General features: G+C 61.2%; 56 protein-coding genes and 1 riboswitch (1 of these 57 only partly in view). Of the genes, 26 read left to right on the forward strand and 30 right to left on the reverse strand.

Annotated elements, in window-relative coordinates:
* Nucleotides 1–832 precede the first annotated feature (832 nt).
* Nucleotides 833–1426 carry a transglutaminase-like cysteine peptidase gene (locus DTW90_RS28895; protein ID WP_149342825.1) on the forward strand — a complete coding sequence of 198 codons (594 nt, stop codon included), beginning with the start codon at nucleotides 833–835 and terminating at the stop codon, nucleotides 1424–1426.
* A gap of 84 nt (nucleotides 1427–1510) precedes the next feature.
* Here the strand turns inward: DTW90_RS28895 and DTW90_RS28900 are convergent, their stop codons facing one another.
* The 5 genes from DTW90_RS28900 to DTW90_RS28920 all read right to left on the reverse strand — a co-directional run bounded on the left by DTW90_RS28900 (nucleotide 1511) and on the right by DTW90_RS28920 (nucleotide 7715).
* A complete protein-coding gene (locus DTW90_RS28900) occupies nucleotides 1511–4669 on the reverse strand; it encodes an efflux RND transporter permease subunit (protein ID WP_149342826.1) in 3159 nt (1052 codons plus the stop codon).
* 19 nt (nucleotides 4670–4688) lie between these two features.
* On the reverse strand, nucleotides 4689–5843 hold the full coding sequence (locus DTW90_RS28905) for an efflux RND transporter periplasmic adaptor subunit (protein ID WP_149342828.1): 1155 nt from the start codon (nucleotides 5841–5843) through the stop codon (nucleotides 4689–4691).
* 60 nt (nucleotides 5844–5903) lie between these two features.
* Nucleotides 5904–6512: a TetR family transcriptional regulator gene (locus DTW90_RS28910; protein WP_149342830.1), complete on the reverse strand. Its 609-nt coding sequence runs from the start codon at nucleotides 6510–6512 to the stop codon at nucleotides 5904–5906.
* 141 nt (nucleotides 6513–6653) lie between these two features.
* A complete protein-coding gene (locus DTW90_RS28915) occupies nucleotides 6654–7133 on the reverse strand; it encodes a hypothetical protein (RefSeq protein ID WP_149342832.1) in 480 nt (159 codons plus the stop codon).
* A gap of 150 nt (nucleotides 7134–7283) precedes the next feature.
* Nucleotides 7284–7715 carry an OsmC family protein gene (locus DTW90_RS28920; RefSeq protein ID WP_132525158.1) on the reverse strand — a complete coding sequence of 144 codons (432 nt, stop codon included), beginning with the start codon at nucleotides 7713–7715 and terminating at the stop codon, nucleotides 7284–7286.
* A 322-nt stretch (nucleotides 7716–8037) separates the two neighbouring features.
* On the opposite strand from DTW90_RS28920, the gene DTW90_RS28925 reads away from it, so the two are divergent.
* Complete coding sequence (locus tag DTW90_RS28925) at nucleotides 8038–8787, forward strand: FadR/GntR family transcriptional regulator (RefSeq protein WP_149342834.1); 750 nt, start codon at nucleotides 8038–8040, stop codon at nucleotides 8785–8787.
* A 23-nt stretch (nucleotides 8788–8810) separates the two neighbouring features.
* Here the strand turns inward: DTW90_RS28925 and DTW90_RS28930 are convergent, their stop codons facing one another.
* From DTW90_RS28930 to DTW90_RS28960, 7 genes are all read right to left on the reverse strand, one after another.
* A complete protein-coding gene (locus tag DTW90_RS28930) occupies nucleotides 8811–10319 on the reverse strand; it encodes a GMC family oxidoreductase (protein ID WP_149342836.1) in 1509 nt (502 codons plus the stop codon).
* Nucleotides 10320–10469: 150 nt separating this feature from the next.
* Nucleotides 10470–11732 carry an ABC transporter substrate-binding protein gene (locus tag DTW90_RS28935; protein ID WP_149342838.1) on the reverse strand — a complete coding sequence of 421 codons (1263 nt, stop codon included), beginning with the start codon at nucleotides 11730–11732 and terminating at the stop codon, nucleotides 10470–10472.
* Nucleotides 11733–11780: 48 nt separating this feature from the next.
* Nucleotides 11781–12206 (reverse strand): hypothetical protein, encoded by a 426-nt coding sequence (locus DTW90_RS28940; RefSeq protein WP_149342840.1) that lies wholly within the window; start codon nucleotides 12204–12206, stop codon nucleotides 11781–11783.
* Nucleotides 12203–13255, reverse strand: a complete 1053-nt coding sequence (locus DTW90_RS28945) for an aldo/keto reductase (protein ID WP_149342842.1) — start codon at nucleotides 13253–13255, stop codon at nucleotides 12203–12205. Before DTW90_RS28945 ends, DTW90_RS28940 begins: the two co-directional genes overlap by 4 nt.
* Nucleotides 13256–13474: 219 nt before the next feature.
* Complete coding sequence (locus DTW90_RS28950; RefSeq protein WP_149342844.1) at nucleotides 13475–13822, reverse strand: TIGR04076 family protein; 348 nt, start codon at nucleotides 13820–13822, stop codon at nucleotides 13475–13477.
* A gap of 1 nt (nucleotide 13823) precedes the next feature.
* Entirely contained in the window at nucleotides 13824–14312 is a 489-nt protein-coding gene (locus DTW90_RS28955; protein ID WP_149342845.1) for a DUF3830 family protein, read from the reverse strand.
* Between the two features lie 7 nt (nucleotides 14313–14319).
* Nucleotides 14320–15048: a GntR family transcriptional regulator gene (locus DTW90_RS28960; RefSeq protein ID WP_149342847.1), complete on the reverse strand. Its 729-nt coding sequence runs from the start codon at nucleotides 15046–15048 to the stop codon at nucleotides 14320–14322.
* 133 nt (nucleotides 15049–15181) lie between these two features.
* On the opposite strand from DTW90_RS28960, the gene DTW90_RS28965 reads away from it, so the two are divergent.
* Genes DTW90_RS28965 through DTW90_RS28985 form a run of 5 tightly spaced genes read left to right on the forward strand, consistent with a single transcriptional unit; the run spans nucleotide 15182 to nucleotide 19947 of the window.
* Nucleotides 15182–15982 (forward strand): ABC transporter ATP-binding protein, encoded by an 801-nt coding sequence (locus DTW90_RS28965; RefSeq protein WP_149342849.1) that lies wholly within the window; start codon nucleotides 15182–15184, stop codon nucleotides 15980–15982.
* Nucleotides 15983–15993: 11 nt separating this feature from the next.
* Nucleotides 15994–16755, forward strand: a complete 762-nt coding sequence (locus tag DTW90_RS28970; protein WP_132525320.1) for an ABC transporter ATP-binding protein — start codon at nucleotides 15994–15996, stop codon at nucleotides 16753–16755.
* Nucleotides 16752–17660: a branched-chain amino acid ABC transporter permease gene (locus tag DTW90_RS28975; RefSeq protein WP_132525138.1), complete on the forward strand. Its 909-nt coding sequence runs from the start codon at nucleotides 16752–16754 to the stop codon at nucleotides 17658–17660. The genes DTW90_RS28970 and DTW90_RS28975 overlap by 4 nt, the downstream gene beginning before the upstream one ends.
* A complete protein-coding gene (locus tag DTW90_RS28980; protein WP_165927893.1) occupies nucleotides 17657–18643 on the forward strand; it encodes a branched-chain amino acid ABC transporter permease in 987 nt (328 codons plus the stop codon). Before DTW90_RS28975 ends, DTW90_RS28980 begins: the two co-directional genes overlap by 4 nt.
* Nucleotides 18640–19947, forward strand: coding sequence for an FAD-dependent oxidoreductase (locus tag DTW90_RS28985; RefSeq protein ID WP_149342850.1), 1308 nt, complete (start codon nucleotides 18640–18642; stop codon nucleotides 19945–19947). Before DTW90_RS28980 ends, DTW90_RS28985 begins: the two co-directional genes overlap by 4 nt.
* 187 nt (nucleotides 19948–20134) lie before the next feature.
* On the opposite strand, the gene DTW90_RS28990 is transcribed toward DTW90_RS28985, so the two are convergent.
* From DTW90_RS28990 to DTW90_RS29005, 4 genes are all read right to left on the reverse strand, one after another.
* Nucleotides 20135–20851 carry a Bax inhibitor-1/YccA family protein gene (locus tag DTW90_RS28990; RefSeq protein WP_132525135.1) on the reverse strand — a complete coding sequence of 239 codons (717 nt, stop codon included), beginning with the start codon at nucleotides 20849–20851 and terminating at the stop codon, nucleotides 20135–20137.
* Between the two features lie 21 nt (nucleotides 20852–20872).
* On the reverse strand, nucleotides 20873–21637 hold the full coding sequence (locus DTW90_RS28995; RefSeq protein ID WP_149342852.1) for an anti-sigma factor: 765 nt from the start codon (nucleotides 21635–21637) through the stop codon (nucleotides 20873–20875).
* Nucleotides 21624–22163, reverse strand: a complete 540-nt coding sequence (locus DTW90_RS29000; RefSeq protein WP_149342854.1) for a sigma-70 family RNA polymerase sigma factor — start codon at nucleotides 22161–22163, stop codon at nucleotides 21624–21626. The genes DTW90_RS28995 and DTW90_RS29000 overlap by 14 nt, the downstream gene beginning before the upstream one ends.
* Before the next feature lie 98 nt (nucleotides 22164–22261).
* Nucleotides 22262–23185, reverse strand: coding sequence for a bestrophin family protein (locus tag DTW90_RS29005; RefSeq protein WP_149342856.1), 924 nt, complete (start codon nucleotides 23183–23185; stop codon nucleotides 22262–22264).
* Between the two features lie 274 nt (nucleotides 23186–23459).
* Here DTW90_RS29005 and DTW90_RS29010 point away from each other — a divergent pair, with 274 nt between their 5' ends.
* The gene (locus DTW90_RS29010; RefSeq protein WP_149342858.1) at nucleotides 23460–23882 is read left to right on the forward strand and encodes an NUDIX domain-containing protein; all 423 of its coding nucleotides are present in this window, start codon (nucleotides 23460–23462) and stop codon (nucleotides 23880–23882) included.
* 7 nt (nucleotides 23883–23889) lie between these two features.
* Here DTW90_RS29010 and msrA read toward each other — a convergent pair whose 3' ends face one another.
* From msrA to msrB, 3 genes are read right to left on the reverse strand one after another with little or no spacing between them, the layout of a single operon-like run.
* Entirely contained in the window at nucleotides 23890–24639 is a 750-nt protein-coding gene (gene msrA / locus DTW90_RS29015) for a peptide-methionine (S)-S-oxide reductase MsrA (RefSeq protein WP_149342860.1), read from the reverse strand.
* Between the two features lie 12 nt (nucleotides 24640–24651).
* Nucleotides 24652–26592 (reverse strand): cytochrome c biogenesis protein DipZ, encoded by a 1941-nt coding sequence (locus DTW90_RS29020; protein ID WP_149342862.1) that lies wholly within the window; start codon nucleotides 26590–26592, stop codon nucleotides 24652–24654.
* Nucleotides 26593–26613: 21 nt separating this feature from the next.
* Nucleotides 26614–27114: a peptide-methionine (R)-S-oxide reductase MsrB gene (gene msrB / locus DTW90_RS29025; protein WP_149342864.1), complete on the reverse strand. Its 501-nt coding sequence runs from the start codon at nucleotides 27112–27114 to the stop codon at nucleotides 26614–26616.
* Between the two features lie 354 nt (nucleotides 27115–27468).
* Here msrB and DTW90_RS29030 point away from each other — a divergent pair, with 354 nt between their 5' ends.
* On the forward strand, nucleotides 27469–28251 hold the full coding sequence (locus DTW90_RS29030) for an SDR family NAD(P)-dependent oxidoreductase (RefSeq protein ID WP_149342866.1): 783 nt from the start codon (nucleotides 27469–27471) through the stop codon (nucleotides 28249–28251).
* A gap of 14 nt (nucleotides 28252–28265) precedes the next feature.
* Here the strand turns inward: DTW90_RS29030 and DTW90_RS29035 are convergent, their stop codons facing one another.
* Together DTW90_RS29035 and DTW90_RS29040 are read right to left on the reverse strand one after the other, a co-directional pair.
* Nucleotides 28266–28475, reverse strand: coding sequence for a SlyX family protein (locus DTW90_RS29035; RefSeq protein WP_132525117.1), 210 nt, complete (start codon nucleotides 28473–28475; stop codon nucleotides 28266–28268).
* 64 nt (nucleotides 28476–28539) lie between these two features.
* A complete protein-coding gene (locus DTW90_RS29040) occupies nucleotides 28540–28815 on the reverse strand; it encodes a hypothetical protein (protein WP_149342868.1) in 276 nt (91 codons plus the stop codon).
* Between the two features lie 181 nt (nucleotides 28816–28996).
* Nucleotides 28997–29093: riboswitch (TPP riboswitch) on the forward strand.
* Between the two features lie 52 nt (nucleotides 29094–29145).
* Here DTW90_RS29040 and thiM point away from each other — a divergent pair.
* The 4 genes from thiM to DTW90_RS29060 are packed head-to-tail and all read left to right on the forward strand — an operon-like array spanning nucleotide 29146 to nucleotide 32160.
* Complete coding sequence (gene thiM, locus DTW90_RS29045; protein ID WP_246665096.1) at nucleotides 29146–29949, forward strand: hydroxyethylthiazole kinase; 804 nt, start codon at nucleotides 29146–29148, stop codon at nucleotides 29947–29949.
* Complete coding sequence (gene thiE, locus DTW90_RS29050) at nucleotides 29946–30581, forward strand: thiamine phosphate synthase (RefSeq protein ID WP_149342870.1); 636 nt, start codon at nucleotides 29946–29948, stop codon at nucleotides 30579–30581. Before thiM ends, thiE begins: the two co-directional genes overlap by 4 nt.
* Nucleotides 30578–31399 carry a bifunctional hydroxymethylpyrimidine kinase/phosphomethylpyrimidine kinase gene (gene thiD / locus DTW90_RS29055; protein ID WP_132525109.1) on the forward strand — a complete coding sequence of 274 codons (822 nt, stop codon included), beginning with the start codon at nucleotides 30578–30580 and terminating at the stop codon, nucleotides 31397–31399. Before thiE ends, thiD begins: the two co-directional genes overlap by 4 nt.
* Entirely contained in the window at nucleotides 31396–32160 is a 765-nt protein-coding gene (locus DTW90_RS29060; protein WP_132525107.1) for a 3-oxoacyl-ACP reductase, read from the forward strand. Before thiD ends, DTW90_RS29060 begins: the two co-directional genes overlap by 4 nt.
* Nucleotides 32161–32166: 6 nt before the next feature.
* Here the strand turns inward: DTW90_RS29060 and ugpC are convergent, their stop codons facing one another.
* The 4 genes from ugpC to DTW90_RS29080 all read right to left on the reverse strand — a co-directional run bounded on the left by ugpC (nucleotide 32167) and on the right by DTW90_RS29080 (nucleotide 36420).
* Nucleotides 32167–33237, reverse strand: a complete 1071-nt coding sequence (ugpC, locus tag DTW90_RS29065) for a sn-glycerol-3-phosphate ABC transporter ATP-binding protein UgpC (RefSeq protein WP_132525105.1) — start codon at nucleotides 33235–33237, stop codon at nucleotides 32167–32169.
* Between the two features lie 25 nt (nucleotides 33238–33262).
* Nucleotides 33263–34111 (reverse strand): carbohydrate ABC transporter permease, encoded by an 849-nt coding sequence (locus DTW90_RS29070; RefSeq protein ID WP_132525103.1) that lies wholly within the window; start codon nucleotides 34109–34111, stop codon nucleotides 33263–33265.
* Entirely contained in the window at nucleotides 34104–35042 is a 939-nt protein-coding gene (locus tag DTW90_RS29075; protein ID WP_132525101.1) for a sugar ABC transporter permease, read from the reverse strand. Before DTW90_RS29075 ends, DTW90_RS29070 begins: the two co-directional genes overlap by 8 nt.
* A gap of 67 nt (nucleotides 35043–35109) precedes the next feature.
* A complete protein-coding gene (locus DTW90_RS29080; protein WP_149342872.1) occupies nucleotides 35110–36420 on the reverse strand; it encodes an extracellular solute-binding protein in 1311 nt (436 codons plus the stop codon).
* 220 nt (nucleotides 36421–36640) lie between these two features.
* Here DTW90_RS29080 and DTW90_RS29085 point away from each other — a divergent pair, with 220 nt between their 5' ends.
* From DTW90_RS29085 to DTW90_RS29095, 3 genes are read left to right on the forward strand one after another with little or no spacing between them, the layout of a single operon-like run.
* Nucleotides 36641–37846, forward strand: coding sequence for an ROK family transcriptional regulator (locus DTW90_RS29085; RefSeq protein WP_149342875.1), 1206 nt, complete (start codon nucleotides 36641–36643; stop codon nucleotides 37844–37846).
* Between the two features lie 40 nt (nucleotides 37847–37886).
* A complete protein-coding gene (locus tag DTW90_RS29090; RefSeq protein WP_149342881.1) occupies nucleotides 37887–38987 on the forward strand; it encodes a Gfo/Idh/MocA family oxidoreductase in 1101 nt (366 codons plus the stop codon).
* Between the two features lie 15 nt (nucleotides 38988–39002).
* Nucleotides 39003–39644 (forward strand): ThuA domain-containing protein, encoded by a 642-nt coding sequence (locus DTW90_RS29095; protein WP_149342883.1) that lies wholly within the window; start codon nucleotides 39003–39005, stop codon nucleotides 39642–39644.
* A 25-nt stretch (nucleotides 39645–39669) separates the two neighbouring features.
* Here DTW90_RS29095 and DTW90_RS29100 read toward each other — a convergent pair whose 3' ends face one another.
* The gene (locus DTW90_RS29100) at nucleotides 39670–40689 is read right to left on the reverse strand and encodes a LacI family DNA-binding transcriptional regulator (protein ID WP_149342884.1); all 1020 of its coding nucleotides are present in this window, start codon (nucleotides 40687–40689) and stop codon (nucleotides 39670–39672) included.
* A 98-nt stretch (nucleotides 40690–40787) separates the two neighbouring features.
* Here DTW90_RS29100 and DTW90_RS29105 point away from each other — a divergent pair, with 98 nt between their 5' ends.
* From DTW90_RS29105 to DTW90_RS29135, 7 genes are all read left to right on the forward strand, one after another.
* Nucleotides 40788–41975: a phytanoyl-CoA dioxygenase family protein gene (locus DTW90_RS29105; protein WP_149342886.1), complete on the forward strand. Its 1188-nt coding sequence runs from the start codon at nucleotides 40788–40790 to the stop codon at nucleotides 41973–41975.
* A gap of 143 nt (nucleotides 41976–42118) precedes the next feature.
* Complete coding sequence (locus DTW90_RS29110) at nucleotides 42119–42940, forward strand: SDR family oxidoreductase (RefSeq protein WP_149342888.1); 822 nt, start codon at nucleotides 42119–42121, stop codon at nucleotides 42938–42940.
* A gap of 161 nt (nucleotides 42941–43101) precedes the next feature.
* On the forward strand, nucleotides 43102–43938 hold the full coding sequence (locus DTW90_RS29115) for a metallophosphoesterase (RefSeq protein WP_149342889.1): 837 nt from the start codon (nucleotides 43102–43104) through the stop codon (nucleotides 43936–43938).
* Complete coding sequence (locus DTW90_RS29120; RefSeq protein ID WP_149342891.1) at nucleotides 43935–45098, forward strand: ABC transporter ATP-binding protein; 1164 nt, start codon at nucleotides 43935–43937, stop codon at nucleotides 45096–45098. Before DTW90_RS29115 ends, DTW90_RS29120 begins: the two co-directional genes overlap by 4 nt.
* Complete coding sequence (locus DTW90_RS29125) at nucleotides 45091–46014, forward strand: sugar ABC transporter permease (protein WP_149342893.1); 924 nt, start codon at nucleotides 45091–45093, stop codon at nucleotides 46012–46014. Before DTW90_RS29120 ends, DTW90_RS29125 begins: the two co-directional genes overlap by 8 nt.
* Entirely contained in the window at nucleotides 46011–46847 is an 837-nt protein-coding gene (locus DTW90_RS29130; RefSeq protein ID WP_149342894.1) for a carbohydrate ABC transporter permease, read from the forward strand. Before DTW90_RS29125 ends, DTW90_RS29130 begins: the two co-directional genes overlap by 4 nt.
* A 26-nt stretch (nucleotides 46848–46873) precedes the next feature.
* Nucleotides 46874–48145: an ABC transporter substrate-binding protein gene (locus tag DTW90_RS29135; RefSeq protein ID WP_149342896.1), complete on the forward strand. Its 1272-nt coding sequence runs from the start codon at nucleotides 46874–46876 to the stop codon at nucleotides 48143–48145.
* 111 nt (nucleotides 48146–48256) lie between these two features.
* Here the strand turns inward: DTW90_RS29135 and DTW90_RS29140 are convergent, their stop codons facing one another.
* The 3 genes from DTW90_RS29140 to DTW90_RS29150 form a co-directional block, all read right to left on the reverse strand.
* Nucleotides 48257–48751, reverse strand: coding sequence for a histidine kinase (locus DTW90_RS29140; RefSeq protein ID WP_132525075.1), 495 nt, complete (start codon nucleotides 48749–48751; stop codon nucleotides 48257–48259).
* A gap of 174 nt (nucleotides 48752–48925) precedes the next feature.
* Nucleotides 48926–49918, reverse strand: a complete 993-nt coding sequence (locus tag DTW90_RS29145) for a substrate-binding domain-containing protein (protein ID WP_132525073.1) — start codon at nucleotides 49916–49918, stop codon at nucleotides 48926–48928.
* A 141-nt stretch (nucleotides 49919–50059) separates the two neighbouring features.
* A complete protein-coding gene (locus tag DTW90_RS29150; protein WP_149342898.1) occupies nucleotides 50060–50962 on the reverse strand; it encodes a LysR family transcriptional regulator in 903 nt (300 codons plus the stop codon).
* A gap of 138 nt (nucleotides 50963–51100) precedes the next feature.
* Here DTW90_RS29150 and DTW90_RS29155 point away from each other — a divergent pair, with 138 nt between their 5' ends.
* The 3 genes from DTW90_RS29155 (at nucleotide 51101) to DTW90_RS29165 (ending at nucleotide 55340) form a co-directional block, all read left to right on the forward strand.
* Nucleotides 51101–52345, forward strand: coding sequence for an HlyD family secretion protein (locus tag DTW90_RS29155; RefSeq protein ID WP_149342900.1), 1245 nt, complete (start codon nucleotides 51101–51103; stop codon nucleotides 52343–52345).
* Nucleotides 52346–52422: 77 nt separating this feature from the next.
* The gene (locus DTW90_RS29160) at nucleotides 52423–54063 is read left to right on the forward strand and encodes an MDR family MFS transporter (RefSeq protein ID WP_149342901.1); all 1641 of its coding nucleotides are present in this window, start codon (nucleotides 52423–52425) and stop codon (nucleotides 54061–54063) included.
* A 29-nt stretch (nucleotides 54064–54092) separates the two neighbouring features.
* On the forward strand, nucleotides 54093–55340 hold the full coding sequence (locus tag DTW90_RS29165; protein ID WP_149342903.1) for an adenylate/guanylate cyclase domain-containing protein: 1248 nt from the start codon (nucleotides 54093–54095) through the stop codon (nucleotides 55338–55340).
* On the opposite strand, the gene DTW90_RS29170 is transcribed toward DTW90_RS29165, so the two are convergent.
* Nucleotides 55337–55764, reverse strand: the 3' portion of a protein-coding gene (locus tag DTW90_RS29170; RefSeq protein WP_149342905.1) for a GlxA family transcriptional regulator. The gene runs 514 nt beyond the window's last position; the window shows 428 of its 942 coding nt (coding positions 515–942); its start codon lies off the right edge, out of view; its stop codon occupies nucleotides 55337–55339. The two genes, DTW90_RS29165 and DTW90_RS29170, sit on opposite strands and share 4 nt — an antisense overlap.

The following is a 55764-nucleotide window of genomic DNA, read 5'->3' on the forward strand; positions in this document are numbered from 1 at the left end:
TTGTCGATGGCTTTTTCATCGGGGCCGGAGCGCGGCAGGTAAGTACATCCCGACAACAACATCGCAGCAAAGGCAATGCAGCCGATCGGCTTCAAAATGTTTTTGTTCATATACCGCCCACTCGATGATCCCCGAAGGGCACTTGTCCCTCCGATGCAGCAATTATCAGAGTTGCCTGAAGAATTCGAGAAGGTTTTCCCAAAGCAAACTCAAGAGAATCCCCAACTGTTGCACCGCAGCAACGTTGCGATAGAAATAAAAAGTCAAGGATTTACAGAGCACAAATGGAATCAAAGATGAGACTGCAATTAAACCGATTATTTTAGGGCGAAAATGGCGACTTTCCGGCCTATTTTATACCCAAGCGCCTCTTTTCGGGGCAGTTTATGTTTATATTAGGCCTTCTTAAATCATAAATATATTTTGATAGCAAAGTCACATCTTCGAAAACTTGGCGTTGTAACCAAGGCTTGGCGGAGGCTGACATCGGCCATTGAAACCGCATCTCTCTATAGAGAGCAGGCCTCAGCGCAGCGTGAAATCCGTACAGTCCGAACATGTCACGACAGCGACAGTGCTTCCGCCCCATCGACACGTGAGAACAGGAAATCCATATTTTTCAATGCTTTGCAGCAAAAATCCGAGATCGATAAAATTGCTCATATCCATTTAAGCGCTTTGAGACCCCTCCTCGGTATTGTCGCAGTCATCGGCGGACGAAGCAGGACAGAGCTTCGCGGCATGAAGCATCCGCTTAGGCCCGGAATGAGTTTTCGGGTGTTGAGACAAGAACAGGCGGAAGAACCGCTCTGCTTGAAACGGGGATATGGACATGATGAAGCAAGTTATGCTTGCAGCAACAGTGGCGATTGCGGCCTTGGCCGGCAGTCAGCCCGTATGGGCGGCCGGTCCAGCCGGTTACGCACGCAGTCTGATCAATACGCCGACCGTGAGCTACATCGTGGAACGGCAGCCGACCCTGGCACCTTTTGCCCAGGTCCGGTTCTGCATGCAGAATCCGAGTGAATGCCACACGAGCGAAGGCGCCTCCATGGTGGTGCTGACGGATTTCAACCGGCAGGAACTCGTATCGACCAACAACGACGTCAACCACTCGATCATCGGCGTAAACGATCAAGCCGGCGACGATGTCTGGTCCGTCAACGTCAAGTCCGGCGACTGCGAAGATTACGCGCTGACGAAGCGCGACCATCTGATCGCCAAGGGCTGGTCGCCGCGCGCACTGCGCATCGCCGTCGCCACGACGCGGTCGGGCGAAGGCCACGCCGTGCTGGTCGTCAAAACCGACCACGGCGATCTGGTCCTCGACAACAGGACCAGCCGCATCAAGCCATGGAACGAGACTGACCTGAGCTGGGTCAAGATTCAGTCGGGTGAAAATCCCTACCTCTGGTACGCTCTCTGATCGAAGATCGAACATCTGCAATGAGGAAGGGCTCCGGTGATACCGGAGCCCTTCCTGCTTCTGCCCGCGCTTTTATTGGTTGATCTACTCTGCGGCGATCTGCGGAGGAATGTGATTGCGCACCCGGTCCTGATCGTCCGAACCGGAAGCGTTGTCCTCGACCGGCTGCTTCGTCTTTGGCGCCTTGCCGAAGAAGAGGGCGTAGCCGGCCGGCAATACGAAGATCGTCAGCACCGTCGCGACCAGGATGCCGCCCATCATGGCGTAGGCGAGAGGTCCCCAGAAAACGCCGCGTGAGATCGGGATCAGGGCCAGGACCGCCGTCAGCGCGGTCAGCATGATCGGGCGGAAACGGCGTACGGCCGAACCGATGATCGCCTCCTGCCGGTCCATGCCCGCCCTTATGTCCTGATCGATCTGGTCGACCAGGATGATCGAATTGCGGATGATGATCCCGAGCAACGCTATGACGCCGAGGATGGCAACGAAGCCGAAGGGCGAACCGCTGATCAGAAGTGCGGCTGCGGCCCCGATAATGCCGAGCGGGCCGGTTGCCAGCACCAGCATCGCCTTGCCGAAATGCTGCAGCTGCGCCATCAGGAGAACGACGATGACAAGCAGCATGATCGGCGCCTTGGCGGCAATCGAGGCCTGGCTTTCCGCCGAATCCTCCGCACCGCCCTGGATCTCGATCCTGTAGCCGGCAGGCAGGCTGGACCTCAGATCCTGCATGTCACTATAGAGCTTGGTCACGACATCGTTGGATTGAACGCCGTCCGGCAGCGTTGCCCTGACCGATATCGTCGGCAGGCGGTCACGACGCCATTCGACCCCCTGCTCCATGACGGGCACGACCTTGGCAACCTGCGACAAGGGTACGAAGCCTCCGGAATCCGTCGGAATGTAGACGGAATTGACTGCCGTCAGCAGATGGCGGCTCGCATCCGGTTCCCGGGCCACGATCGACACGGTTTCCTCGCCCTCGCGGTAATCGTTGAGAGGCGCGCCCGACATGGAGGCCTGCATCGCCTGGCGAATCCGCTGCGAGGTCACGCCCAGCGCACGGGCGCGGTCCTGATCGATGACAAGCTTCATGGCAGGCACCGGCTCCAGCCAATCGTCATGGATAGCACCGAGCAGCGGGTTTTGCGCGAAGCGCTGCTTCACCTCGTCGGCGATATGGCGAACCTCCTGCCGATCGGGACCCATAACGCGCAGTTGCACCGGCCAGCCTGTCGGGGGCCCGAGGAAGAGCCGATCGACCTTGGCGCGGATCGACGGAAAATCATCCGCGAGAATGGTCCTGAGCTTGACGATCAGCCTTTCGCGCGACGGCTCGTCCTTTGCCATGACAAGAAGCTGGGCGAAGTTCGGATTGACGAGCTGCTGGTCGAGCGGCAGGAAGAAGCGCGGTGCGCCCTCGCCGATATAGGTGGCGATGAACCGTTTGTCCGGATCGTCGGCCATGCGCGTTTCCAGCGCCTTCGCCTGCTTCTCGACTTCTGAAATGCTGGTGCCCTCAGGCAGCCAGAGATCGACCAGGATTTCCGGCCGCGAGGACTGCGGGAAAAAATTCTGCGGAATGAACTGGAAGGCGAAGAGACTGCCGGCAAAGGTGGCAAGTGTCAGCGCAAGAACAATGATGCGATGCTTGACCGCCCAGGCGACCGATCCGCGTAGGCGGCGGTAGAAACGCGTATCGAACACATCATGGTGGCTACCCGCATGATGACGCTGCTTCAGGATCATGTAGCCGAGCCACGGGGTGAAATAGACCGCCACGAACCAGGACGTGACCAGAGCAATCCCGACCACATAGAAGAGCGAACGGACATATTCACCCGCCGTAGAGGCCGCGAAGCCGACCGGAATGAAGCCGGCCGTGGTGATCAGCGTACCCGTCAGCATCGGGAAGGCCGTCGAGGAATAGGCGAAGCTCGCAGCATCGAGCTTGACGAGCCCCTCCTCCAGTTTGCGTTCCATCAATTCGACGACGATCATGGCGTCATCGACCAGAAGGCCGAGCGCGATGATCAGCGCGCCGAGCGAAATGCGCTGCAGGTCGATGCCGAGTTCGTACATGATGGCGAAGGTCGCCGCCAGCACCAGCGGAATGGCAATGGCGATGACAAGCCCGGAACGCCAGCCGATCGAGACGAAGGAAACGATCAGCACGATGACCAGCGCTTCGCCGAGCGCATGCATGAACTCGCTCACGGCGTCGGTCACGACATCGGGCTGGTTGGCGATCTGATCGACGGAAACACCGACCGGCAGGGACGAGATGAACTGCTTGTAGGTGTCGTCGACGGACGCGCCGACATCAGTCACCTTGAAGCCCTTGGCCATAACGACGCCGACCTGCACGCTCTCGTGACCATTGTAGAGGAACTTCGCCGTATAGGGATCCTCAAGGCCCGGCGTGACGGTCGCGATATCGCCGAGGCGCGTCACCTGGCCGCCGGCCCTCAGCCGCAGTTCGCGGATATCCTCGACCTTGTGCACGTCGCCCTGCACGGAAATGCGCACCGAGCGCGTACCGGTATCGACAGAGCCGGCCGGATCGACAATGTTCTGGCCTGCAAGGGCATTCTGGAGATCGGTAAGCGTCAGGCCACGCTCTGCCAGGACCTTGGAGGACACGTCGATAAAGATCTTCTCGGGCTGGTCACCGATGATGACGGCCTTCTCGACACCCGGCGTCGCAAGCAGCATGTCACGCGCCTGGATCGCGAACTTTTTCAGTTCCGGATAGCTGTAGCCATCGCCGCTGATCGAATGCAGTGTGATGAAAGTATCGCCGAACTCGTCGTTGAAATAAGGGCCAAGCAGGCCCGACGGCAACTCGTTCGAGATATCGCCGACCTTCTTGCGCACCTGGTAGAAGGCGTCGTTGACCTCGGCCGTATTGGTGTCGCCCTTGATCTGGAGCTGGATGATCGCGCTGCCGGCACGCGTATAGGACTTCACCCAGTCTAGGTGCGGCGTCTCCTGCAGCTTGCGCTCGATCTTGTTGACCACCTGGTCCTGCATGTCGTTGATCGATGCACCCGGCCACATGACCTGGACGACCATGACGCGGAAGGTGAAATCAGGATCTTCTTTCTGTCCCATATGGGTGAGACCGAGCGCGCCGGCGATGATGATCAGCCCGAACAGGAAGCGGGCGATGCTTGGATGGGCAATCGCCCAGCGCGACAGGTTGAAAGGCTTCTTCTCGTCGGTGACGGTGTTCATGGTCATGATCCCTCTCCGAAATCGATCAGCGAACGACGTCTGCGGCAGCTGTGCTGTCGTCGTCGGCGGAAGCCTGCTGGCTTTTTGCGGCGGGCAGCTTGACCTTCATGTTCTCGGCCATGAACTGCGTGCCCGCGGTGATGACGACATCGCCCGCCTTCAGCCCGTCGGCGACGCGCACGCCGTCAGCGGAAAAATCCGCCACCTTGATGGCGCGTGAATGAACCGTGCTCGCACCGCTGTCGACCAGCCAGACGACCTGCTGACCGTCTTTCTCCGCAAGCGCGCTGAGCGGAATGGAAACGAGAGGCCGCGTGTTTTCTGCCGTCGCCTCAATCGTTGCGGTCATGCCGAGCAGCACGCGCGGATCGTTCGGCATGCTGACACGGACGGCAAAGGTTCTGGATTGCTGATCGGCACTGCCGGAAACCTCGCGCACCTTGCCGTCGAGAACCAGCGTGTCGTCCGACCAGAAGCGCGCCTTTACCTCCTTGCCCGGCTTGAACTGGGCGATATCCATTTCCGGAACGGCGATCTGCACTTCCTTTTCGCCATCGACGGCAACTGTGATGACAGGCGTGCCGGAGCCGACCACCTGGCCGACATCCGCATTGATTGCCGTCACGATGCCGCTCATGTCGGAGGTGAGATCAGCATAGGCCACCTGGTTATTGGCCTCGTCGAGTGCCGACCGGGCGGAGTCTCGCGTCGACACGGCCTGATCATAGGTGAGGTCTGCCTGCTCGAGCTGCGACTTGGGAGAAACATTCTTGTCGAAGAGCTGCTGGGCGCGCTTATGCGCCAGGTCCGCCGTCTGCACCTGCTTGTCGGCGGAGGCAAGATCGGCCTGGGCGCGGCGCACGGCCAATTCGTAATCAGTGGAATCGATTCGGGCGAGAACATCACCCGGTTTTACCTTCTGGCCGATATCGACACGGCGGTCGATGATCTTGCCGTTGATGCGAAAGCCGAGGTTCATTTCGGTGCGTGCGCGGACGGAACCGGAATAATCGAGCGCTCGCGTCGTATCCGCCTTGGCGATGGCAAGCACTTTGACCGGCCTGACGACCTCGGTATTTTCCGCCTGCTTGTCGTTGCAGCCTGCAAGAAAGCCCGCCATCGCGACGAGCGCGAGGCCAGCAACAGAAGGCATAAGTGTGCTCTTGCGCGAAGATGACATCTCGCACTCCTCAGTCGATATGGGTGACAATGGCAGGAGCGCGGTTTTCCGCGCTGCCTCTTATTTCTTGAGAGCTCGAATAGCGAACTCGATCAGATCGTCGGGCGATGCCCGGTTTTCCTTGGTAAGACATTGCGCCACCATCTGAGGGTGGCAGAGGTTGACTGTGGCGGCGCCAAAACAGCGTGACGCAACGACCGGGTCCTGTTCGAAGAATTCGCCGGCCTCGATGCCCTGGCGAATGATCTCGGCAATCACGTCGTGAACGCTGTCGATATGCTTTTCGATGACATGCCAATCACGCTCGATCGCGACGACAATCATCTCGTGGACCTTCTGCTCGTCGAGCATGGCCTCTACGGTCATTTTGTATTGCTCGTGCACGTAATACCGCAGGCGATCGGAAGCGCTCGCCTGCAGGCGCGAAGCATCGACCACGATTTGATAGCTCTGCTGCAGCATGCGGCCGCAGATAGCCTGGTGGATTTCCACCTTGGAGGCGAAGAAGCGGTAGATATTGGCCGTGGACATGCCGAGATCGCGCGCGATATCGGCCACGGTTGTCTTGCTGTAGCCGTAGTGGCGGAACAGCTTTTCCGCGGAATCGAGGATACGCGTCACGTTTTCCTGACGTACGCTATCCATGCCGAGTTCAGCGAGATCGATCATGTAAGCACTTCCAATTTACGAGTGACGTTTTTCGATTTTCGTCAGTCGTAAAGCATTATTACTCACATGTCAATAAACCGCCCGGCCCAGAGGACCAGGCGGGCAATACGCCGCATGCGGAAAAAACGATATAAGACCGGCTCAGATACCCATCAGCGTCGGGCGAAAACGCCGAACACTGAAGAAGCCGACGACAAGGAAAATCACCAGCAGCACAGCCTGGGAGATTGCCACCGGCGGCGAGGCGTCGGTCGGGGCAAGCGCATGGAGCGGCGGGATCTTCTGGAAGGACTGCACGATCAGTACCAGACAGTTGAAAAAGAGCATCGCCAGCGCGCCCACGACGAAGACAGCACGCCAGATGCCACGCATCTGAAAGCTATAGCGGGCAAGTGCGGTCGGGATGAAGATGATCACGCAGATGACGCCGACCGCGATCCCCGGCGTAACGCCGTTAAAGGGAAAGAGAAAACTCGTAACAAGCGTCAGCGCCGTCGTCAGCATGTAGAGAAGCGTGGTCTTCTCATAGCGCCGCGCCTTGATCAGGCCTTGAGCGACGACGATGCCGCTGCCGATTGCGATCAGGCTCAAAATGACATGGATCAATGTAAGTCCGGACATTCCTGCATACCCCCAACAAGAGAAACGAGGCGGAGGATAGTGAGCCGGCCGGCGGAGCGATTGAACAAACCCCGCATATTTTTCAATGAATGCCTATTCTGTGCAGGAAAAACGCCGGATCCAAAAATCCGGCGCAGTAGCGATCACCGATCAGCCGAGCTTGGCGTCGAGCGTGATCGGAACGGCGGAGAGTGCCTTGGAAACTGGGCATCCGGCCTTCGCCATCGCAGCCAGTTCCTCGAACTTCGCCTGATCGGTGCCGGGGATCCTGGCAACGAGCGTCAGATGGATCGCGGTGATGGCAAAACCGCCGTCGACGCTTTCGAGCGTCACCTTGGCGGTCGTGTCCATGCTGTCGGCCTTGAGACCGGCTTCGCCGAGGATCAGCGAGAGGGCCATGGTGAAGCAGCCTGCATGGGCAGCACCGATAAGCTCTTCCGGATTGGTGCCGGCAACGCCCTCGAAACGGCTGGCGAAACCATAGGGATATTCCTTGAGCGCGCCGCTCTGTGTCGAAATCTGCCCTCTGCCGTCCTTAAGACCGCCGGTCCAATGAGCGGAACCTGTGCGATTGATTTGCATACCGTCCTCCTGTTTCGATTGAGCGTTAAGGGAGAGCACCTGCCGTCCCAGGTTACCTATTGGAAGAAGCCGAAACGACTGCCCCAGCCGGCAATATAATGCTCTATCTCGGGAAGACGACAGGCCGGCGACGATTCCACCACCAATTGAGAGACGGTTTCGAACTGCACAGGCGCGCTCCCGAACTTTCGAAAATTCGGCAATCAAAATAATATGACTTTTTATGGTAGTGGGCGCCGTATCCCTCCACGAATCTGTCGCAAAGCGCAGCGAATTCGGCTAATCAACATCCGGCTGCGGGGGAGCTGGGCGGAGAAAGCACTTGGAAGCGATTGAGCGTGACGGAGATATCCCGAGCGAGCCCCCGGCTCGTCGCCCTCGCGTTCGCCGCAACGTGACGGCAGCCCTGGCGCAGGACATCTGTTCGGAGCGGTATCCGGTCGGCAGTCCCTTGCCGCGGGAGAACGATCTCTGCGAGATCTACGGCGTCAGCCGCACGGTCATCCGCGAATCCCTGAAGATATTGGAATCGAAAGGCATGGTGCGCGGCAGGCCGCGCGTCGGCACCACGGTCTGCGACCGCGACGACTGGAACATCCTCGATGCCGACGTACTCGAATGGATGGGTCCCTATATCCGCGATTTCGACATTCTCGGCTGCATCCTCGAAGCCCGCCGCACCATCGAGCCGGCCGCTGCCGAATATGCCGCCGAGCGGGCAACCGCCCGCGAGGTCGCCGATCTCGATCAGGCCTGGCGGCAGATGCGCGATTCAGCCCTTGATCCCGAACGTTTCACCGAAGCCGACGTGATGTTCCACACCGTGCTTCTCGGCGCCAGCCACAACCAGGTCTTTCGCCGCCTGTCGAGCGCCANACTGACCTATGCGCTGCATGCCTCCAACGTCGCCGTCGACAGCCGCGAGGAGGCGATCGTGGTCCATGGCGAGCTGGTCGAGGCGCTCAGATTGCGCGACCGGGCCGCCGCCCGTGACGTTGCCAACCGCATGCTCGACCTTGCCGTGCGCGACCTTGCCGCTGCCTTAGCCAAACGGAACCTGTCTGGCGGCTGATCGCCTCAACGCCGGGCTTCTCGCTACCGCTTCAAATCCGCCTGCGACATATGGTCGGCAACCCGCAACGCCTGCGCCGCAATCGAGAGCGCCGGGTTGACGGCTGCCGAGGTCGGCAGATAGCTGGCATCGACCACGAACAGGTTCGGATGGTCGAAGGCGCGGCAATAGACGTCGAGCGGGGCCGAGGAAGGGTCGTTGCCGATCCGGACCGTTCCGCATTGATGCGAGGGCGTGCGCTTGTCGAAGGGCCGCGACAGCACGATCGGAAAGCCGGACTTCTTCAGCACGCGCTTCAGCTTCGACACCAGATCGAGATGCGCCTGCCAGTTCGTGCGCACCCATTGCAGCACGATCCGCTCGCCCTCGACCGTAATTCGGCTTTCCGGCGATGGCAGATCCTCGCTCATGGCGTAGAAATCGATCGCATGCGCCGAGATCCGATTGAGCAGCCACTCCGGATAAGCCGGCATATTGGCCTTCAGGATCGCCCCGGACACCCGCCCGAGCAGCTGTACATTGCCAAGCGGCGGCCCGCCCTCGCCGTCAGAGAGATAGAAATCGTTGAAGCCGAAACTCTTCTGATAGATGGAATCGTTGCGATAGCTTGGCGAGATCGCTAGCACGGCAGACGAATTGTGATTCATGAAGTTCCGGCCGACCTGGTCGGAGCGATTGGCAAGACCGCGTGGATTGGCCTCGCTTGCCGACCGCAGCAAAAGCACGGCCGATTGCACCGCACCGGCAGACAGAACCACCAGCTTCGGTCTGATAACCTTCGCCTCGCCGAAGGAGGTGTAATGCACGGCGGCGATCGTCTTGCCATCCTCGGCCGTTTCCAGCCGCGTCACGCGCGCGCCGGTCTTCAGCCGAACATTCGGATGCTGCAGGGCGTTCGTCAGCGAGATCGTCTCGGCATCCATCTTGCCGTCGAAACTGTTGGGATGCGCGTCCCAGGGCGTATTCCCCTTTGCGAGCCACTTGTCGATATCGACGCCGAGCGGCAGGGAATAGGTGTGCATGCCATTTTCCTGCAGGCGCTTGCGCACCTTGGCGATGGCAGGCTCGTCCGGAACGGGCGGAAAGGCATAGGGTTTTGAGTGGAATGGTTCGGTCGGATCCTGGCCGAGAGCACCTCGGACCTGAAAGAACTGCTCCGCCTGGCTGTACCAGGGCTCCAGCTCTTCATAGGGAAAGGGCCATGCGGGCGAGACGCCGTGAAGATGCTGCATTTCCTCGAAATCTTCGCGCCGATAACGAACGAGCACCGCGCCATAGAATTTCGTGTTTCCGCCGACATTGTAATAGTTGCCCGGGTTGAAGCCCTGGCCGCCCTTTTCGTACCAGGTTTCCTTGGGACGAAAATGCCCGCGCTGGAAGATCGCCCGTTGGTCGCGGTTTTCCGGCCGGTCCTCCAACCGTTCGCCTGCTTCCAGAATGAGAATGTTGGCGCCGCTTGCGGCAATGCCCGATGCCAGCGTCGAGCCGCCCATGCCCGACCCGATAATAACGACGTCCGGTTCCCCAGCCATGATTCCTCCCAATGCTCCTCAATCGATTTGTGGAGCGAAAGAATGGGGATTGTCCAGATTGAATAAGGACGCGAATAACAAAGAGCCAAAAATGACTCGGCAGCCGACGGGCCGGTGCTGTCTCTACCAGCCCGCCGAAATCGCAAAGACTTACTTGTTCAGCTGCGCCTGCAGCTTGTTGACGTCATCCGTCGACATCTCGCCATCGGTCGTCACCTTGCCGTCGACGATCTTCCAGAGGCGGAACGGGCCGGTGATGTCGCCGTATTTGTCGAAGGCCACAGGGCCGATCACGCCTTCGTAGCGGATCGGCCTGCCCTGCTTGATCAGGTCGAGCGCCTTGGCGAACTCCTCCTTGCCGGCATAGATCGGCGTGCCTGCCGGATCGACCGCTTTGAACATCGCATCCTTGATCTTGGCCGGATCATCCGAACCGGCAATCGCGATGGCAAGCCCGACAATGGCGCCGGCATCATAGGAACGGTCGGCTGCCGGGTTTGAAGGTTCGATACCGGAGAAGTCCTTGTAGTTCTTCATGAAGTATTCGGTCGAGGCCGTCGGGCTGGTGCCCGAGGAGGTGCCATAGGCATCCTTAAGATAGTCCGCACCGACGGAATCGATGAAGTCAGGACTGTTCATGCCGTCATTGAGCAGGAATTTCTGGACACCGCCCTGCGAGATCCAGGTGCGGGCGATCGTGGCGCCATCGACCGGGGTGCTGACGAGATAAAGGCCATCCGGCTCGCCGCCCATCGCGGCTGTGACTTCGGAGGCGTAGCTCGACTGCTTTTCGTTATAGGGCGTGTCTGACACGATAGTGCCGCCGAGCGCCTTATAGGCACGGGAGAATTCGGCGACCATGTTGACGCCGAAGTCGTTGTTGACATGGATGATCGCGAGCTTCTTGAAGCCCTTGTCGATCGCATACTTTGCCGCAGCAACGCCCTGCAGCGCGTCCGATGTAATCGTGCGGAAGAAGATGCCGTTGGTCTTGCCGTCGCGGCCGAGCGCCGTCAGCGTCGGCGAGGACGAGGCCGGCGAAACCTGCACGATCTTTGCCGGCGCCGTGACCGAGGTCAGGATCGGGATCGAGACGGACGAGATGATGCCGCCGATGATCACGGGCACCTTCTTCACCTGCACGAGCTGGGTCGCCGCATCGACGGCGACGTTGCCCTGGCTCTGGCTGTCGCGTGTGTCGGTCACAAGATCGCATCCATGCACGCCGCCTGCCGCATTGATATCGCGGAAGGCCATTTCGACGGACTTGGCGCCGGCCTGGCCGTATTCGCCGGCGGGACCCGTCAGTTCCATCACGAGGCCGACGGTCACCTTGCAATCGGCGGCGTTGGCAACACCGGCAGCGGCAAGAAGCGCCAGGGCGGTGGTGAGTTGAAATATCGTCTTTTTCATTGCTGTTCCCCTTGTTAGGTACGACTTCTATTTCAGTTTGTAAGCCTGTCAGGTCTCAGGCATCTGCAGCCAGGTTTCCTGCAGATGCTGCCATTCGACGCCTTCAGGCGCCGATGAACTCGCGGTGAAAAGCGCACTCGCCTGGCGCCGGCTTTTCTGGCCGGACCGTACCTGCGCCTCCACATAGGTCACCATGATCGCGTTGCCTGCCTCCCAGCGGGAACGGATGTCCTCGATCGCAATGGCGAAATCGCCATTGTAGGTCGCCCGGTTTCCCCGGATCAACGCGATCGTCTCGGCGCGGTCGAACAGCTTGCCCGTCGGCGGGATCATGTGGAAATCCTGCCCGAATACGCGCTCGCAGCGATCGAAATCGACGGCATCAGCGGTCGCGGCATCATACCACTCCACGAAGAAGCGGTGAAAGGCGATGATTTCCGCCTGCGCGCGTTCGAAAAGCGATCCTTGGTTCATACCCTGCCATTATTGAGGTTGTAGTGCATGATCGATCCGTGGCGTCCCGTGCGGTCGCGCTCCAGCGTGTAGACATCGCCTACCGGCCCTTTGCTTTCAGCGATGATATCCGCGATCTCGCGACGATCCTGCTCAGTCAGCTCAAGGTCCATGATTTTGGCATTGGCGAGCGCATGCGCCTGATTGCGCGCACCGACGATGACAGCGGCGACCAGCGGCTGTTCGAGAACCCAGGAACTGGCGGCGGTCGCGATATCGACGCCGTGGCGGTCTCCAATGCTCTTCAATGTCCTCAGCAGCGACTGGAACAGATCCCAGCCACCGAAATCATCGATGATGAGCTTGTACTTGACGAGCGAGCGGTTCTCGAGCGGCATGTCAGGCTCCGGCTGACCGAGCCATCTGTCACTGAGGAAGCCGCCGGCGACAGAGCCGTAGCAGAGGAACTTGATGCCGTTCTGGCTCGCAAGCTCAGCAAGGCTGTTGAGCGGGCGCTGATCGAGAACGGAATATTGCAGTTGCTGGCTGACCAGCGGAATGCCGGCGTCGAGCATCTGCCGGATGCGAGGCGTGTCGAAATTGGTCGTGCCGACATTGCGCACCTTGCCCTCGTCGCGCATCTCGGCAAGCCAGCCGAGCGCATCGATATAGCCGGTATGCGCATAGTCCCACCAATGGAACTGCACGAGGTCCAGCCGCTCCGTCTTCAGTCTACGCAAGGACTGCTCGACGATCCCGCGAATATAGTCGCGATTGATATCGGCGAGCTTTTCGAGGTCAGGCACCAGCTTGGTGTGGACATGCATTTGCGCAGCGAGATCAGCGCCCCGCTCGTCTTGCAACCGTTGCCGCGCCTCGCCGATCAGTTCCTCGACACCGGTATAGATGTCGGCGCAGTCATAGGTCCGGATACCTGCATCGAAGGCGGCGATGAGATCGGTGACGGCCTGGCCCCGATCGATCTCTCCGTGCCCGCCGGCCAGCTGCCAGCCACCGCGAATGACGCGGGAGATCGTGTAACATGGGGTGAGTTCGTAAGTCTTGCTCATGTCATGCGGCTTTCGGTGTGTCTGGAAATTCGGTCGTTTGAAGCAAGCAGCCCCTCATCCACCTGCCGTCACCTTCTCCCTGAGGGGAGAAGAGACTTGCAGCACTGCCGCAGCTTTTCATAAATGCAGAGTGAGGAGCGAAGTCCGCGCGGCATTCCCTTCTCCCTTTCGGGGAGAAGGTGACGGCAGCCGGATGACGGGGCTTCGCGCACAACATCTCTATTCGTCCCCACCGCTGGGCAAAGGCACCGCCGTCGTCTCCGCATGGCTGAACCGCCGCGTCCCCGTCCTGACAATCCGCAGCCGGCTCGCGCAGTTCGGATCCGGACAGGCGATCTCGGCATCCGACGTCATCCAGTCATTCCTGTGCGTCGGCCGCTGCTTGGCCGCCAGCAGCGGCAGCACGGCCGAAATCGAATAGATCGAGAACCCCTGCCCGGCTGGCAGCGACAGCATCTCACCCTTCAGCTCGAAGTAATCGCCCGCCTTGGCGCCGCAATAGATCGGCTTGCCCTCGGGGATCACTGCCTCCACACGCAGGTCGAAGAGCTCGAAACTATCGTCCATCTCAAATCTCCGTGCGCTCGAACGTCACGTCACAGGCGCCGTTGCGACGGATGACGCCGCAGGCGCTGGCGAAATGTTCGCGCTCCTCGGGCCTGACCTGCGCCACCACGCTGCCGGCGAGCCAGCCGATCGGGAACAGCAGCCGCGCGCCCTGGCCATAGAACAGACCGATATCGAAGATGGCGTTGGGATTGCCGCCCCACATGCGCGGCGGCACATAGCTCAGCACGATATCGCCCGGCTGCGGCGTTAGCGTCGCATTCTCAGCCGGCAAGGCATTGGCGTAGGCCGCACCTTCCAGATGCGCCGGCGGGATCGGGCAGGAGATTTCCGGTCCAGTCCACATGGCATGGATGCCTGGCACGATGCGCGCATCGGACAGGTAGTCCCAGAAAAAGGCGGCATTGTCCGGCGCCTTGCCGTCCAGCAAGGGTGCGATCACCGAGAGGCCGGAACGCGGTTCTGTTATCTTGATGGCGCGCTGGCTCATGAGAGGGTCAATCCTTGTTAGCTTCGGCTTGCAGCTTGTTGCGCAGGAAGGCGAAGGGGCGGCTGATATCGGCGACCAGCGCCTCGCGCGCGGCCTGCGCGTCCTGCGCCGCGATCGCCTTGACGATGCTGCGGTGATAATGGGCGGTGTCGATCTCGCCCGCGTCGGAGAAGGCATAGATGGCGACGCGGATGCACGGGCCGGATTGCAGCCAGAGGCTTTCGATCATCGGGATGAGCACGGCAGATCCGCAGGCTCGATAGATCTCGAAATGGAAGCTCTGGTTGAGCGTGACCTCGCGGTCGACATCCTTCTTGTGCTTCAGCGCCCGCATCTCGTCCCACTCGCCGAGCAGGCCCTCGATCGCGGTAATCTGGCGCGCCGTCATGCGGGTGGCGGCAAGCGCGATCGCCTCGCCTTCGATCAGGATGCGCGCACGCAGGAGATCGTCCATGCGCTCCAGCGTAATCGGCGGCACACGCACCGAGCGATTGGGCAGCGCCTCCAGCGCTTTCTCGGTGATCAGCCGCCCGAGCGCCTCGCGCACCGGCATGGTGCTCGTGACGAGCGCATCGGCAAGACCGCGGATTGTCAGGACCTGACTAGGCTCGAACAGGCCGCCGATCAGCGCACGGCGCAGCTCGGAATAGACGCGGTCCTGCACTGTCTCACGGCCGACAGGCGCGAGCTGCGAGGCTATGGGATCGTTGATTTTCTCGACTGCAGCCTTTTGCATTTTCGTCCCGTTTTGGGGTGTTCCCGTTTTTGGCTTGCGGAAGCGAGTAAAGCTGATTAGCGTGATCAATGCAAGTGTGATCACAAATCAAAAATCAGGAAGCGGCAATGACCGTTTTCGACCAGAGGGATCCATGATTACGACTTCCGAACGGCAGGGGGAGGATGCCCATATGCCCGTTCTGACGGCGAAAAACGTCGTGCGGCGCTTCGGCGGCATCGCGGCCGTCAACGACGTCTCATTCGATGTCCGCAAAGGTGAAATCCTCGGACTGATCGGGCCGAACGGCGCCGGCAAGACGACGATGTTCGACCTTCTGGCCGGCAGTGTCGCGCCATCGAGCGGCGAGATCGCGCTGAATGGCACGCTGGTCTCGGGCGAGTCCGCCCATCGCCGCATCGGCAGGGGCCTCGGCCGCACCTTTCAGATCCCTCGCCCCTTTCCCAATCTGACGCTGATCGAAAACGTGATGCTCGCCGCCCAGAAACAGGCCGGCGAGCGGCTTCTCTCCAATTTCCTGCAGCCCTGGAAGGTCGCGGCGGAGGAGAAGGCAGCCCATGAGAAGGCCATGGACCTGCTCGATCTCGTCAAACTCACCCACCTCGCCGATGAGCCTGCCCGCGTTCTGTCCGGCGGCCAGCGCAAGCTGCTGGAGCTGGCGCGCGTCATGATGGCCGATCCCGCGATCATTCTTCTCGACGAGCCGGCGGCCGGCGTGAACGCCACGCTGCTCGAAACCATCATCGATCGTATCCGCGACATCAACGCCCGCGGCATCACCTTCCTGCTCATCGAGCACAATATCGACATGGTGACGCGGCTCTGCCATCGCGTCCTCGTCATGGCGAGCGGCCAGCTGCTCTGCGAGGGCACCGCCGAGGAAGTGGCCCGCGATCCGCGCGTCATCGAAGCCTATCTCGGAGGGGCGGCATGATGGGACCGGATATGAGCGAACCCGTCCTCCTCGTCCGCGATCTCGTCGCCGGCTACGAGCCCGGCGTGCCGATCGTTCGCGGCGCCTCGATCACGGTCAACAAGGGCGAGATCGTCGTCGTTCTGGGTCCTAACGGTGCCGGCAAGTCGAGCTTCATCAAGGCGATCGCCGGCCTCGTGCCAGTCACATCTGGCAGCGTTGTGCTCGACGGCAAGGAGATCACGACTGCGCCGGCCCATAGCATGGTCCGCCTCGGCCTCGCCTTCGTGCCGCAAACGGAAAACGTCTTCCCTCTGATGTCGGTCGAGGACAATCTGAAGGTCGCGGGCGGGATATTGAAGCCAAAGGAAATCCCCGGCCGCATCGAGGAAATGTATGCGACCTTCCCCGATCTCGCCCGCCATCGCCGCATCGCCGCCGGCAATCTCTCGGGTGGTCAGCGGCAGATGCTCGCCGTCGCCCGCGCCCTGATCGTCCACCCGAAGGTTCTCGTTCTCGACGAGCCATCGGCAGGGCTTTCCCCGAAATTCGTCTCCATGGTGTTCGAGATGCTGGCCGATATCCGTAAATCCGGCGTCACGATCCTGCTGGTCGAACAGAATGCCAAGGCAGCACTCGCGATCGGCGACCGCGCCTATGTTCTCGTCGAGGGCAAGGATAGGCACGAGGGCGTCGCCTCCGAACTCTGGAACGACCCCGTGGTCGCCGAACTCTATCTCGGCCAGCGCCCGGCGCGTAAGGCAGCGGATACGAAGACCGGGGGTGCGGCATGAACCTGCAATTCGTCGTCGATGGCCTGTTGACGGGATCGATGATCGGGCTCGGCGCGATCGGGGTCACGCTCACCTATTCGATCCTGCGCTTTTCCAATTTCGCCCATGGCGATTTCATGGCCTGGGGCACCTATGCGACGCTGACCATCGTCAGCGCCATCGGCGCGCTCTTCGGCAAGATCGCGCCGATCGGCAAGCTCTCCTTCGGTTGGCCGCTGATCGTGGCTCTAATCCTCGGCATGGCGATCACCGGCTTGCTGGCCTTGGCGCTGGACAAGGTGCTGTTTGCCCGGCTCAGGGCCAAGGGACAGTCGATCATCGTCGTCATGGCAAGCTTTGGCGCCTCCATGGCGCTGCGCAGCCTGCTCGAATTCATCTTCACCTCGCGGCCGACTTATTTCAGCCGTGCCATCCAGATTGCCATGCCCGTCGGCTTCGGTATTCGCATCACACCTGACCAGATCGCGCTGCTCATCCTGACGGCCATCCTCGTTTTCGGCGTCCACATGCTGATGACGCGCACGCAGACCGGCCGCTCCATGCAAGCGCTGAGCCAGAACCCGGCGCTTGCCCGCGTCGTCGGCATCGATGTCGCCAAGGTCGTGCGTGTCACCTGGCTGATCGGCGGCGGGCTTGCCTGCGTTGCCGGCGTCATGATCGGCGTTCTCGTGCAGATCCGGCCGCTGATGGGCTTCGACATGCTCTTGCCGATGTTTGCGGCAGCCATCCTCGGCGGCATCGGCAGTGTTCCCGGCGCCGTGCTCGGCGGCCTTATCATCGGGTTGGCGGAATCCGGCGCGGTGCAACTGATCGGCGCCGAATGGCGCGCCGCCGTCTCCTTCATCATCCTGATGGCGGTGCTGTTCGTCCGGCCGATCGGCCTTTTCGGAGTGAAGGAACGATGATCGATATCTTCGGCTATGGCGCCTTCTTCCTGACGACGGCGCTGATCTTTTCGCTGATCACGCTCGGGCTGAACCTGCAATGGGGTCTGACCGGCCTCTTCAATGTCGGCCTCGCCGGCTTCGTCGCGATTGGCGCCTATACGTCGGCGCTGCTGACGACGCCGGATACGGCAAACCGCCTCGGCGGCTTCGACATGCCCGTCCTCATCGGCTGGCTCGGCGCCATGGTGGTCGCGGGTATTGCCGCCGCCATCGTCGGGGCGGCGACGCTGCGTCTGAAATCGGATTATCTCGCCATCACCACCTTCGGCGTCGCGGTCGTCGTCCAGCTTGTCGCGCTGAATGCGCAGATGCTCACGGGCGGTCCCTTCGGCATCGGCTTCATTCCGCGGCCCTTCGCCGGCCTCGCCGAGACGCCCGTTCTCTTCAACCTTTCGAACCTAGCCATCGTCGCAGCCGTCACGCTCGTCGTTTATTTTGCGCTGGAGCACCTGGCACATAGTCCCTGGGGCCGGGTGCTGAAGGCGCTGCGGGAGGACGAGCGCGCCGCGATCTCGCTCGGCAAGAGCGCCCGCTTCTACCGCGTCCAGGCCTTTGCCGTCGGCGGCGCCATCATGGGGCTTGCCGGCGCGGTGCAGGCGCATTTCATCGGCTTCATCGCCCCCGACAACTACGTTCCGACTCTGACCTTCCAGGTCTGGGTCATGTTGATCGTCGGCGGTTCTGGCAGCAACAAGGGCGCTGTCATCGGCAGCATCCTCGTCTGGGCGATCTGGGCCGGCTCCGGCGCGCTGACGAGCGTGCTCTTCACGCCCGAGCAGCAGGCGCGCGCCGCATCGCTGCAGATCGTCGCGATCGGCGTGATGCTCTGCGTCATCCTGCTCGTGCGCCCGAACGGCATTTTTGGCGACATTCCGCGCCGGCCGCGCTTCGGCAAGAAGCAGGCGAAGGCCTTGCCCGACGAGAGCGGCGCCACGCAATGAATGCCTCCATCCGGCCCACCGGCCAAAATCTATCGCTCTGGCATGCGGTCGGACGCAACCGCAAGGCCCGCCCATCCCTGCAGGAAAACCTAGATGCGGACCTTGCCGTCATAGGCGGCGGCTTCTCCGGCCTCTCGACGGCGCTGCATGCCGCCGAAAAAGGCCTGTCGGTCGTTATTCTCGAGGCTGAGATCATCGCTTGGGGTGCGACGGGACGGAACGCCGGCTTCGTGGTGCCGAATTTCGCCAAGATGGATCCGGACAACATCGTCGCCCATCTCGGGCCGGAGCACGGCGAACGGCTGATCCGCATGGCAGCCGGCAGCGGCGACCTCGTCTTCGATCTCATCAGGCATCATGGCATTGAATGCGCCGCGGCCCAGAGCGGCTGGATACAGCCCGCGCATTCGGCGGCCGCTTTCGAAAAGGTGAAATCCCGTGCCGGACAATGGGCACGGCGAGGTCGGCCGGCCGTCGTGCTGAGCCGAGAGGAGATACGCGACGCGACAGGCGTCGACGGTTATTTCGGCGGATGGACGGACAAATCGGGCGGCGTTATCAATCCGGTCGAATATGCCCGCGGCCTTGCCGCCGCCGCCGAAAAGGCGGGGGCCGCCATCTTCGAGCGCTCGGCCGTCCAATCGATCAGCCGCAACAGTGATCGATGGAATATCCGAGCCACCCAGGGAACCGTCCGGGCAGCGAAGGTCGTCCTCGCAACCAATGCCTATGGCGGCTGGCTTACTCCAGGATTGGCCCAGACTTATTTTCCGCTGAAAGTCTTCCAGATCGCCACGGAACCATTGCCGGCTGCGGTGCGCAATCGCCTGCTGCCGGACGGTCAATGCGTCTCGGATACCCGTCGAAATCTCTTCACCTTCCGCTTCGATGCCGACAACAGGCTGATTACTGGCGGAATGCATATCGTCGGCCCAGGCGCCGAAGAGCGCGTGCCGCAGGCAATCCATCGCCGCCTGGCACGCCATCTCGATTTGAAGGATCTGCCGCCGATCGAATACAGCTGGTCGGGGATCGCAGCTGTCGAGCCGGATTTCCTGGCCCATCTCGTCGATCTCGGTCCCGGCATGATCGCGGGCTTTGCCTGCAACGGTCGCGGTATCGCGATGACGACGGCAATGGGGCGTGTGCTCGCCGACTGGGCGGCAGGTGTCGATCCCAAGGATCTTCCCATCCCCTTTGCGCCGCCTGCGCCGATCCCGTTTCACACATTGATGCGCCATGCGCCGAATGCGTTGCTCCCATGGAGCATGCTGCGCGATCGGCTGGATGCACGCAGCCTCTAAAGCAATTCCAGCAAAAGTGTGACGCGGTTTTGCGTCCGGAATTGCGTCAAATCAAAGAGATAGAGCGTTTCCGCGATTCGAAGAAAAGCGGAAACGCTTAGGTCTTCCTTAAATAAATGGTACCCGCGGGCCTGTCATGAAACCCGCGGGCACCCAAGCGTCTCCCGGCCCCACGAAGGAGACGCTATTACTCCCTCTCCCCTGTGAAGTTGAGGAGAAGCTGAAAGATATTCACGAAGTTCAGGTAGAGCGACAGCGCACCGAATACGGCCAGCTTCTGCTGCGACTCCTGGCTATAATTCTCGGCATACTGCTCCTTGATATTCTGCGTATCCCAGGCCGTCAGACCGACGAAGACGAGGATGCCGATGATCGAGATCGCAAACTGCAGCGCGCTGGAACCCAGGAAGATATTGACGACGCTGGCAATGATGACGCCGATCAGGCCCATCATCAGGAACGAACCGAAATTCGCGAGGTCCCGCTTCGTCGTATAGCCGTAGAGGCTAGTCGCGCCGAACATGGTCGCAGCGATGAAGAAGGTCCGTGCGATGCTCGTGCCGGTAAAGACAAGGAACACCGAGGCGAGCGAAAGCCCCATGACCGCGCAGAAGGCCCAGAACATCATCTGTGCCGCCCCCGCCGACATCGACTGGATGCGGAAGGAGAAGAACAACACGAAGGCTAGCGGCGCCAGCATCACCACCCATTTCAGCGGCGACGAGAAGATCGGTACGTAGAGCGCCGGCGTCGTGCCGACGACAAAGGCGACAAGGCCGGTCAGCACTAGGCCAATGCCCATGTAGTTGTAGACGCGCAGCATGTGCTTGCGCAGCCCTTCGTCGAGGAGCGCCTGTGAACCGCCTGCGGCGCCGTAGCCATATCGCTGATCTGTCTGGTTCATGGTGTTCTCCCTTACCTCAGACTAGTAGAGAGTGCGGGCCAACTGCCCCGCCTCGCTATCGAGATTGCTGGATTTGCCGTCGGCGATCAGCACGTAAGCGACTTCGCCGATCCGCCAGTAGGCAGCCTGCACGCCGTCGAGGGCGACATGAGCGACCTTCTCGACGGAAAAACTTCCCGGTCGCACCGCAAACAGCGACAGCCGCTCGCCCCTTCCGGTAATGGCCAGTTCGACGCTTGGCCCGAATTCAGACGGATAGATCTGCGCGTCCGAGACCACCCAATCGCGGGGCAGATCGGGCAGGACAATTCCCGTCGCTGCGCGAATCTCGTCTGGATTGTAGGCGGCCGTCGCACTTGGCTCGGCCCGCTCGCGCATCTCGGTCGTCCGGTAGGCACGCGCCGCGTCTTCCACGAAGGCAGGCGGCCGCGTTGAAGCGACAACCTCGGTCGCCGTAAAGGCGCCAAGAGGCGAATGCGCAACCCAGCCCACCGTGACCAGAACCGCAACTGCAGCAATCCGCTGAATGGTGCTCAGCACGCGTCCATAGGAAAGGCCGCGCTCCAGCCGCCTGGCGGCCTCACGTGTCTCCGCACGACCCGCAGGCACTTCGCCCGCCAGCGCCAGGCGCAATTCACCACGGATGCTTAAATCTGCCATGACCTTGGCAGCGGTGGCCGGATTTTCGGAAAGGTAGGATTCCACCTCGATCCGCCGCGTCACATCCAGTTCGCCGTCGACATAGGCATCGAGATCGGCATCAATGATCGGATCAACGATTTTCATGATCGTTTCCTCCGATAAGCCGAAGATGCGTTACCGACGACGTTTCGTTCTCGAACTCACGCAGTTGTGCCCGCGCCCGCGATATCCGCGACATCAGCGTGCCGACCGGAATGCCAAGTGCCGATGCTGCCTCCTGATAGGACAAATCTTCGATCGCAACGAGATGCAGCGCCTCGCGCTGTTCCTCGGGCAGACTGAAGAATGCGTCCCGAATCTGCTTCAGGCGCACCGCATGATCCTGTCCAGCAGGCATTGAGGGTTCCATCTCGACTGCGGCCTCGTCATGCCGGCGCGACATGGACCGCGCCTTGCGGAGCCTGTCGATATGGGCATTGTGCACAATGGACAAAAGCCAGGTGCGCAGGTTTGCACCGCGCCGGAAGGTCGACTTGCGCTCGTAGGCCTTAACCAGCGCGTCGTGCACCAGATCCTCGGCTTCGTCCGCATTGCGGACAAGCGAGCGGGCGTATCGTCTCAGCGAACCGAGCTGCCCCAAAACATCGAATGTCCGTTCTTTGCGTTCCATGCACCAATATACGGATGCAGCGCGGATCTTATTCCATGGGTCTCGGAAAATTTTTCAGAAAATAATCGCCGCTTTCGCGGAAGCGAGATTCTGCGGGATCACATCAGGATAAAATCCTTGGGCTGCGGCAGAGGCGGCAGATCGGTCTCGCCCATCGCTTCGCGCAGGTTGATCTCGATCGTATCGGCAAGCGCGCCGATCGGCAGGGCGTTCAGTTGATTGCCGAACGGGTCCTCCAGCTCGTCCCCAAGTGCATCCAGCCCGAAGAAAGTGTAGGCGACCAGCGCCGTGACAAAGGGCGTTCCCCAGCCGAGGCTGTCGACGAAGCCGAAAGGAAGCAGGAAGCAGAAAAGATAGGCCGTACGGTGGAGAAGCAGCGTATAGCCGAACGGCAAAGGCGTGCTGCGAATGCGCTCGCAGGCGGCCTGCACCGCGCCGATCTGCCCCACGCTTGCATCCAGCAGCTGATATTGAATGTCGCTGATCCGGTTGTCCGCCTTCAGCCGGGCGAGATCGGCCGACATCAACCGCAGCAGCAGATCGGGAGGATTGCGCGCGGCACGATAGAGGCCGAAAGTTCCCTCGTCGAGATGCCGGGCAACCTTGTCGTCGTTCCCGCCAGGCCTCAGGTGGCAGACGAGTGCCTGCGAAAAAGCAATCGTCAACCGCAACAGTCCTTGGCGAGCGGCTATTCCTGCCTCCCCCGATGTCTCGAGCAGCAGGGTCTGGCGTGCAAAGCCACGCGCAACGAAGATGAGTTGTCCCCAATCCTTGCGCGCTTCCCACCAGCGGTCGTAGCAGGCGTTGTTGCGGAAGCCGAGGAAGATCGAAAGCGCAATGCCGAGCAGCGCGAAAGGCCCGCTATTGAGGGAGAGGATGACGCCCGGCCTCTCCTCATGTCCGGTGACGATTGCGACCGAGAGCAGGAAGATCACGATGATCTGCGGCAATATGCGCAGGACGATCGAACCGCGAACGATGAAAAAAAGCTGCAGCAGGCTGGGCCGCGGACGGACGATCATGAATGGCGCTCGTAATGCAAATTTCGGTCCTCAGACCCATACATCAAATAAATCCGCCTCAGGCATCGATCTTTACACAGGCCGTCCTGCGCAACGCGCATTGCTTCGCCGGCTCTTCAAAAGATTATCACAATTCAACTTTAGACACGGCAGAATTGGTATTCGAATAATAGAATTAGTAGTAGTCCCGCGTTCAGTAACAGCATAAGTCGTGGCCACGTCGACGCCTATCCGAGCGCCAGCCATATCCTATTTCTTCACGGAGAAACGACAAATGAGCACGATCAGGATCGCCGCAGCACTCGTCGTCGAGAAGAATGGGGAAACCTTGCTCGTCCGCAAGCGCGGCACCGGCATATTCATGCAGCCCGGCGGCAAGATCGAGCCCGGTGAAAGCTCTCTGCAGGCGCTGGTGCGCGAATTGAAGGAAGAGATCGGCCTCGATATCGATCCGGAAACGGCGCTCTTCCTCGGCCGTTTCGAAGCAGCCGCCGCCAACGAGCCGGACCATGTTGTCGAAGCGGAAGTGTTCCGCGTCGATGTCGACGGCCATACTATTCAGCCGACGGCGGAAATCGAGGAAGCTCGCTGGATATCCGTCCGCGAGCCGACGGATATACCGATGGCGCCGCTGACGGAGCACCTTATTCTGCCCTTTTACCGGCAGACGCTGTCTGCCGGTAGGGCTCAGGAGTGACGGCTATTCAGTTGGCCGAAGCACTGGCTTCGACCAGAACCGGATTGGCCCGATAATCGCCAGGGAACATCTTCTTCAGGTTCTCGATCTTCGGCAGATCGTTGATGACGATGTAGGGATAGCTCGGATGCGTCGTCAGGAAATCCTGATGATAATCTTCCGCCGCATAGAACATCCGTTCGGGCTCGATCTTTGTCACGATCGCCGCATCAAAGACGCGGGCATGGTTGAGCTGATCGATATAGGCCTTGGCGACTCGCGCCTGGTCGGCACTGGTCGGGAAGATCGCAGAGCGGTACTGCGTACCTTCGTCCGGCCCCTGGTAATTCAGCTCCGTCGGGTCATGAGCGACGGAGAAGTAGATCTGCAACAGGTGGCCGAAACTGACCTTCTTCGGATCGAAGACGACCTTGACCGATTCTGCATGGCCGGTCGTGCCCGTGCTCACCATTTCATAGTGAGCGGCATCCTTGCCGCCCCCGGCATAGCCTGAGGTGGCGCTGACGACGCCGTTTACGTGCTGGAAGACGCCCTGCACGCCCCAGAAGCAACCGCCGGCCAGAACCACGGTTTCGTTGCCGGCACCCGGTGCTTCGTCGGTCGTCGGTGCCGGAATGGCGCGTGCATCCTCGGCGGAAGCGCGCGTGGTGAACTGAAACGCGACGCCCGCCAAAAGCAACGCACCCAGTGCGAAGGCAGCCGGCCGTGCGGCACGCGATACGGTCTTGCGAAGTCTATTCTCCGATGAGCTGTTCATGATGATCTCCTCTCAGCCGAAGGTGAATGCAAAGGCCTGGACACCTGGATCCAGGAACTTGATTTCAAACGTGTGGTCCTCGACCGGGCCGCTTTGGCGGACCAGCTGGTAGAGCCGTTGGCCGGTAACGGTGCCGTTGCCGTCGGCGTCGGTATCGACGCCATGATTGTCGCCCGGCGCCTTGCCATCGACCGTCACCTGGAAGCGCACCGGCTTGCCATCCGCGCCGGGGCCGAGAACCAGATGCAGGTCACGGGCGTGGAAGCGGTAGTAGATGCTGCCATCGGCGTCGTTGAGCGCACCCTGTTCGGAGCCGACCGTCCAGTTGCCGGTCAATCCCCATTCGTTCAGCCGCGGCGTCTCTGCGACATAGCTATGGGCCGCATCATTCACCGTACCCTCTGCGCCGACGAAATTCTGCGAACGCGCGTAGCCGACATAAGTCTCCGGCGATTGCACATCCGCTTCGTCGGATGCGGCCTGGGCACCCGATGCCTTCACATCGACCACATCCTTGGCAACGTTGGTCTTGCCGGCTTCCGCCAGAAGCTGCTGGATGACATGCTCGGACTCGTCGTAGCTGCCTTCACCGAAATGATGGTGCCGCACACGACCCTGCGCGTCGATGAAATAATGCGCCGGCCAGTATTCGTTGTCGAATGCGCGCCAGATCGCATAATTGTTGTCGACTGCAACAGGATAGGTGATGCCAAGGTCGCCAATCGCCTTCTTGACGTTGTCGACATTCTTCTCGAAGGCAAACTCCGGCGAATGCACGCCGATCACCACGAGACCCTGGTCCTTGTACTTCTCGGCCCAGGCTTTGACATAGGGAATGGCGCGTATGCAGTTGATGCAGGAATAGGTCCAAAAGTCGACGAGGACGACCTTGCCCTTCAGCGATTCAGCCGTCAGCGGTGGTGAATTCAGCCACTGCACCGCGCCGTCGAATTTCGGCGTGGTCGGCTCGACCGGCAGTGCATCGGCAGCCGCCTGCGGCGTGCCCTTCATCATCATGGCGTTCGAGCCGCTCATCATGGCAGGGTTGGCCGCCATCATCATCTGACCACCGTCACCGGACTTGTTGTCGCCCGCCTGATTGTCACCGCTCTTCATCATCATCTGATTGTTTGCGCTCATCATGGCGTCGCCGCCGTTCATGACGACCGACGACTTCATTGCCCCACTCTGGGCTCCCGCCATGGCCTGGTCGCCGCCCGGCTGCGCATGGAAGCGATCGACGAGGTTCTGCTCCAGCGAAGCGGTGCTGGCGAGCGATGCCTGTGTCAGGAAACCGGTGTCGAGGCCCAAACCGATGGCGACCACGGCGACGAGGACAAGAACGCCGAGGCCGCGGCGAACCCATTCGCCGACGCCAAGCGAATTCTTCATCACTTGATAGACACGGCCACCGATCAGAAGCGCCAGGCAAAGCGACGTGGCCGCACCCAGCGCATAGGCAAGCAGCAGCAGCGTCGTACCGACGCTCGCGCCCTGAAGCGCAGCGCCCGTCAGGATCAGGCCGAGAACCGGGCCGGCACAGGGCGCCCAGAGCAGACCGGTCGCGACACCGAGCAGCAGCGAGGCGATGATCGTCGAGCCGCCGCTACGGGCACTCTTGTCAGCAGATTGCGATAGCTGCGCACCGAGGGAGACGAGTGGCCGCGTCAGATAATCCGACAGCGCCGGGAAAAGCAGAATGATGCCGAAGACGGCGAGCAGCGCCATCGCGGCGTAGCGGCCATACTCATTGGCTTCTACCGCCCAGCCGCCGCCAACGGCAGCAAGGGTTGCGACAGCTGCGAAGGTTGCGGCCATGCCGACCAGCATCGGCAGCGTGCTGCGCAGGAAAGGTTGGCCGGCCCGTGCAAAAACGAAAGGCAGGACCGGCAGGATGCACGGGCTGACAATCGTCAGCACGCCGCCCAGATAGGCAAGGACGAACAGCAACATGATATCTGATCTTTCCAGCGATTAGGCCGAGACTGTATGGAACGTCATGGCGACGCCGTTCATGCAGTAGCGCAATCCGGTCGGCTTCGGGCCGTCGTTGAAGACGTGGCCAAGATGCCCGCCGCAGCGGCTGCAATGCACCGCATCACGCACCATGCCGTAGGATGTATCCCGCGTCGTGCCGACAGCACCATCAATCGGCGCCCAGAAGCTCGGCCAGCCCGTGCCGCTGTCGAACTTCGTCGTCGAGGAAAAAGCGTCCTGCTGGCAACCTGCGCAGGCAAAATTGCCCTTGCGTTCCTCATGCAGGAGCGGGCTCGTGAAGGGACGCTCGGTCCCCTCCTGGCGCAAAACCTCGAACTGGTCGTCCGTCAGGATTTTGTGCCACTCCTCGTCGCTATGCATGACAGGGAATTTCTCGACCATCTTGGTCGCGGTTGGGCTGCTGTTGCTACCCCAGGCAAAACGGGTCGCCACCACACCAAGTCCGGCGCCCACCAGCAACAAACGTCTGCTCCACATGATCCAAACCTCCTTCAAGGGTTAGGAATATCGGCAACCATCTCGCAATCATGCGTGTCGGACCGATCAGGCCATTTTACAGAGACCGCGAGACATCTTCATCGAGGTAGACAACCGATTGCGGGGAATATTCCCGGCATTTCGAAATTCTTCTCGATTGGCTTGATATCAGCCGCGCGGTTCATTTTCTGTCATTGGGAGTACGCGAGCACGACCGCATTTGTTACACAACTGCATGTGAAACACTAAATTGTGATGGCGGGCCCGCGCAGATCCGGAAAACCGCCGGTCGGCCAAGGGGAACAATCTTCCCGCGCTCCGGTTGCCTCGACGACGAACAGGCGGGAGAGCGCAATGGAACTGTCCGGAAAAGTCGCATTGGTCACAGGCGGAGCCTCGGGCATCGGCAAGGCCTCGTCTCTGCTTCTTGCCGCCGAGGGAGCAAGTGTCGGCGTATTGGGCCATACGGCGGCCGAAGCCGAAGAGGTTGCGGCGCATATCCGCGACAGCGGTGGCACCGCAATTCCTTTGATCGCCGATGTGTCCGACGAGGCAAGCATGAGCAATGCGGTCGATCAGTTGGTTCATTCGTTCGGAAGCCTTGATGTGGTTCTGGCCAATGCCGGAATCAATGGCGTTTGGGCGCCGATCGATGACCTGAAACCGGATGAATGGGACAAAACCATCGCGGTCAACTTGCGCGGCACCTATCTGACGATCCACCTAGCTGTTCCATACCTGAAGGCAAAAGGCGGCGGCTCGATCATCGTCACCTCCTCAATCAACGGTACCCGGACCTTCACGACCGCCGGCGCAACCGCTTATTCGGCAACGAAGGCGGCACAGGTGGCGATGGTGCAGCAACTCGCCCTCGAATTGGGCAAGCATCATATCCGCATCAACGCCATCTGCCCCGGCGCCATCGAAACCCGGATTTCCGACAATACTTTCAAGCGCAATCAAGCGGAGGCCGACGTCCCGGCGGTATATCCCGAGGGTGAAATTCCGCTGACATCAGGAAAATCCGGCACCGCCGAGGAGGTTGCCGAAGCCGTCCTCTTCCTTGCCTCCGACCGTTCCCGTCACATCACGGGAACACCGATCTGGATCGACGGCGGCCAGAGCCTGTTGCGGTAGGCCGAAAGATCAAATCAATAGTGCGGCGGCTTGGTGATGGCAGGCGCCTCCAGCGACTGCTCTTCCAGATTAAGGAACCGCTCGGTCAACCGGTCAAGCTTTGCCCGCGTCTGCTCGACCACCTTCCATTGCTCCGCAAGCTGATCGGAAAGTTCGTCGATTGTCTTTGCCTGATGTGCCAGGATCTCCTCAAGCGCGTCGATACGGCTTCGTTCGTCCGACATCGGAACTCCTTCTCGGTAAGGCGGAAAATTTTGCAGTGGGGATAACAGATAATTCCGCAAAAGTTTAGCCGACGAGATGCCTGATGACGCCTCCAAGCCAACGTATCTCCTCGCCGAATGCGCTGACAAGCGCGTAGGCGTACCAGAGGAAAAACAGGGATGAGAGCTGGATCAGGAATGGCGCCAGCCGCGCACCGCTTTTGACATCAGGCAGCAATCCGAAGTTTTCGTGCACAAAGGCCTGAAAGCTCCTGGGGCGCAACAGCGTCCACAGCGCCAGAAATGAGATGGCGACGCAGATCAGGATCTGGACGGCAAGGATTAACAGGCCACGTGTCATAGGTCTTCTCGCCGGAATTCATGCGCAAAGCCACGTAGTCGCTGCCGTATAAGTTTTCGAGATGGGGATGCGCTGCTTTTTATCAGAAAAGAATGAAGGGCTGGCCTCGATTAAGTCCACGGTCCCGGCCCGTGATACGATTTCAGATGACATGGCGTCATTTCTCTGCAACATGAATGATGATGAGAGACAGGGGCGTCCGTCGCAAGACGGGCTGAGATGCACCCTTCGAACCTGAACCGGATAATGCCGGCGGAGGGAGTCGCTCGGGCCTTTTCGCAGCATTCGCGCATTCGCCCCCGCGTCGCCCCTCCGCATGAAAGGGGCAATATGGATACGACAAAGACTTCGGGCGCGATGCTGACAGCGATGCGGCAGACTGTTCCGCTCGTGCAATGCATCACCAATTACGTGGCGATGAACATTGCCGCCAACGTCATGCTCGCGGCCGGCGCCTCGCCGGCCATGGTGCATGCCGAGGAAGAGGCGGGCGAATTCGCCGCCATATCCGGTGCGCTGACGATCAATATCGGTACGCTTTCGACGTCCTGGCTTGCCGGCATGCGCGCAGCCGCCAAATCCGCCAACCAGTCGCGGAAGCCCTGGGTTCTCGATCCCGTCGCCCACTATGCGACGGACTTCCGTCGCGCTGCGGTCGCGGAACTGATGGAACTGCGGCCAACGATCGTCCGCGGCAATGCCTCGGAGATCATCGCGCTTGCCGGCGGAGCGAGCAAAGGCCAGGGCGTCGACAGCCGCGACCCGGTCGAGCAGGCCGAGGAATCGGCGATACTCCTGGCGAAACGCCACGAAACCGTGGTCGCTGCGACAGGCGCTGTGGATTTCGTGACCGACGGAGAACGTGCTGTCAGGATCACTGGCGGCTCGCCGCTGATGCCTGAAGTGACGGCGCTCGGCTGCTCGCTGACCTGCCTCGTCGGCGCCTTTGCCGCAACGAGCCCCAACGATCCCTTCGCCGCGACCGTCGGTGCACTTGCGACCTTTGCATCGGCGGGAGAGACCGCCGGACGGCAGGCTGAGGGCCCCGGCTCCTTCTCCTGGCGTTTCCTCGATGCGTTGAAATCGCTGGATGGCCGCACGCTCGACAGCGAAGCAAGGGTGTCGGCGGCATGAGCAGTTTCGATCTGTCCCTCTATCTCGTCCTCGATCCGGATCTCTGCGCCGGGACGGGCATGGTCGAGACGACGCGGGCGGCCGTTGCCGGCGGCGCGACCATCGTGCAGTTGCGCGACAAGGATGCTGACACCGCTAGCCGCATTGCAACGGGCCGCGCCTTGAAAATGGTGCTGCAGGGAACGGGTGCGAAGCTCATCGTCAACGACGATGTCGAAGCGGCAATCGCGATCGGCGCCGATGGCATCCACATCGGCCAGGAAGACATGGATGCCCGAACCGCCCGAAATCTCATCGGCCCCGACATGATCCTCGGCCTGTCCGTCGAGACCCTGGCGCTTGCGGAAGCGGTCGATCCGATGCTGGTAGACTATGTCGGCATCGGCCCGGTCTTTGCGACGCCGACCAAGCCCGACCATAAGCAGCCGATCGGCTTCGACGGGCTGGCGCGCCTGGTCGCGGTCAGTCCGGTGCCATCGGTTGCCATTGGCGGACTGAAGGCGGAACATACGGCAGCGGTGCTTGCCGCCGGCGCGCAAGGACTGGCCGTCGTCTCGGCCATCTGTGGCACCCCCGATCCCGAAACCGCCACTTTGCGCATTGCCGAGGAAATTAGGAAGGCGCGTTCATGATCAGGAACGTTCTCTCAATCGCCGGCTCCGATCCATCAGGTGGAGCGGGAATCCAGGCCGATCTGAAGGCCTTCTCAGCACGCGGCGTCTATGGCATGGCGGTATTGACCGCACTGACCGCGCAAAACACGCAAGGCGTCTTCGGTGTGCATCTTGTGCCGCCAGAGTTTGTGGCCGATCAGATCAAGACCGTCTTTGCCGACGTGCGGGTCGATGCCGTGAAGATCGGCATGATCGCCAATGCCGGCATTGCCGAGGCCATTGCCGATGCACTCGCGCCCCATCGTGGCGTCCCCGTCGTGCTCGATCCGGTCATGGTCGCCAAGGGTGGCGCCTCCCTGCTTGCGACCGCTGCGGTCGCTGCCCTGACCAGCCGCCTTCTGCCGCTTGCAACGGTCCTGACGCCCAACCTGCCGGAAGCCGCCGCCCTGCTACATGAGCCGCTGGCCGAGGACCGCGAGGAGATGGCAAGCCAGGCGCAACACCTTCTCGCCCTCGGGCCAACAAACGTCCTGATCAAGGGCGGGCATCTCGAGACGGAAGAAAGCCCCGATGTGCTCGCCTCCGCAGCGGGCCTTACCTGGTTCGAAGGACGCCGGATCCCGACCCATAACACCCACGGCACGGGATGTACCCTGTCGAGCGCGATCGCCGCGGAACTCGCGAAGGGACTGACCCCACCGGAAGCGGTGGCAATAGCCAAGCGCTACCTTGCGGGTGCGGTGGCCGAGGCAGATGAGCTATCCGTGGGCTCGGGCCACGGGCCGGTGCAGCATTTTCATGGGCTTTGGAAAGACATGGAAGGGATGAAGAAATGAGCATGCCGCTGAGCAAGCAGATCGTCCTGGTCACCGGCGCCGGCCGCGGTTTCGGCGCAGCCATCGCTGCAGCCTTCGCCCGCGAGGGCGCCCGTGTCGCGATCAACTATCGCAACAGCCGCGAGGGAGCGGAAACGCTTGCCGCCGAACTCGGAGAACATTCCCGCACGTTCCAAGCGGATATTCGCGACAAAGACGAAGTGACCCGCCTGGTCGCCGACGTCACATCGGCCTTCGGTGCCCCGACCACGGTCGTGCACAATGCTCTGGCCGATTTCACCTTCAACGGCGATGCGCGGCCCAAGCTCGATACGCTGAGCTGGGAAGAGATGACCGCTCATTTGGAGACGGCGCTCAAGGGTGCGCTCAACCTGATACAGGCAGTGCGGCCCGGAATGGAGAAGGCGGGCTTCGGCCGCGTCATTACGATCGGCACGAATCTCGTCCAGAATCCGGTTGTCCCCTACCACGATTATACCGCCGCGAAAGGCGCCCTGCTGGCCCTGACCCGCACCGCCGCTGCCGAACTCGGCCCGCTGGGGATCACGGTCAACATGGTCTCGGGCGGCCTGCTGCGGACGACCGACGCCAGCAGCGCGACGCCGCAGGCCGTATTCGATCTGATCGCCGACAGCACGCCGCTGCGCAAGGTCACGACGCCGGAAGAGGCGGCCGATGCCGTGCTCTTCTTCGCCAGCCCCTGGGCCCGCGCCGTGACAGGCCAGAACCTGATCGTCGACGGCGGGCTTGTCTTCGGTTGACCGGATCTATAGCGCGAGGCCGCTTGCCCCGTCGAAGACGTAGACCTGTTCGGCATTGACCGCGACGTTGAGCGGCGCGCCATAGCGAACCGGCAGGTCGCCGTCCACAACGGCGGTGACCTGTTCTCCGGCCAGCTCGAAAAGCACATGCGTCTGCGCGCCTGTCGGCTCGACCAGCAGGGTCTGGCCCGTTAACGGCGAGCCGGTCCCGGCCGGATTGAGATGTTCCGGTCTCAGGCCCACTTTTACGGACTGGCCAGACTTCACTTTTCGATCGACGCCGATCCGGATCGGCGTCCCGTCCTTCAGGCGCACGGCGGGCGAACCGTCGACGCCATCGACGACGCCCTCCAGCACGTTCATTGCCGGCGAACCGATGAAACCCGCGACAAAGAGATTGGCCGGTTGACGGTAAAGCTCGATCGGCGTGCCCTGCTGCTCGATCTTGCCATGGTTAAGAACGACGATCCGGTCGGCAAGCGTCATGGCCTCGATCTGGTCATGGGTGACATAGATCGAGGTCGTCTGGACCTTCTGGTGCAAGGCCTTGATCTCCGAGCGCATCTGCACGCGCAGCTTCGCGTCGAGGTTCGACAACGGCTCGTCGAACAGGAAGACGGCGGGATTGCGCACGACGGCGCGGCCCATGGCGACGCGCTGGCGCTGGCCGCCGGAAAGCTGCGCCGGCTTGCGGTCGAGAAGATTGGTAAGGTCGAGCATGCGCGCCGCCTCGTTGACGCGCTTGGCGATATTGTCCTTGCTTTCGCCTGAGAGCTTCAGATTGAAGCCCATGTTCTCGGCGACGGTCATGTGCGGATAGAGCGCGTAGGACTGGAAGACCATTGCGATATTGCGCTCGCGCGGCGTCATGGAATTGACCACCTGCCCGCCGATCATGACGTCGCCCTCGGTGATTTCCTCGAGGCCGGCGATCATCCGCAAAAGGGTAGACTTGCCGCAGCCCGACGGCCCCACGAGCGCAATGAACTCGCCATCCTCGATCGCAAGCGACACGCCATGGATGACCGGCAAGGCGCCATAATGCTTACGGATGTTCTGCAGTTCGACGGATGCCATGCTGTTTACTCCGATATCGATGCGCTCAGGACTTCACGGCACCGGCGGTCAGGCCGGCGATGATGTGCTTCTGGGCAAGGAAGAAGACGATGATGGTCGGCGCGATGGTGAGCGTGATGAAGGCCAGCACCAGCTGCCACTGGGTGCCAAACTCGCCGCGATAGACCATGATCCCGAGCGGCCAGGGATAGATCGAATCCGAATTCAGCATGATCAACGGCAGGATATAGCTGTTCCAGCTACCGACGAAGGAGATGATGCTGACCGTCGCGACGATTGGCCGGGAAAGCGGCAGCGAGATATGCCAGAAGAAGCGGATATAGCCGCAACCATCGACGAAGGCCGCCTGGAACAATTCTTCCGGAAGGTTTCGAAAATAGTTCCGGAACAGAAGAATGCTCATGCCGAGCCCGAAAGCAACCTGCGGCAGCACCACGCCCCAATAGGTATTGAGCAGCCCGAGATCTCGGATGCGGATGAAGAGCGGCAGGATCGCCGTTGCCGCCGGGAACATCAGCCCGATCAGGAAATAGTTGAGCAGGAAGTTCGAACCGAAGAACTTCACATGCGCGAAGGTGAAGGCCGCCATTGCCGAGACGGAGACCGTAAGGAACACGGTCAGCACGGCGATGATCAGCGAATTCATCATCTGCCGCCAGTAGCGCTCGCCGAACAGGATGTCCGTATAGTTCTCGAAGTGCCACTCGACAGGCAGGCCGAAGGGATTGGTACGGAGGTCGCCAAGCGACTTGAAGCCGCCGAGCGCCGTCGTCAGCAGCGGAACCAGCACGATGGCGGCGATGATACCAAGCGACACGTAGAGATAGATCTTCGTGCCGGTGCTTTCGCGGACGGATGAGGCCATATCAGTCATTGCGCATAAATATCCGTTTGTAGCCAAAGGCGAGCGTCACGCAGATTATGAACAGCACGACGCCGACGGCGCTGCCGAGCCCGACCTGCATGCGAGTGACGCCGAAATTGAAGAGGAACGTCACCATCGTCTGCGTGGAATTGAACGGTCCGCCACCGGTCAACGGCATGATCAGATCGAATAGCTGCAGCGAACCGACGACGGCGAAGAAGACGGAAAGGCGCAGCGTCGAGCCCAAAAGCGGCAGCGTTATATAGCGAAATTTCTGCCAGCCTGTCGCCCCGTCGATCTCCGCCGCTTCCAATATGCTGCTGTCGAGCGATTGCAGACCAGCGATGAACAGCATCATGTGGAAGCCGAAATATTTCCAGACCACGACGGCAAGGACCGCATACATGGCAAGGTCCTTGTCGGCGAGCACATAGGGCGTCTGAAAGCCGAAGAGATGCGCGAAGGTGGCGAAGAGACCATAATCGCCGTCATAGACGAAGCGCCAGATCAGACCGGCCGCAACCTCGGCAAGTACATAGGGCAGGAAGAAGATCAGCCGAAACAGCACGACGCCGGCAATGCGATGCGCCAGCATCATCGCAAGCCAGATGGCGAGCGGTATCTGGATGATGATCGAGACGGCGATAATCAGCGCATTGTTCTTCAGCGAGGTGAGGAACGCGCCGTTCTTGAGCAGCAGCTCGAAATTCCGGAGGCCGATGAATTCGGTCGGCGGCCCATAGCCGTCCCACTTGTAGAGACTGTACCAGGCCGCTTCGCCCATCGGCAGGATGACGAAGATCGTGAACAACAGCAGCGCTGCCGGAAGAAACAACAGGATGACCGGTAGACGACCGCGATCGGCGGGGCTCTTGTGCCGCCTTGCCGATTTGGCGCCGGTTTCGGGCCGCAGCGCGGTCGTTATGCTGACATCAGTCATGATCGTCCTTGCTCTTGAAAACTAAAACGGGCGCCGGCCAAGGGGGAAGCCGGCGCCCATGTACCCCTTAGAGCTGGTCCTGCTCGAAGGCGTCCTGGACCTGCTGGGCGCCATCCTTGGGGGTCATCTGGCCCGACACGATCGCGACCGAGACGTCGTTGACCACGCGGCCGACGGAGGGGCCGAGATCCTGGTCGAAGAAGTTCTGGTGCCATTTGGTGGCGGCGAGCTGCTTGGCGGCATCGGCCATCAGCGGATTGGTGATGCCGTCTTCCGAGCCGTTGGTAACGGGAAGGATCATGCCGGCCTTCGCCATGATGCGCTCATTGTCGGCATTGGTCAGATACTTCAGGAAATCGAGCGTTTCCGGCGGAGCCTTCTTCGTCACGGCCCAGGCGTTCAGGCCGCCGAGCGTGTCGTTCGGATCGCCAGCGCCACCCATCACGGCCGGGAATGCGAAGCGGCCGATATTGTCCGGTGCCAGACCCTTGCCGTCGCCGGCATTGGTTTTCTGGTTGGCTTGGGTGTTTTCGAAGCCGAGGATCATGGCAGCCTTGCCGTCGCCGAAGACGCCGAGCGTCTGCGGCCAGGTGGCGCCGAGATAGCCGGGCTGGAAGGGATCGAGCTTGCCGAGTTCGGCCAGCTGCTCGCCGGCCTTGATGATGGCGGGATCGTTGAAACCGTCACCCTGGCCGGACTTGGCGGCATCAAACACCTTCTGGCCGCCGTCGCGCATGACGAGATAGCTCCAGTAGAAATGGATCGGCCACTTCTCGCCGCCGCCGCCCGCAATCGGCACGATGCCGGCAGCCTTGATCTTCTTGACCGCGGCCAGATAGTCGTCCCAGGTCTTGATGGCGGACGCGTCGACGCCAGCCTTGGCGAAGAGAGCCTTGTTGTAGAAGAAGCTGACGGTGCCGAGCTTGAACGGCACGGCGCCGATCTTGCCGTCAAAGGTCAGGCCGGTGACGGAAGCGGGGTTATAGGCCTTCAGCCACTCGCCGCCATTGGCGTTCATGGCAGAGGTCAGATCCATCAGGGTCCCGGTCTGCAACTGCTGCTTCAGCACGCCGCCGCCCCAGCTGTAGAAGAAATCGGGCGCATCGCTGGATTGAAGCAGCGTCGGCAGCTTGGCCTTGAAGGCTTCGTTTTCCAGGAATTGCATCTGGATCTTCACGCCCGGATGGGACGCTTCGTATTGATCGGCGATCTTGCGCCAGATCGCGACATAGCCGGGATCCAGTTCGAGATGCAGCCACTTGACGACCGTTTCCGCTGCGGCATTTCCCGCGCCGAGCAGAATGGCAAGACCTGTCGCGGCCGAAATCGCAGCAACGCGTGCGCCGCTAAGGGCCTTCGCCCTTACAAAATGAAACATGATTTCTCCTCCAGAAGGGATCTAAAGTTCCTCAGCAATTTTTCCCTTATGCGGATTAATTCAAGGGAAGTTTGCTCGAATGTCAACCGCATTTCCCAATTTTTAGGCAAAGCGGCTTGACAAGAGGGGGCTTGAGGGCGGTATTAAATTCGCAATCCGCCAAAAATAACACCCAAAACAACGATTACGACAAGCCACTTATGCACTCGGCCAGAATTTCATGAAGACTGCAGATCCCGAACTTATGCGGGCGATCAACCGCTTCAACGTGCTGGATACGATCCGGCGGGCGGGGTCGATCGCACGGATCGAGATCAGCGACCGGACGCAGCTTTCGACGACGACGGTCTCGGCGATCACCGGCTCGCTGCTGGATGACGGCCTTATCCTGGCGCTGACGGAGGGAGACCTCCGCAACGCTGCCGCAAGAGGCCGGCCCCGCGTCATGCTGGAACTCAATCCGGACGCAGCCCGCGTCGTCGGTGCCAAGATCGCGGCAAACCGCATGGTCTTCGTCGTTACCGATTTCCGCGGCGAGATGCTGTCCAAGCTGACGCTGGCGTTGCGCGTCGATCGCCAGCCGATCAACGTCATCGCCGATCTCATCGAGGATGGCATTCGCCGTTGCGTCGTCGATGCCGATCTTTCGATCGAGGAAATCGATTCCGTCTGCCTCGGCCTCCCCGGCGTCATCGAGCATCGCACCGGCCTCGTCCGCACCAGCCCCATCTTCCGTGAATCCGACGTCGATTTCGCCCGCGAAATGTCGGATCGCCTCGGTGTGACAACGATGGTCGAGAGCGATGCCCATGCGATCACGCTTGCCCATCACTGGTTCGGTCAGGCGCGGGATCTGGACGACATGGTGCTCGTTTCACTCGAGCAGACGCTTGGGCTCGGCGTGCTGCATGGCGGCCAACTTTTTCGCGGTGCGGGCGGCCTTAGCCACAATCTCGGCGACATGGTGCTCGGCATCGGTCCGCAGGGGCTGATCCGCCTGTCGAGCCAGGCCGGCGAAGGCGCGATCCTCGGCGACCAGCCGACCGGCGGCCGCTTTGCCGAAGCGATCCGTCTCGGCCGCGGCATGGCACATGCGCAAACATTGATTGCGGCGGAAGATAATACACTGATTAGCGCCGCCATCCGCGCCGGCGAGGCCTGCGGCATGGCGCTCGCCAATATCGTCACGCTGTTCGCGCCGCCGCGCGTCATCCTGGTCGGCTCCAGCCTGGCGCTGGGCCGCCCGTTTCTGGACAGCCTGCGGGAGGCCTATGCGACGGCCATCCCGCCATCGATCGAGGAGGTAGCGGAACTGGTTTTCGACCAGTCCGCCGACGAAACCTGGGCTCAGGGGGCGGCCGTCGTCGCCCTGCGCGAGCTCTATGAATCGCCCTGGGGCACGACCGGACCAGCACCGGCCCTCTGAAACCCGAGGCTTATCGACAAAATCCATTTGGAGGAGAGTTATGGAAAAAGTTGGTATTGGCATCATCGGCTGCGGAAATATTTCCGGCGCCTATCTCACCGCGATGAAATCCTTCCCGATCCTCGACATCAGGGGCGTGGCCGACCTGAACCGCGAACTGGCGGAGGCCAAGGCCGCCGAATTCGGCCTGAAGGCTGTCGATGTTGCGACGCTGATGGCGGATCCCTCAGTCGAGATCCTCGTCAACCTGACGATCCCGAAGGCCCATGTCGCGGTCGGCTTGCAGGCGCTCGATGCCGGCAAGCACACCTATTCGGAAAAGCCGCTCGGCATCAACTTCACCGAAGGCAAGAAGCTTGCCGATGCCGCCATGGCAAAGGGCCTGCGCATCGGCGCCGCGCCCGACACCTTTCTCGGCGGCGGCCACCAGACGGCGCGCGCCATCATCGATGAAGGCGCAATCGGCCAGCCGGTCGGCGGCACCGCGACCTTCATGTGCCCCGGCCACGAGCGCTGGCATCCGAATCCGGCTTTCTATTATGAAGTCGGTGGCGGCCCGATGCTCGACATGGGTCCTTACTACATCACCGACCTTGTCAACCTGCTCGGCCCGGTCTCCCAGGTCGCCGGCTTTGCCGTGTCGCCGCGCAAGGAGCGCATCATCACCAGCGAGCCACGCAATGGCGAGCGCATCCCCGTTCATGTCGCGACCCATGTCGCCGGCGTCATGGCCTTTGCCAACGGTGCCGTCGTCCAGATCGGCATGAGTTTCGATGTCGCCGGCCACAAGCATGTGCCGCTCGAAGTTTACGGCACGGAGGGAACGCTGATCGTGCCCGACCCGAACCGCTTCGCCGGCCCGGTCGAATATCTGAAGAAGGGCGGAGAGTTCGCAGAGCGCGAAGTCACGGCACCCTATGCCGATGGCAATTATCGCTCGCTCGGCGTCGCCGACATGGCGCACGCCATCCGCTCGAACCGGCCGCATCGCGCCAATGGCAGCCTTGCCCTGCATGTGCTCGAAGTCATGGAAGCCTTCCAGACCGCGTCCGACAGCGGCCGCACGGTCACCATCACCACACAGACGGAACGCCCGGCCCCGCTCTCCGAATCCCTCGTGGACGGAAAGCTCGGTCGCTAATCAGGAGGAATGGAAATGCGTGAAGCACTGATCGTCTGGGGCGGCTGGAGCGGCCACGAGCCGCAGGAATGCGCCAAGATCATTGAGGAAATGCTGCAGGAAGACGGCTTCAAGGTTTACGTCGAAAACAGCACCGAAGCCTTTGCCGACCCCTCGATCCACGATCTCAGCCTGATCGTGCCGATTGTGACCATGTCGAAGATCGAGAAGGAAGAGGTGAAGAACCTCGCCGCCGCCATCGAAAGCGGCGTCGGCATTGCCGGCTATCATGGCGGCGCCGGCGACTCTTTCCGGGAAAGCGTCGATTATCAGTTCATCATCGGCGGCCAGTGGGTGGCGCATCCCGGCAACATCATCGACTACAAGGTCAACATTACGCGGCCCGATGATCCGATCATGGAGGGGATCGAGGATTTCCCCTACACGTCGGAGCAATATTACATGCATGTCGATCCCTCGAACGAGGTGCTCGCCACGACGACCTTCAACGGCGATCACGCCTACTGGATCAACGGCGTCGTCATGCCCGTCGTCTGGAAGCGCCATTACGGCAAGGGCCGCGTCTTCTATTCCTCGCTCGGCCATCAGGCCAAGGAATTCAGCGTCCCGCAGATGAAGACAATGTTCCGCCGAGGCGCCAACTGGGCCGCGCGCTGAGCCAACTCGTCCCAGTGCCGGCGGCTCACCCCGCCGGCATATTGTATGGCGTGATGATCTCCACTGCCGACAGCGACGATGAAAAGCCGCGCCCCGCGATCGGAATCCGGCTCATGATGGCACGAAAGGTGGAGCGTGCATCCGTCCGGAGATCATGATGCAGCACGAAGCTGATCCGCCGCTCGCTCAATAGAACCCTGTTGTCCGCATCGAGATCATGCGCGACGAACACCCGCAAGGGCCGACTCGTGGCCTCGAAAGCCGCAAGAACTGCGCGATTGCCTCCGCCGATCGAATAGACCGCGTTGATGACTGGATTTTTCGCCAGTGCAGCCGCAGCAAGGCTTCCAGTCGCCGCGTCCGTGCCATACCCCTCGCTTATCTCGGTAATGCCTACACTAGGAAACCGGTCGCGCATGATGCGGCGGAAGCCGATCTCGCGTTCCTCCTCGCCGCGAAACCGGCTGCTCGACAGCGTCACCAGCGCATGACCATCATTTCCAAGATACTCGCCGATCAGATAGGCGGCCGTCTCGCCCGCAGCGCGGTTGTCGGCGCCGGCATAGGCGACGCGGGCGACATTCGGCAGATCGGTCACGAGCGTGACCACGGGAATTCCGGCCTCGATGGCGCGGCGCACCGCCTCGACGACGTCAGGCATATCAGGAACCTTGACCACGAGACCATCCGTGCCGCGCAGGCGGATACGGTCGATCAGCTGCGCCAGTTCCGCCGGTTTCATGATCTCGGAAAAATGGAAGCGGCAGCGGAAGACCGTCGGCAGAAAGGTCGAGACCTCGGCCTCGAAGGCCTCGCGGACGGCGGCGCTGAAACGCTCCGGCGTCTCCATCAGAATATCGATCGCAATCTTGCGCCCGGTCGTCTCCGCGCCCGTCTGCTGCTTTTCAAGCTCGGCAATCGCCGCCTTGACGCGCAGCGCCGTCTGGCGGCGCACGCCTGGCCGTTCATTCAGGACGCGATCCACCGTCGCTGTGCTCAATCCGGCCTGAAAGGCTATGTCCTTGACGAGAAAGGGATGGGTCATGGTGCGGCAATTCTGATGGATTTTTGATGGTTTTATGATCTATATCACCTCGATGTCAGGCGTATAGTCCTCTCATTCATCCGATGGAGGAGGCACCGATGAAAACAGACAATCTTCAAATAATGAGAGCGGACCGCATCTGGCTGACCGAGGACAGCTGTGATCTCGACGATTTCCGCGCCCTTGCGGAAAAGACCACTGATCTCGCCGATTATCCGCATGCTGATGCCGTCGAAAAGAACATCCTGATCTATGACAGCCGCAAGGTGCTGGCGGCAGCCGCGACCACCGATGGCCGACGCGCCGTTCTGGCCGAGATCTGCGAAGCCTTCGGCGAAGGCCCCGGCGTCGTCGTCTTCAAACATGCCTATGAGGATACCGGCATCATCGACCGGGCCAGCACGATCTTCGACGAGATCATCGAGGAGCAGCATCGCACATCATCAGGCGGCGGCGACCACTTCGCCAAGCCGGGTGCCAACGACCGCATCTGGAATTCGCTGGAGAAGCACTGCCTCGCGAACCCGGAAAACTTCGCCGAATATTACTGCAATGCGATCGTGGCGCTCGCCAGCGAAGCCTGGCTCGGCCCGAGCTACCAGATGACCGCGCAGGTCAACCGCGTCAATCCCGGCGGCGCAGCGCAGTCCGCCCATCGCGATTATCACCTCGGCTTTCAGTCGTCCGCTGTCATCGAGCAGTTCCCCGCCCATGTGCACAAGCTCTCGCCGGTGCTGACGCTGCAGGGCGCGGTTGCCCATTGCGACATGCCGCTCGAAAGCGGCCCGACGCTCTTTCTGCCGCACAGCCAGACCTATGTGCCCGGCTACCTCGCGCTGAAGCGTCAGGAATTCCGGGATTATTTCGACAAGCACCACGTGCAGCTGCCGCTGCAAAAGGGCGATATCGTCTTCTTCAACCCCGCCCTATTCCACGCTGCCGGCACCAACCGCTCGACTGATATCAAGCGCGTCGCGAACCTCCTGCAGGTCTCCTCCGCCTTCGGCCGCGCCATGGAAACGGTCGATCGCGAACGGATGAGCGGCAAGCTCTTCCCGGCGTTAAAAGCGCTGAAGGGCAAGCTCTCGGACGCCGAGATCACCAATGCGGTCGCGTCCTGCGCCGAAGGCTATTCCTTCCCCACCAACCTCGACCGCGACCCGCCGCTCGGCGGCCTTGCGCCGAAGACACAGGCGCAGCTGATGCATGAGGCGCTGCGCGAGGGGTGGAGCGACGAGGCGTTTGTGAGGGCGCTGAGGGAGCAGGCGGCGAAGAAGTTGAGCTGAGGGGTCTTTCGTCTACCTTCGGAACAAGAAGCCCCTCATTCACCGCGACAGGATGAAGGACCACACCCATCAAACACAAGCCTCCCGCCCACAAGCGAGGGGCCATCCGCATATCACCACACCAATCACCAGGGAGGAACCACATGACATCTAACTACAGCCGTCTCGACGGCAAGATCGCCATCGTTACCGGCGGCACGCAGGGCCTTGGCGCCACCATTGCACGGCTCTTCGCCGATCGCGGCGCCAAGGGCATCGTCATCTGCGGTCGCAACGAGCAGAAGGGCAAGGCCAAGGCCGAGGAGATTTCCTCCGCAACGGGCGCGAAGGTGGTCTACGTCCAGGCGGATCTCGGCAAGGTTGAGGAAGCCCAGAACGTCGTCCATGTCTGCGACCAGACCTTCGGCCGCGTCGATGCTCTCGTCAATGCCGCCGCGCTGACCGATCGAGGCACGATCCTCGACACCAGCCCTGAGCTTTTCGACAGGATGTTCGCCGTCAATGTCCGCGCCCCCTTCTTCCTGATGCAAGAGACGATCAAGGTCATGCGACGCGAGAAGATCGAGGGCACGATCGTCAATATCGGTTCCATGTCCGCCAAGGCAGGCCAGCCCTTCATATCAGCCTATTGTGCTTCGAAGGGCGCGCTGGAAACGCTGACCAAGAACACCGCCTATGCCGTGCTGCGCAACCGCATCCGCATCAACGGCCTCAACATCGGCTGGATGGCCTCCGAAGGCGAAGATCGCATCCAGCGCGAATTTCACGGTGCCGCCGCCGATTGGCTGGAGAAGGCAGCCGCAAGCCAGCCCTTCGGTCGGCTCGTCGATCCGCAGGAAGTGGCGCGCGCCTGCGCCTATCTCTCCTCTGATGAGTCCGGCCTGATGACTGGCTCCGTCATCTGTTTCGACCAGTCGATCTGGGGCGCCTGGGACGACTCTCCGCATCCCGTTGCACCACTCTGATCGAATGTGACTTCAACATGACAAAACTGAAAAACGACTGAAAAAGCCCGTTACCTAACTGACATCGGAGCCTTCTAAACAGGTCGGCGAAACGCGCCGGCCTTAAGCATTTTTTAACGCCCGGCCGGCGCGACCCGAATTCTTTACGAGGGTGCTGCGCCTTGAAAATCATCCAGATCACCGACACGCATTTCAGCCCGAGCAAGCCGCATTTCAACGGCAATTGGGAGCCGCTGGCCGACTGGATCGAAAAGAGCAACGCCGATCTCATCGTCCATACCGGCGACCTCAGTGTCGATGGCGCCGACAAGGATGAGGACATCGCCTTCTGCATGGACCTGATGCGCCAGATCTCCGTGCCCATGCTGATCGTTCCGGGCAATCACGATGTCGGCCACCTGCCCGGCTCGCTGCAGCCGGTTAATGAGACCCGCCTGGCGCGCTGGCGCAATCTCGTCGGCCCCGACTATTGGGCGGAAGATGTCGACAATTGGCGTCTGATCGGCCTCGACAGCCTGCTGATGGGCTTCAATGACGACGAGGAAGAAAAGCAATTCCAGTGGCTTGAAGAAATGCTGGAAAGCAGAGGCGACCTGCGTGTCGCGCTCTTTGCCCACAAGCCGCTCTTCGTCGATACGCCTGACGAAGGCGACACCGGCTACTGGAGCGTCCGCCCCTCGCCGCGCAAGCGTCTCTACGACCTGATCGCCGCCCATGACGTCGCGCTCTTTGCCAGCGGCCATCTGCACTGGGCATGGCAGGGCCGCTTCAACGATACGTCGCTCGTCTGGGGTCCGTCCGCGGCCTTCATCCTGAGAAGCATGGAGCGCGAAATGCCGGGCGAGCGCCTAATCGGCGCGGTCGTGCACCAGTTCGGCGAAACGATCGAAAGCCAGCTCGTCGCAGTGCCCGGCATGACGGCCTATTACCTCGACGACGTCGTCGAGGAAGTCTATCCGCACGAAGCGCACAAAGTGAAGACGGAGCCGACCCCATGACCGCGCTCTCGCTTCGCAACATCACCAAATCCTTTGGCGACAACGCCATTCTGAAGGGCGTCAGCCTTGATGTCGAAGCGGGCGAATTCATTGCCCTTGTCGGCCCCTCGGGCTGCGGCAAGAGCACGCTGCTGCGTATTCTGGCCGGCCTCGACCATGCCGACAGCGGCGAAATCACGATCGGCGGCGCGCAGATGTCCGGCATCGCCGCTGCCGACCGCAACATCGCGATGGTCTTCCAGTCCTACGCGCTCTACCCGCATCTGACGGCTGCCCAGAACATCGCCGTGCCGCTCGCCATGCGCCGGCTGTCGACGACGCAGCGGCTACCCTTCGTCGGCTCCCTGGTGCCGGGCCAGCGCGCCACCCGCAAGGCGATCATGCGCGATGTGCAGGACATGGCGAAGTCGCTGAAGATCGATCATCTGCTCGATCGCAAGCCCGGCCAGATGTCCGGCGGTCAGCGCCAGCGTGTGGCGCTCGCTCGCGCCATGGTGCGCCAGCCAAGCATCTTCCTGATGGACGAGCCGCTGTCGAACCTCGACGCCAACCTGCGCGTCCATGCTCGCGGAGAAATCGTCGAGTTGCATCGCCGCGCCGGCGTGCCGACGGTCTATGTCACCCATGACCAGGCCGAAGCGCTGTCGATGGCCGACCGCGTCGCCGTCATGATCGGTGGCAACCTTCTGCAGCTCGCGACCCCGCAGGAGATCTACGATAATCCCGCCCATGTCGAAGTCGCCCGCTTCGTCGGCCAGCCGCGCATCAATCTGGTGCCGGCTCGGGTGGAAAACGGCGTCATCGCCTTCGGCGACATCAGGCTCGCGCTCGAAGAGCCGGATTTCGCCGGCACCGCGATCACGCTCGGCATCCGTCCGGAATTCGTGAAGCTCTCACCGAACCGCCAGGACGCGCTCGCCGCCCATGTCGAGCGCATGGAGTTCCTCGGCTCCGAAGTCATCCTGTTCTGCAAGCTCGATGCGATCGGCGAAACGATCGTCGCCAAGCTCTCGCCATCGGAAACAGCAGGACTTTCAGCCGGAACGCCTGTCGGCCTGACGCTGTCGGCCGATCGCGCCATGGTCTTTGCCGAAGAAGGCCGCCGCCTGCGCACCAAAGCGCTTGCCGTCAATCCCGCGCGGGAGGCCGCCAATGGCTAGCGTCACCGCCGGTGTGATCCCGGTGCATTCGGTCGCGGATCGCGAGAGGAGCGAACGGCGCACCGCATGGCTGATCGCCATGCCGGCGATCGTTCTCACCATCGCCTTCGTGATTCTGCCCGTCGTCGCCGTCATCTTCCTCGGCTTTACCGATTTCAAGCTCGGCCTCGGCAAGTTCCGCTTCGTCGGCTTCGAGAACTACGCCCATCTCCTGAAGGATCGCACCTTCCAGAAGTCGCTCTGGAACACGACGATCTATACGGCGATCGTCGCACCCGCATCGATCGTCCTCGGTCTCGCCGTCGCGTTGCTGATCGAGAGCGAAACGGCCGCCCGCAGCTTCTTCCGCACCGCCTATTTCCTTCCTGTCGCCTCGCTGATCGTTGCCATGGCGACCGTCTGGCAATATCTCTTCCATCCGACCATCGGCCCGATCAATGCCATGCTGGCGCTGGTCGGCATCCCCGGCCCGAACTGGCTCGGCAGCTCCGCTACGGTGCTCTACAGCCTCTCGATCATCGGCGTCTGGCAGTCGGTCGGCTTCAACATGGTGCTGTTCCTGGCTGGCCTGACCGCCATCCCGCGCGAGCTCTATGCCGCAGCCGAGGTCGATGGCGCGAAATCGGCGCTCGACCGCTTTCGCCTCGTGACCTGGCCGATGCTCGGGCCGACCACGCTCTTCGTCATCACCATCAGCGTGACGAATGCCGTCAAGGTCTTCGATACGGTGAAGACGCTGACCGACGGCGGACCGAACCATGCCTCGGAAGTGCTGCTCTTCACGATCTATCAGGAAGGCTTCGTCTATCTGCGCGTCGGCTATGCCTCGGCAATGACAGTCGTCTTCCTGGCGATCCTCGTCGCGCTGATGTTTCTGCAATACCGCCTTCTCGACCGGCAGGTGCATTACACATGAACGCCAACGCAATCACCCCCGGCCGCATCCTTCGTTTCGGCCTGCTGAGCCTCGGCGCGATCTTCTTCCTGGCGCCCTACATCTTCATGATCTCGACAGCGGGCAAGAAGCAGGACGATATCTTCACATCGGCCCTGCAGCTCATCCCGCAGCACTTCTACTATGTCGCAAACTTCATGCACGCGCTGGAAAAGGTGCCGATGGGCACGCTGCTCTGGAACGGCGTGCTGGTCTGCGCGCTCATCTTCTTCTTCCAGGTGCTGATCGCCGTTCCCTGCGCCTATGCCATGGCGAAGCTGACGTTTCCGGCCGCACGCCTGATGATGGTGCTCGTCATGCTCGGCCTGCTGGTGCCGATCCACGCAACGGCGCTGCCGCTCTACGTCGCCTTCAACAACCTGGATCTGCTGAACAGCTACACCGCGCTGGTGGCGCCCTTCTCGATCTCGGTCTTTGCGATCTTCATGTTCCTGCAATTCTTCCGCGCCATGCCGGACGATCTGATCCACGCGGCGCGGCTGGACGGCATGTCGGAGCTCGGCATTGTCGCCCGCGTCATCGTGCCCAATGCCTGGCCGGCGGTGACCGCTTTCGCGATCTTCTCGGTCGTGGCGCACTGGAACGATCTCTACTGGCCGCTGATCGTCATCAGCAAGCAGGGTTACGCCACCCCGCCGCTCGGCCTCATGTATTTCCGCGCCGCAGAAGCCGGCGACGATTACGGCGCCCTCATGGCTGCCACGCTGTTTATCACCCTTCCCCTCGTTGTCGCATTCCTGCTCGCGCAGAAGCGCTTCGTCGAGGGTATCACCATGACCGGTCTCAAAGGATGACCGGTTTTCCAACAGGAGAACGAGCGATGAAGCATATCACCCAGATTCTCGCAGCTGCAGCCATTACGATGGCCTTGTCTGTCCCGGCTTACGCCGAGACGACGCTGACGGTTCACTATCCCATGCCCGGCTTTTTCAAGGACGTGATGGACACGATCTCGAAGAAGTTCATGGAAGAAAACCCGGATATCAAGATCCAGTTCGCTGCCCCCTCGGCAACCTATGAAGAAGGCATCCAGACGATCCTGCGCGAAGCCGGCACATCTGACATGCCCGACGTTACCTTCATCGGTCTCAACCGCCTGCGCATGCTCGACGAGCGCAACGTCGCCGTCGATCTCGGACCGCTCGTCCAGAAGGACGGCAAGATGGGTGAAGAAGGCTTCTCCGACACGATCCTGAAGCTCGCCCAGGTCAAGGGCAAGCAGGTCGGCCTCGCTTTCGCCACGTCCAACCCGATCATGTACTACAACGCCGATCTCGTGAAGGCTGCCGGCGGCGACCCGAACAACCCGCCGAAGACCTGGGACGAAGTCATTGCGCTCGGCGGCAAGATCAAGGCTCTCGGCAACGGCGTTGATGGTATCGACTTCCGCTGGCAGGGTGATGACTGGATGTTCTCGGCCCTTCTCTTCGGCGCCGGCGGCAAGATGCTCTCAGACGACGAAAGCAAGGTCACCTTCAATGGTCCGGAAGGCCAGAAGGCTGCCGAGCTGATCCAGCGCATGGTCAAGGAAGGCGGCATGCCTGTCTTCACCAAGTCCGCTGGTGAACAGGCATTCGCAGCCGGCAAGGTCGGCTTCACGTTCCAGACCACCGGCGCCCTGATCAACACGATCAAGAACACCGGCACCAAGTTCGACCTGCGCACTGCCAAGATCCCGCTGATCGACCCGATCAACGGCAAGCTGCCGACCGGCGGCAACGCTGCCGTCATCCTGACGCATGACGCTGCCAAGCAGGACGCCGCCTGGAAGTTCATCAAGTTCGCAGCCGGCCCTTACGGCGCTTCCGTCGTCGTTCCCGGCACCGGCTACGTTCCGAACAACGAACTCGCTGCCAAGTCTGCTGAATATCTCGGCGACTTCTACAAGAAGAACCCGCTCTTCCAGGCCAGCCTGAACCAGATGTCGCTGATGATCCCGTGGTACGCCTTCCCGGGCGAAAACGGCGTCCGCGTCACCCAGACGATCGTCGACAACCTGTCGCGCATCGTCGATGGCTCCGCACAGCCGAAGGAAGCACTGGACGACGCAGCAGCCGATGTTGCCGACATGCTGCCGCAGAAGAGCAACTGATCGATTGCCTGATCGTTGACGAACGCCGCTCCCCCGGGGGCGGCGTTTTCTTTATGCGAAGGCGGCAGCGGTCACGACCACCATGCCGCCGGCCGGTTTCTCCTCGTGCGATCAGTTGACCGGCTTGATCGAGGCAACGATTGCCTTGACTTCGGCATCGTGTTTGTCTTCGTCGCCCTTGCTTCCCCAATAGGTTACCACGAGCGCATTGTCGCCGGATGTCGATACGAAGAGCAGGCCGACGCTGACGGGGCCGTCTTCATCCTTGCCATCCCATTCCAGGGTCGTCATCTGCAAGCCGTTGACCTCGGTGACGGGGGTGTCCTTCTGTGTCGACTGATCGATGGAAACCCCGTTTTTCGTCAGAAAATCGATCGAGTCGGTAACGACCTTGTCTATGGATTTGCTGTTGGCGACGTCGGCCGAAAGATAGACGGCGGAATCAGCCGATGTTCCCTGAACGCCGCTCTCGGTCTCTTCCGGCTTCCAGCTGTCAGGGATGGTGATGCTTGCGATGGGCTTGTCGCTGGGAAACTTCAAGGTCGCAGCGTGGGCCGCCAGAGGAGATGCAAAAGCAAGCAAGGCGAAAGCGATAATTTTCTTCATGACAGTATCCTGAAAGGTTGAGAGCGATGCAGCGGCATCGGCCGACAACCTTTAAAAGTAATATCTTAAAATCGCGGTCTCTGGCCCATAAGAGGCCAAAAATGAACCTCTGGCTTGTGTCTGGGGGCCAAGAGCGGCCTTTGCGAAATGCTTATAGCCGGGACTGCGCGCCGGTCATGACACGTGGTTGAGATCGCGAACGGTGCCGCCGCAACGCAACCTGTAGGCAGCCGTCAAATGCCGTGGCGGAGCGGCATTCTCCGCTATGTCCAGCAGCAGGGACGCAGCCGCAGCTCCCATCGTGCCATCGGGTATCTCGACCGTGGTCAGCGCCGGATCCATCATCCGGCCGATGGCGATGCCGTCGAAACCGGCAACGGAAATATCCAGCGGAACGGAAAGCCCCAGCCGCCGCACCGAGCCCATGACACCCAGCGTCAGGAGATCATTGGAGCCGATGATCGCCGTCGGCTTGAGTGTCGAGACCGCTTCGCTGAGATCGAGCTGATCATAGCTGTCGATGAAGGGTATCTGCAGTGCCTCGAAGGCCTCGAGCCCGGCATTGCTCATGGCCCTTACATGGCCGAGATAGCGGAGCTTTGCTCGATCCGATGCACCGAAATGACCGGACACGAACAGGATACGCCGGTGACCATGAGCTATCAGATGGTCGGTCAAATCCCTGCCCGCCCCGAAATTATCGGTCGTCACAGCCGCTGCAAAACGAGGCGTCGGCAGATTGTTGAGCAATACGGTCGGCGGCAGCGACGAGGAAAGCGCAAGGCTGCGCTCCGGATCGCAGACCGTCAGGATAAGCCCCGTCGGACGCTCGTTGAGGAGCGAGGCAACCGCATCGACCTCCTGCGCGGGATCGTAATTCGATTGCGCGATCAGCACGCTGTGGCCGGCAAGCAGCATGCGTTGCTGGATGCTCGACAGCGAGGCTGCAAAGACTGGATTGGTGATGCTCGGGATCAGCACGCCGATAACAGGCCGGCGTCTGGCAAGCGCGATGGCACGGCCACTGGCGCGATAGCCGAGCTCGGCAGCCGCACGGCGCACCCGGCGAACCATCTCGTCGCTGACGGGACCGTTGCGGTTCAGCACCCGATGCGCGGTCGCAACAGAGCAACCTGCACGATAAGCAACCTGCTGCAGCGTCGACATGGCTTCGAAAACCTTCGCCTTTGAGCGGTTACGCCACGAAAAACGTGGCAAACGGCATCGCGGCTTAGCCGACAGGGATGACACTTATATGAAGCGAGCCGAAAGCGCGTCCGGGTTCGCGCACGGGCTGAAAATGCGAAATCAGCTCATCCACCTGCGGTGTTCTGCGAAGCGCTCCGCCGCCAGATCGATGAAAAGCCGCGTCTTGGTCGGCAGATGCGCGCGGTTCGGATAAATCGCGCTGATGTTGAATTCCGCAGGTTTGTAGTCCGGCAGCAAACGCACCAGCTTGCCGGCCGCCAGATCGTCCACGATAACGAAGCTTGGCGCCAGAAGGATACCTTGCGCGTTGAGTGCCATGTAGCGCAGCGTCTGTGCGCTGGTCGTCACGATATTGCCGGCGACCCTGACGCTGACCTGTTCTCCGTTCGGATCGAAGAAACGCCACTCGTCGCCATAGGGATAATAGGCGTAGCGCAAGCAATTATGCGTCCCGATATCTGCAGGCACCGAGGGCGGCTGATGCGCTTCGAGATAGGCAGGCGAACAGGCCAATGCGTGTCGCCACGGCGTCAGGCGTCGGGAGATGAGGCTGTTGTCCGGCAGCGGTACCGCGCTGATGGCAAGGTCATAGCCTTCCTCGACGAGATCGACCATGCGCTCCCCAATATTCAGATCGATCGAGACGGAGGGGTAGAGGCTGAGATATTCCGATACGACAGGCGACAGGAAGCGAATGATCGCCGTGCTGGTAAAGATCCTTAGCGTGCCTCGCGGCATTGTCGTCAGCGCGCCGACTGCCGTATCGGCCTCGTCGAGATCGGCGAGAATCTGGCTTGAGCGCTCGTAGTAATATTTGCCTGACTCCGTCAGGCTAACCTTGCGCGTCGTGCGGTTGAGAAGCCGGACTCCGAGCCGATCTTCCAGCGATTGCACATGGTTGCCGACCATGGTGACCGACATGTTGAGCCGCCTCGCCGCAGCGGAAAAACCACCGCATTCCACGACCCGCCCGAAGACTGTCAGGCTCGTCAGCCTATCCATGCTTGCTCCGATTATCCGCTCTCGGTTGATGATCCTTCCCGATTTAAGCAGATTATCACTTGGCGTGCCATGAGGCATTTTCCTCCCAACGACACATCGGGCTTCACGCGGTGAAGCCCAGATCGAAGGAGAAGGACCATGGTTGAATTGCCCCGCAAGGACGCTTTTGAAACGGCGCGACAGACCGAAGTTGCAAAGGTTTCCGAAGCTCCAGCCGCCCCCGCGACGGATGCCCCAACGGCGCCTGCCGCCGAGGCTTCCAAGAAGGCTGGTCGCAAGATCGTCAAACGCAGCGTCATCGCAGCCGTCCTGCTCGCCGGCGTCGCCTTCGGTGCAGATTTCGGCTATCACTACTGGACGACGGGTCGCTTCATCGAATCCACCGACGATGCCTATGTGAAGGCCGACTACACCACGATCGCACCGAAGGTTTCCGGCTATATCGCCGACGTGCTGGTCAAGGACAACGAACACGTCAGGGCCGGCCAGGTACTCGCCCGTATCGACGACCGCGATTATCAGGCAGCGCTCTCCCAGGCCCTTGCCAGCCTCAAGGCGTCGAATGCCGCCATCACCAATCTCGATGCGCAGATCGCCCTGCAACAATCGGTCATCGACCAGGCAAAGGCCACGATAGCAGCCTCGGAAGCATCGCTGAAATTTGCCGAAGCCGATAACGACCGTTTCCAGAACCTCATTCAATCAGGCGCAGGCACGACCCAGCGCGCCCAGCAATCCGTCTCGGCCCGCGACCAGGCCGCAGCGCAGCTCCAGCGTGATCAGGCGGCCCTCGTCGCCGAGCAGAAGAAAATCCCCGTGCTTCAAACTCAGCGCGATCAAGCCCTGGCGGAGCGCGACCACAGCACCGCGGCTGCCCACCAGGCCGAGCTGAACGTCTCCTATACCCAGATCGTAGCACCCGTGGACGGCACCGTCGGTGCCCGCACGCTTCGCGTCGGCCAGTACGTCACCTCGGGAACGCAGCTGATGGCCGTGGTTCCTCTGAACGCCGTCTATGTCGTCGCCAATTTCAAGGAAACGCAGCTCACCTATGTCCGTCCTGGCCAAGAGGTCGAGATCAAGGTCGACAGCTTCCCTGACGCCGCCATCAAGGGCCATGTCGACAGCATATCGCCGGCAAGCGGCCTGGAATTCTCGCTGCTGCCCCCTGACAACGCCACCGGCAACTTCACCAAGATCGTCCAGCGCATCCCTGTGAAGATAACCTTCGACGATCCCAGCCTCGCCGGCCTGCTGCGCTCCGGCATGTCGGTCGAGCCCGACATCGATACCAAGGCTGCCGTACTTTCGAACGACCGCAATCCGAAGGCGTCAGCAGACGCCGAAAGCCATGAAGAAGGATTATCCAGCCACGCTGGATGATCCTTCCCTTCCTTTCACAATTATCGCCGGCCGTGGCTCGTGAGAATGTCTTCTCAAGAGCCAGAAGGAGAACTGTCATGGCCACCTTTCAACCCGCAGCAAACAGCAACATTGCTGCAGCGCCTGCCCAAAGAACGAATGTGAAGGCAGCCCCCGCGGCAACGGAAACACATGGCGCCAGCGGCCTGAAGATGTGGATCGCCGTCATCGGCTCCACGCTCGGCGCCTTCATGGCCGTCCTCAACATCCAGATCGTCAACGCATCGCTCGCCGACATCCAAGGCGCCATTGGCGCAGGCACCGATGATGGCGGCTGGATTTCGACCTCCTACCTGATTGCCGAGATCGTCGTCATTCCGCTGACCGGCTGGCTCGCCCGCGTCTTCTCGGTCCGTACCTACCTGCTGGCCAACGCCATCCTCTTCCTGGTCTTCTCGGTTGCCTGCGCCTTTGCCGCAAACCTGCAGCAAATGATCGTGCTGCGCGCCATCCAGGGCTTTTCAGGCGGCGTGCTGATCCCGATGGCCTTCACCATCATCATCACCATGCTGCCCAAGGCCAAGCAATCGATCGGCCTTGCCCTCTTCGCCCTATCCGCCACCTTCGCGCCAGCCATCGGTCCCACCATCGGCGGCTACCTCACTGAGAACTGGGGCTGGGAATACATCTTCTACGTCAACCTGGTTCCCGGCGCGATCATGGTCGGCATGCTGTGGTTCTCCCTGGAAAGCGCGCCGATGAACCTCGGCTTGCTCGCCAAGGGCGACTGGCCCGGCATCTTCACCATGGCGATCGGGCTTGCTTCGCTGCAAACGGTGCTCGAAGAGGGCAACAAGGACGACTGGTTCGGCTCGCCCTTCATCCTCCGCCTGTCCGTCATCGCTGCCGTTTCGCTCACCCTTTTCCTGATCATCGAGCTGAAGACCGCGCACCCCCTGCTGAACCTGCGCCTGCTGGTCCGCCGCAACTTCGGCTTCGGCATCGTCGCCAACTTCCTGATGGGTATCGCGCTTTATGGCTCGGTCTTCATCCTGCCGATCTACCTGACCCGCATCCAGGGCTATAATTCCGAGCAGATCGGCATGGTGCTCGCCTGGACCGGTATCCCGCAGCTGCTGCTGATCCCGCTTGTCCCGCGCCTGATGAAGCGCTTCGACGTCCGCATTCTGATCATCGCCGGCTTCGCCCTCTTCGCCGCCAGCAACTTCATGAATGTCTACATGACGGCAGATTATGCCAGCGATCAGCTCTTCTGGCCGAACATCGTCCGCGCCATCGGCCAGGCCCTTGCGTTTACCCCGCTGACTGCCGTTGCGACTGCGGGCATCGAAAGGGAAAATGCAGGCTCCGCCTCGTCGCTCTTCAACATGATGCGCAACCTCGGCGGCGCGGTCGGGATCGCGATGCTGCAAACCTTCCAGCAGAAACGCGAGCAGTTCCATTCGAACATCCTGACCAATTCGGTCTCGACCTTCGAGGAAGCCACCCGCACCCGCATCGCCCAGCTGACCAATTACTTCCTGAACCATGGTGTCACTGACCAGGCTGCCGCCCAGCACAAGGCTGTTGTCGCCATTGCCGGCCGTGTTCGCGAACAGGCCAATATCATGGCCTTCAGCGATACGTTCTATTTCCTCGGCGTGGCACTCGTTGCCGCGCTCGTTGCCAGCCTGTTGCTCAAGAAACCCGGCCATGTGGATGGAGGCGGCGCCCACTAGGCGTCGCCCTCCAATGAGGAGTTACGATCATGACGCCCGCCGACCTTCGCTCTGCCCGATCCCTGTCGACTGACATTGCCGAAATCGCAGACTTCAGCCCGGGGCGCGGTGCCGTCAACCCGGCCGCCATACTCGCGCTGATCGAATGGCTCTCCGGAGATGAAGCGCACGCCCTTGACGAAGCCAATTTGATCTTCGGACTTGGCCGCCGGCTTCAGGCCATCGGGCTGCCCCTCGACCGCCTCGCGCTGCATCTCCGGACCCTGCATCCGGAAATCATCGGCCGCTCCATCGCCTGGGCGCCGAACGAACCAATCCAGATCCGGGATCGCGAATACGGCGATGTTTCTCCCCTTTTTGCCAAGAGTGCGCTCTGGAAGGCGATGTCCGCCCGGCAAACAGTCATTGCCGACCGCACTGACAACGGTGATCAATGGGAGCAGCTCGACACATTCGCCGGCCGTGATCTCGTCGAACTGATGGTCGTGCCGCTCTGCAATGCCGATGGTCCGGTCAGCGCCGCATCATTCGGCACACGCCGCCGCGGCGGCTTTACACCGGCGGAGCGACAGGTGATCGAGCGGATCATGCCGTCACTGCGCAACGTCTGCGAGCTCAGAACCCTGCGCCAGGTCGAGCTCAGCCTGCTCGACACATATGTCGGGCCGATGACGGCGCAACGCATTCTCGCCGGTCGTATCCGCACTGGTGAAATCGAGACGATGGAAGCAGCGTTGATGCTCTGCGACCTGCGCCACTTCACCGAGCTGTCCAACGCCCTGCCGAGCGAGCGCGTGCTGGAATTGCTGAACGTCTATTTCGATGCCGTCGTGCCTGCGATCACCCATCGCGGCGGCGAGGTCCTGAAATTCATGGGCGACGCGGTCCTCGCCGTCTTTCCCGGCTATGATGCCGCACGGTCGGCATACGCGGCTTTCAAAGCTGCAAGGGATATTCTTGGCCGCATCGATGGCTTGCGCCTTCCCGATGCCCAGCTGCAGGCAGGTATCGCGCTCCACTATGGCGAAGTCAGCTACGGCAACATTGGTTCCGGCCGCCGCCTGGACTTCACCATCGTCGGCCCCGACGTCAATCTCGTCAGCCGAATCCAGGGCGTCTGCAGCGAAACCGGCGATCCCTTGCTGATGTCGCAAGAGGTCGCGGATTTGCTCGAGGTGGAAACCGTCTCGATCGGCTACCGCAGACTGAAAGGCTTCAAGGAGAAAGTGGAGCTGTTTGCAATCACTCCCTCTCCCTTGGAAGAGAAGGATACCTAAAGCTCAGCCCCGCGCGCATTGCGCCGGATCGCCTGGGGTGGTTGTCCGAAGGCGCGCAGGAAGGCGCGGCGCATACGCTCCCGGTCGGCAAAGCCCGTTTCTCGCGCCACCACATCGATGGGATGCCTTCCGTCTTCCATCATCAGCCGCGCTGCTTCGACCCTCAGGGTCTCGACCGCCTTTGCCGGAGATTGCCCGGTTTCTTCGCGAAAGGCACGGCTGAATTGCCGGGGGCTGAGATGGGCAACATCGGCAAGCTGCTCCACCGAAAGCGTAGTATGAAGGTTGCGTTTGGCATAGGTTAGCGCACTCTGTATCCGGTCCGACTTCGGCTCCATGTCAAGCAGCGCCGAAAATTGCGACTGGCCTCCGGCGCGGCGATGATAGACGACGAGCTTCTTTGCCACAGCCCGTGCGACATCGG

The organism is Neorhizobium sp. P12A, assembly GCF_008365395.1.
Lineage (GTDB): Bacteria > Pseudomonadota > Alphaproteobacteria > Rhizobiales > Rhizobiaceae > Rhizobium.

Bases quoted from the DNA above. Each gene is read 5' to 3' on its own strand.
- DTW90_RS28990 (WP_132525135.1), bottom strand. From the start codon at position 20,851: ATGAACCAGACAGATCAGCGATATGGCTACGGCGCCGCAGGCGGTTCA.
- DTW90_RS29060 (WP_132525107.1), top strand. From the start codon at position 31,396: ATGAGCATGCCGCTGAGCAAGCAGATCGTCCTGGTCACCGGCGCCGGC.
- DTW90_RS29110 (WP_149342888.1), top strand. From the start codon at position 42,119: ATGACATCTAACTACAGCCGTCTCGACGGCAAGATCGCCATCGTTACC.
- DTW90_RS28930 (WP_149342836.1), bottom strand. From the start codon at position 10,319: ATGGCTGGGGAACCGGACGTCGTTATTATCGGGTCGGGCATGGGCGGC.
- DTW90_RS29165 (WP_149342903.1), top strand. From the start codon at position 54,093: ATGACGCCCGCCGACCTTCGCTCTGCCCGATCCCTGTCGACTGACATT.
- thiD (WP_132525109.1), top strand. From the start codon at position 30,578: ATGATCAGGAACGTTCTCTCAATCGCCGGCTCCGATCCATCAGGTGGA.
- DTW90_RS28935 (WP_149342838.1), bottom strand. From the start codon at position 11,732: ATGAAAAAGACGATATTTCAACTCACCACCGCCCTGGCGCTTCTTGCC.
- DTW90_RS29080 (WP_149342872.1), bottom strand. From the start codon at position 36,420: ATGTTTCATTTTGTAAGGGCGAAGGCCCTTAGCGGCGCACGCGTTGCT.
- DTW90_RS29030 (WP_149342866.1), top strand. From the start codon at position 27,469: ATGGAACTGTCCGGAAAAGTCGCATTGGTCACAGGCGGAGCCTCGGGC.
- DTW90_RS29135 (WP_149342896.1), top strand. From the start codon at position 46,874: ATGAAGCATATCACCCAGATTCTCGCAGCTGCAGCCATTACGATGGCC.
- DTW90_RS29005 (WP_149342856.1), bottom strand. From the start codon at position 23,185: ATGATCGTCCGTCCGCGGCCCAGCCTGCTGCAGCTTTTTTTCATCGTT.
- DTW90_RS29125 (WP_149342893.1), top strand. From the start codon at position 45,091: ATGGCTAGCGTCACCGCCGGTGTGATCCCGGTGCATTCGGTCGCGGAT.
- DTW90_RS28970 (WP_132525320.1), top strand. From the start codon at position 15,994: ATGAGCGAACCCGTCCTCCTCGTCCGCGATCTCGTCGCCGGCTACGAG.
- DTW90_RS29120 (WP_149342891.1), top strand. From the start codon at position 43,935: ATGACCGCGCTCTCGCTTCGCAACATCACCAAATCCTTTGGCGACAAC.
- DTW90_RS29035 (WP_132525117.1), bottom strand. From the start codon at position 28,475: ATGTCGGACGAACGAAGCCGTATCGACGCGCTTGAGGAGATCCTGGCA.
- DTW90_RS29020 (WP_149342862.1), bottom strand. From the start codon at position 26,592: ATGTTGCTGTTCGTCCTTGCCTATCTGGGCGGCGTGCTGACGATTGTC.
- msrA (WP_149342860.1), bottom strand. From the start codon at position 24,639: ATGAACAGCTCATCGGAGAATAGACTTCGCAAGACCGTATCGCGTGCC.
- DTW90_RS28895 (WP_149342825.1), top strand. From the start codon at position 833: ATGATGAAGCAAGTTATGCTTGCAGCAACAGTGGCGATTGCGGCCTTG.
- DTW90_RS29100 (WP_149342884.1), bottom strand. From the start codon at position 40,689: ATGACCCATCCCTTTCTCGTCAAGGACATAGCCTTTCAGGCCGGATTG.
- DTW90_RS29040 (WP_149342868.1), bottom strand. From the start codon at position 28,815: ATGACACGTGGCCTGTTAATCCTTGCCGTCCAGATCCTGATCTGCGTC.
- DTW90_RS29150 (WP_149342898.1), bottom strand. From the start codon at position 50,962: ATGGATAGGCTGACGAGCCTGACAGTCTTCGGGCGGGTCGTGGAATGC.
- ugpC (WP_132525105.1), bottom strand. From the start codon at position 33,237: ATGGCATCCGTCGAACTGCAGAACATCCGTAAGCATTATGGCGCCTTG.
- DTW90_RS28910 (WP_149342830.1), bottom strand. From the start codon at position 6,512: ATGATCGATCTCGCTGAACTCGGCATGGATAGCGTACGTCAGGAAAAC.
- DTW90_RS29105 (WP_149342886.1), top strand. From the start codon at position 40,788: ATGAAAACAGACAATCTTCAAATAATGAGAGCGGACCGCATCTGGCTG.
- DTW90_RS28950 (WP_149342844.1), bottom strand. From the start codon at position 13,822: ATGGACGATAGTTTCGAGCTCTTCGACCTGCGTGTGGAGGCAGTGATC.
- thiE (WP_149342870.1), top strand. From the start codon at position 29,946: ATGAGCAGTTTCGATCTGTCCCTCTATCTCGTCCTCGATCCGGATCTC.
- DTW90_RS29130 (WP_149342894.1), top strand. From the start codon at position 46,011: ATGAACGCCAACGCAATCACCCCCGGCCGCATCCTTCGTTTCGGCCTG.
- DTW90_RS29155 (WP_149342900.1), top strand. From the start codon at position 51,101: ATGGTTGAATTGCCCCGCAAGGACGCTTTTGAAACGGCGCGACAGACC.
- DTW90_RS29090 (WP_149342881.1), top strand. From the start codon at position 37,887: ATGGAAAAAGTTGGTATTGGCATCATCGGCTGCGGAAATATTTCCGGC.
- DTW90_RS29145 (WP_132525073.1), bottom strand. From the start codon at position 49,918: ATGTCGACGCTGCAGCAGGTTGCTTATCGTGCAGGTTGCTCTGTTGCG.
- DTW90_RS28985 (WP_149342850.1), top strand. From the start codon at position 18,640: ATGAATGCCTCCATCCGGCCCACCGGCCAAAATCTATCGCTCTGGCAT.
- DTW90_RS29095 (WP_149342883.1), top strand. From the start codon at position 39,003: ATGCGTGAAGCACTGATCGTCTGGGGCGGCTGGAGCGGCCACGAGCCG.
- msrB (WP_149342864.1), bottom strand. From the start codon at position 27,114: ATGTGGAGCAGACGTTTGTTGCTGGTGGGCGCCGGACTTGGTGTGGTG.
- DTW90_RS29000 (WP_149342854.1), bottom strand. From the start codon at position 22,163: ATGGAACGCAAAGAACGGACATTCGATGTTTTGGGGCAGCTCGGTTCG.
- DTW90_RS28905 (WP_149342828.1), bottom strand. From the start codon at position 5,843: ATGTCATCTTCGCGCAAGAGCACACTTATGCCTTCTGTTGCTGGCCTC.
- DTW90_RS28980 (WP_165927893.1), top strand. From the start codon at position 17,657: ATGATCGATATCTTCGGCTATGGCGCCTTCTTCCTGACGACGGCGCTG.
- DTW90_RS28915 (WP_149342832.1), bottom strand. From the start codon at position 7,133: ATGTCCGGACTTACATTGATCCATGTCATTTTGAGCCTGATCGCAATC.
- DTW90_RS28975 (WP_132525138.1), top strand. From the start codon at position 16,752: ATGAACCTGCAATTCGTCGTCGATGGCCTGTTGACGGGATCGATGATC.
- DTW90_RS28900 (WP_149342826.1), bottom strand. From the start codon at position 4,669: ATGACCATGAACACCGTCACCGACGAGAAGAAGCCTTTCAACCTGTCG.
- DTW90_RS29140 (WP_132525075.1), bottom strand. From the start codon at position 48,751: ATGAAGAAAATTATCGCTTTCGCCTTGCTTGCTTTTGCATCTCCTCTG.
- DTW90_RS28945 (WP_149342842.1), bottom strand. From the start codon at position 13,255: ATGAGCAAGACTTACGAACTCACCCCATGTTACACGATCTCCCGCGTC.
- DTW90_RS28965 (WP_149342849.1), top strand. From the start codon at position 15,182: ATGATTACGACTTCCGAACGGCAGGGGGAGGATGCCCATATGCCCGTT.
- DTW90_RS29160 (WP_149342901.1), top strand. From the start codon at position 52,423: ATGGCCACCTTTCAACCCGCAGCAAACAGCAACATTGCTGCAGCGCCT.
- DTW90_RS29075 (WP_132525101.1), bottom strand. From the start codon at position 35,042: ATGACTGATGTCAGCATAACGACCGCGCTGCGGCCCGAAACCGGCGCC.
- DTW90_RS28940 (WP_149342840.1), bottom strand. From the start codon at position 12,206: ATGAACCAAGGATCGCTTTTCGAACGCGCGCAGGCGGAAATCATCGCC.
- DTW90_RS28995 (WP_149342852.1), bottom strand. From the start codon at position 21,637: ATGAAAATCGTTGATCCGATCATTGATGCCGATCTCGATGCCTATGTC.
- thiM (WP_246665096.1), top strand. From the start codon at position 29,146: ATGGATACGACAAAGACTTCGGGCGCGATGCTGACAGCGATGCGGCAG.
- DTW90_RS29010 (WP_149342858.1), top strand. From the start codon at position 23,460: ATGAGCACGATCAGGATCGCCGCAGCACTCGTCGTCGAGAAGAATGGG.
- DTW90_RS28955 (WP_149342845.1), bottom strand. From the start codon at position 14,312: ATGAGCCAGCGCGCCATCAAGATAACAGAACCGCGTTCCGGCCTCTCG.
- DTW90_RS29085 (WP_149342875.1), top strand. From the start codon at position 36,641: ATGAAGACTGCAGATCCCGAACTTATGCGGGCGATCAACCGCTTCAAC.
- DTW90_RS28920 (WP_132525158.1), bottom strand. From the start codon at position 7,715: ATGCAAATCAATCGCACAGGTTCCGCTCATTGGACCGGCGGTCTTAAG.
- DTW90_RS29070 (WP_132525103.1), bottom strand. From the start codon at position 34,111: ATGACTGATATGGCCTCATCCGTCCGCGAAAGCACCGGCACGAAGATC.
- DTW90_RS28960 (WP_149342847.1), bottom strand. From the start codon at position 15,048: ATGCAAAAGGCTGCAGTCGAGAAAATCAACGATCCCATAGCCTCGCAG.